The 57,671-nt window shown below is 36.5% G+C and carries 62 protein-coding genes, 1 tRNA gene and 1 other annotated feature (2 of these 64 only partly in view); of the genes, 54 read left to right on the top strand and 9 right to left on the bottom strand.

Annotated elements, in window-relative coordinates; translation table 11 throughout:
• The 6 genes from xseA to recN form a co-directional block, all read left to right on the top strand.
• Nucleotides 1-521 carry the end of an exodeoxyribonuclease VII large subunit gene (gene xseA, locus IGJ02_RS12520; RefSeq protein ID WP_430602199.1) on the top strand. 823 nt of this gene lie to the left of the window's left edge, so the window shows 521 of its 1,344 coding nt (coding positions 824-1,344); the start codon falls outside the window, past its left edge; its stop codon occupies nt 519-521.
• A gap of 4 nt (nt 522-525) precedes the next feature.
• Nucleotides 526-765 carry an exodeoxyribonuclease VII small subunit gene (locus tag IGJ02_RS12515; protein WP_069646248.1) on the top strand — a complete coding sequence of 80 codons (240 nt, stop codon included), beginning with the start codon at nt 526-528 and terminating at the stop codon, nt 763-765.
• A complete protein-coding gene (locus IGJ02_RS12510) occupies nt 765-1,655 on the top strand; it encodes a polyprenyl synthetase family protein (RefSeq protein ID WP_430602198.1) in 891 nt (296 codons plus the stop codon). The genes IGJ02_RS12515 and IGJ02_RS12510 overlap by 1 nt, the downstream gene beginning before the upstream one ends.
• Before the next feature lie 13 nt (nt 1,656-1,668).
• Complete coding sequence (locus tag IGJ02_RS12505) at nt 1,669-2,484, top strand: TlyA family RNA methyltransferase (RefSeq protein ID WP_430602196.1); 816 nt, start codon at nt 1,669-1,671, stop codon at nt 2,482-2,484.
• A gap of 242 nt (nt 2,485-2,726) precedes the next feature.
• Complete coding sequence (locus IGJ02_RS12500; protein WP_010762850.1) at nt 2,727-3,176, top strand: arginine repressor; 450 nt, start codon at nt 2,727-2,729, stop codon at nt 3,174-3,176.
• A gap of 17 nt (nt 3,177-3,193) precedes the next feature.
• A complete protein-coding gene (recN, locus tag IGJ02_RS12495) occupies nt 3,194-4,885 on the top strand; it encodes a DNA repair protein RecN (RefSeq protein ID WP_010762851.1) in 1,692 nt (563 codons plus the stop codon).
• 220 nt (nt 4,886-5,105) lie between these two features.
• Here the strand turns inward: recN and IGJ02_RS12490 are convergent, their stop codons facing one another.
• Nucleotides 5,106-5,219: a DUF4044 domain-containing protein gene (locus IGJ02_RS12490; protein ID WP_071865902.1), complete on the bottom strand. Its 114-nt coding sequence runs from the start codon at nt 5,217-5,219 to the stop codon at nt 5,106-5,108.
• A 71-nt stretch (nt 5,220-5,290) separates the two neighbouring features.
• On the bottom strand, nt 5,291-6,247 hold the full coding sequence (locus IGJ02_RS12485) for a magnesium transporter CorA family protein (RefSeq protein WP_430602194.1): 957 nt from the start codon (nt 6,245-6,247) through the stop codon (nt 5,291-5,293).
• 185 nt (nt 6,248-6,432) lie between these two features.
• Between IGJ02_RS12485 and IGJ02_RS12480 the strand changes: the two genes are divergently transcribed.
• From IGJ02_RS12480 to ileS, 17 genes are all read left to right on the top strand, one after another.
• Entirely contained in the window at nt 6,433-6,804 is a 372-nt protein-coding gene (locus IGJ02_RS12480; RefSeq protein WP_010762854.1) for a DUF3397 domain-containing protein, read from the top strand.
• A 281-nt stretch (nt 6,805-7,085) separates the two neighbouring features.
• Nucleotides 7,086-7,517 (top strand): division/cell wall cluster transcriptional repressor MraZ, encoded by a 432-nt coding sequence (gene mraZ, locus IGJ02_RS12475; RefSeq protein WP_010762855.1) that lies wholly within the window; start codon nt 7,086-7,088, stop codon nt 7,515-7,517.
• Nucleotides 7,518-7,530: 13 nt separating this feature from the next.
• Nucleotides 7,531-8,490: a 16S rRNA (cytosine(1402)-N(4))-methyltransferase RsmH gene (rsmH, locus tag IGJ02_RS12470; protein WP_010762856.1), complete on the top strand. Its 960-nt coding sequence runs from the start codon at nt 7,531-7,533 to the stop codon at nt 8,488-8,490.
• A gap of 16 nt (nt 8,491-8,506) precedes the next feature.
• Complete coding sequence (ftsL, locus tag IGJ02_RS12465) at nt 8,507-8,908, top strand: cell division protein FtsL (RefSeq protein WP_010762857.1); 402 nt, start codon at nt 8,507-8,509, stop codon at nt 8,906-8,908.
• A complete protein-coding gene (locus IGJ02_RS12460; RefSeq protein WP_430602193.1) occupies nt 8,909-10,783 on the top strand; it encodes a peptidoglycan D,D-transpeptidase FtsI family protein in 1,875 nt (624 codons plus the stop codon).
• 45 nt (nt 10,784-10,828) lie between these two features.
• The gene (gene mraY, locus IGJ02_RS12455; protein WP_010762859.1) at nt 10,829-11,794 is read left to right on the top strand and encodes a phospho-N-acetylmuramoyl-pentapeptide-transferase; all 966 of its coding nucleotides are present in this window, start codon (nt 10,829-10,831) and stop codon (nt 11,792-11,794) included.
• A 156-nt stretch (nt 11,795-11,950) separates the two neighbouring features.
• Nucleotides 11,951-13,321 (top strand): UDP-N-acetylmuramoyl-L-alanine--D-glutamate ligase, encoded by a 1,371-nt coding sequence (gene murD, locus IGJ02_RS12450; protein ID WP_430602192.1) that lies wholly within the window; start codon nt 11,951-11,953, stop codon nt 13,319-13,321.
• Nucleotides 13,322-13,328: 7 nt separating this feature from the next.
• Nucleotides 13,329-14,420, top strand: a complete 1,092-nt coding sequence (murG, locus tag IGJ02_RS12445; RefSeq protein WP_010762861.1) for an undecaprenyldiphospho-muramoylpentapeptide beta-N-acetylglucosaminyltransferase — start codon at nt 13,329-13,331, stop codon at nt 14,418-14,420.
• Nucleotides 14,421-14,480: 60 nt separating this feature from the next.
• A complete protein-coding gene (locus IGJ02_RS12440; protein WP_010762862.1) occupies nt 14,481-15,479 on the top strand; it encodes a cell division protein FtsQ/DivIB in 999 nt (332 codons plus the stop codon).
• Nucleotides 15,480-15,641: 162 nt separating this feature from the next.
• On the top strand, nt 15,642-16,964 hold the full coding sequence (gene ftsA, locus IGJ02_RS12435) for a cell division protein FtsA (RefSeq protein WP_010762863.1): 1,323 nt from the start codon (nt 15,642-15,644) through the stop codon (nt 16,962-16,964).
• 26 nt (nt 16,965-16,990) lie between these two features.
• Complete coding sequence (gene ftsZ / locus IGJ02_RS12430; protein ID WP_010762864.1) at nt 16,991-18,241, top strand: cell division protein FtsZ; 1,251 nt, start codon at nt 16,991-16,993, stop codon at nt 18,239-18,241.
• Nucleotides 18,242-18,256: 15 nt separating this feature from the next.
• Nucleotides 18,257-18,934: a YggS family pyridoxal phosphate-dependent enzyme gene (locus IGJ02_RS12425; RefSeq protein ID WP_430602191.1), complete on the top strand. Its 678-nt coding sequence runs from the start codon at nt 18,257-18,259 to the stop codon at nt 18,932-18,934.
• 13 nt (nt 18,935-18,947) lie between these two features.
• The gene (locus IGJ02_RS12420) at nt 18,948-19,553 is read left to right on the top strand and encodes a cell division protein SepF (RefSeq protein ID WP_010762866.1); all 606 of its coding nucleotides are present in this window, start codon (nt 18,948-18,950) and stop codon (nt 19,551-19,553) included.
• 10 nt (nt 19,554-19,563) lie between these two features.
• The gene (locus tag IGJ02_RS12415; RefSeq protein WP_010762867.1) at nt 19,564-19,836 is read left to right on the top strand and encodes a YggT family protein; all 273 of its coding nucleotides are present in this window, start codon (nt 19,564-19,566) and stop codon (nt 19,834-19,836) included.
• Nucleotides 19,837-19,858: 22 nt separating this feature from the next.
• Nucleotides 19,859-20,641, top strand: coding sequence for an RNA-binding protein (locus tag IGJ02_RS12410; protein ID WP_430602190.1), 783 nt, complete (start codon nt 19,859-19,861; stop codon nt 20,639-20,641).
• A 19-nt stretch (nt 20,642-20,660) separates the two neighbouring features.
• Nucleotides 20,661-21,368, top strand: a complete 708-nt coding sequence (locus tag IGJ02_RS12405) for a DivIVA domain-containing protein (protein ID WP_010762869.1) — start codon at nt 20,661-20,663, stop codon at nt 21,366-21,368.
• Between the two features lie 569 nt (nt 21,369-21,937).
• On the top strand, nt 21,938-24,727 hold the full coding sequence (ileS, locus tag IGJ02_RS12400) for an isoleucine--tRNA ligase (protein ID WP_430602189.1): 2,790 nt from the start codon (nt 21,938-21,940) through the stop codon (nt 24,725-24,727).
• Nucleotides 24,728-24,767: 40 nt separating this feature from the next.
• Here ileS and zwf read toward each other — a convergent pair whose 3' ends face one another.
• Both zwf and IGJ02_RS12390 read right to left on the bottom strand, forming a co-directional pair.
• A complete protein-coding gene (gene zwf, locus IGJ02_RS12395) occupies nt 24,768-26,288 on the bottom strand; it encodes a glucose-6-phosphate dehydrogenase (protein ID WP_430602188.1) in 1,521 nt (506 codons plus the stop codon).
• 30 nt (nt 26,289-26,318) lie between these two features.
• Entirely contained in the window at nt 26,319-26,966 is a 648-nt protein-coding gene (locus IGJ02_RS12390) for a metal-dependent transcriptional regulator (RefSeq protein ID WP_010762881.1), read from the bottom strand.
• A 424-nt stretch (nt 26,967-27,390) separates the two neighbouring features.
• Here IGJ02_RS12390 and glpK point away from each other — a divergent pair, with 424 nt between their 5' ends.
• Genes glpK through IGJ02_RS12370 form a run of 4 tightly spaced genes read left to right on the top strand, consistent with a single transcriptional unit; the run spans nt 27,391 to nt 30,519 of the window.
• Nucleotides 27,391-28,896, top strand: a complete 1,506-nt coding sequence (gene glpK, locus IGJ02_RS12385) for a glycerol kinase GlpK (RefSeq protein WP_430602187.1) — start codon at nt 27,391-27,393, stop codon at nt 28,894-28,896.
• A gap of 30 nt (nt 28,897-28,926) precedes the next feature.
• A complete protein-coding gene (locus tag IGJ02_RS12380; RefSeq protein WP_430602186.1) occupies nt 28,927-29,727 on the top strand; it encodes a helix-turn-helix domain-containing protein in 801 nt (266 codons plus the stop codon).
• Nucleotides 29,728-29,768: 41 nt separating this feature from the next.
• The gene (locus IGJ02_RS12375) at nt 29,769-30,167 is read left to right on the top strand and encodes a VOC family protein (RefSeq protein WP_010762884.1); all 399 of its coding nucleotides are present in this window, start codon (nt 29,769-29,771) and stop codon (nt 30,165-30,167) included.
• Complete coding sequence (locus IGJ02_RS12370; RefSeq protein ID WP_010762885.1) at nt 30,157-30,519, top strand: MmcQ/YjbR family DNA-binding protein; 363 nt, start codon at nt 30,157-30,159, stop codon at nt 30,517-30,519. The genes IGJ02_RS12375 and IGJ02_RS12370 overlap by 11 nt, the downstream gene beginning before the upstream one ends.
• Before the next feature lie 217 nt (nt 30,520-30,736).
• On the opposite strand, the gene IGJ02_RS12365 is transcribed toward IGJ02_RS12370, so the two are convergent.
• A complete protein-coding gene (locus IGJ02_RS12365; RefSeq protein WP_430602185.1) occupies nt 30,737-31,483 on the bottom strand; it encodes a TraX family protein in 747 nt (248 codons plus the stop codon).
• Nucleotides 31,484-31,838: 355 nt separating this feature from the next.
• Nucleotides 31,839-32,112 (top strand) — a binding site (T-box leader).
• A gap of 138 nt (nt 32,113-32,250) precedes the next feature.
• On the opposite strand from IGJ02_RS12365, the gene hisZ reads away from it, so the two are divergent.
• Genes hisZ through hisE form a run of 9 tightly spaced genes read left to right on the top strand, consistent with a single transcriptional unit; the run spans nt 32,251 to nt 38,684 of the window.
• The gene (gene hisZ, locus IGJ02_RS12360) at nt 32,251-33,441 is read left to right on the top strand and encodes an ATP phosphoribosyltransferase regulatory subunit (protein WP_430602184.1); all 1,191 of its coding nucleotides are present in this window, start codon (nt 32,251-32,253) and stop codon (nt 33,439-33,441) included.
• On the top strand, nt 33,438-34,079 hold the full coding sequence (hisG, locus tag IGJ02_RS12355) for an ATP phosphoribosyltransferase (protein ID WP_430602183.1): 642 nt from the start codon (nt 33,438-33,440) through the stop codon (nt 34,077-34,079). Before hisZ ends, hisG begins: the two co-directional genes overlap by 4 nt.
• Complete coding sequence (gene hisD, locus IGJ02_RS12350; RefSeq protein ID WP_430602182.1) at nt 34,076-35,356, top strand: histidinol dehydrogenase; 1,281 nt, start codon at nt 34,076-34,078, stop codon at nt 35,354-35,356. Before hisG ends, hisD begins: the two co-directional genes overlap by 4 nt.
• 36 nt (nt 35,357-35,392) lie before the next feature.
• Nucleotides 35,393-35,977 carry an imidazoleglycerol-phosphate dehydratase HisB gene (gene hisB, locus IGJ02_RS12345; protein ID WP_430602181.1) on the top strand — a complete coding sequence of 195 codons (585 nt, stop codon included), beginning with the start codon at nt 35,393-35,395 and terminating at the stop codon, nt 35,975-35,977.
• The gene (gene hisH / locus IGJ02_RS12340) at nt 35,978-36,604 is read left to right on the top strand and encodes an imidazole glycerol phosphate synthase subunit HisH (protein WP_430602179.1); all 627 of its coding nucleotides are present in this window, start codon (nt 35,978-35,980) and stop codon (nt 36,602-36,604) included. It begins immediately after the preceding gene.
• Entirely contained in the window at nt 36,582-37,307 is a 726-nt protein-coding gene (hisA, locus tag IGJ02_RS12335; RefSeq protein ID WP_430602177.1) for a 1-(5-phosphoribosyl)-5-[(5-phosphoribosylamino)methylideneamino]imidazole-4-carboxamide isomerase, read from the top strand. Before hisH ends, hisA begins: the two co-directional genes overlap by 23 nt.
• Nucleotides 37,297-38,052, top strand: a complete 756-nt coding sequence (gene hisF, locus IGJ02_RS12330; RefSeq protein ID WP_010762895.1) for an imidazole glycerol phosphate synthase subunit HisF — start codon at nt 37,297-37,299, stop codon at nt 38,050-38,052. The genes hisA and hisF overlap by 11 nt, the downstream gene beginning before the upstream one ends.
• Nucleotides 38,049-38,354 carry a phosphoribosyl-AMP cyclohydrolase gene (hisI, locus tag IGJ02_RS12325; protein WP_430602176.1) on the top strand — a complete coding sequence of 102 codons (306 nt, stop codon included), beginning with the start codon at nt 38,049-38,051 and terminating at the stop codon, nt 38,352-38,354. The genes hisF and hisI overlap by 4 nt, the downstream gene beginning before the upstream one ends.
• 18 nt (nt 38,355-38,372) lie before the next feature.
• Nucleotides 38,373-38,684 (top strand): phosphoribosyl-ATP diphosphatase, encoded by a 312-nt coding sequence (gene hisE / locus IGJ02_RS12320; RefSeq protein ID WP_010762897.1) that lies wholly within the window; start codon nt 38,373-38,375, stop codon nt 38,682-38,684.
• 54 nt (nt 38,685-38,738) lie between these two features.
• Here the strand turns inward: hisE and IGJ02_RS12315 are convergent, their stop codons facing one another.
• Entirely contained in the window at nt 38,739-39,137 is a 399-nt protein-coding gene (locus tag IGJ02_RS12315) for a DUF4828 domain-containing protein (protein WP_430602175.1), read from the bottom strand.
• Nucleotides 39,138-39,358: 221 nt separating this feature from the next.
• On the opposite strand from IGJ02_RS12315, the gene sfsA reads away from it, so the two are divergent.
• The 16 genes from sfsA (at nt 39,359) to IGJ02_RS12235 (ending at nt 55,348) form a co-directional block, all read left to right on the top strand.
• Nucleotides 39,359-40,096, top strand: coding sequence for a DNA/RNA nuclease SfsA (gene sfsA, locus IGJ02_RS12310; RefSeq protein ID WP_430604114.1), 738 nt, complete (start codon nt 39,359-39,361; stop codon nt 40,094-40,096).
• Nucleotides 40,097-40,104: 8 nt separating this feature from the next.
• A complete protein-coding gene (locus IGJ02_RS12305) occupies nt 40,105-41,106 on the top strand; it encodes a Gfo/Idh/MocA family protein (protein ID WP_430602173.1) in 1,002 nt (333 codons plus the stop codon).
• 26 nt (nt 41,107-41,132) lie between these two features.
• Complete coding sequence (locus IGJ02_RS12300) at nt 41,133-42,413, top strand: DEAD/DEAH box helicase (RefSeq protein ID WP_430602172.1); 1,281 nt, start codon at nt 41,133-41,135, stop codon at nt 42,411-42,413.
• Between the two features lie 41 nt (nt 42,414-42,454).
• Entirely contained in the window at nt 42,455-45,169 is a 2,715-nt protein-coding gene (locus IGJ02_RS12295; protein WP_010762902.1) for a sigma 54-interacting transcriptional regulator, read from the top strand.
• A 149-nt stretch (nt 45,170-45,318) separates the two neighbouring features.
• On the top strand, nt 45,319-45,639 hold the full coding sequence (locus IGJ02_RS12290) for a PTS sugar transporter subunit IIB (RefSeq protein ID WP_430602171.1): 321 nt from the start codon (nt 45,319-45,321) through the stop codon (nt 45,637-45,639).
• A gap of 33 nt (nt 45,640-45,672) precedes the next feature.
• Nucleotides 45,673-45,993 (top strand): PTS lactose/cellobiose transporter subunit IIA, encoded by a 321-nt coding sequence (locus IGJ02_RS12285; RefSeq protein WP_010762907.1) that lies wholly within the window; start codon nt 45,673-45,675, stop codon nt 45,991-45,993.
• A gap of 109 nt (nt 45,994-46,102) precedes the next feature.
• Nucleotides 46,103-47,395 (top strand): PTS sugar transporter subunit IIC, encoded by a 1,293-nt coding sequence (locus tag IGJ02_RS12280; RefSeq protein ID WP_430602170.1) that lies wholly within the window; start codon nt 46,103-46,105, stop codon nt 47,393-47,395.
• A gap of 107 nt (nt 47,396-47,502) precedes the next feature.
• Complete coding sequence (locus IGJ02_RS12275) at nt 47,503-48,900, top strand: glycoside hydrolase family 1 protein (RefSeq protein ID WP_430602169.1); 1,398 nt, start codon at nt 47,503-47,505, stop codon at nt 48,898-48,900.
• Between the two features lie 215 nt (nt 48,901-49,115).
• Nucleotides 49,116-49,436: a PTS sugar transporter subunit IIB gene (locus IGJ02_RS12270; RefSeq protein WP_010762906.1), complete on the top strand. Its 321-nt coding sequence runs from the start codon at nt 49,116-49,118 to the stop codon at nt 49,434-49,436.
• 34 nt (nt 49,437-49,470) lie between these two features.
• Nucleotides 49,471-49,791: a PTS lactose/cellobiose transporter subunit IIA gene (locus IGJ02_RS12265; RefSeq protein WP_010762907.1), complete on the top strand. Its 321-nt coding sequence runs from the start codon at nt 49,471-49,473 to the stop codon at nt 49,789-49,791.
• Nucleotides 49,792-49,923: 132 nt separating this feature from the next.
• Nucleotides 49,924-51,378 (top strand): PTS sugar transporter subunit IIC, encoded by a 1,455-nt coding sequence (locus tag IGJ02_RS12260; RefSeq protein ID WP_010762908.1) that lies wholly within the window; start codon nt 49,924-49,926, stop codon nt 51,376-51,378.
• 68 nt (nt 51,379-51,446) lie between these two features.
• The gene (locus tag IGJ02_RS12255; RefSeq protein ID WP_430602168.1) at nt 51,447-51,665 is read left to right on the top strand and encodes a hypothetical protein; all 219 of its coding nucleotides are present in this window, start codon (nt 51,447-51,449) and stop codon (nt 51,663-51,665) included.
• 20 nt (nt 51,666-51,685) lie between these two features.
• Nucleotides 51,686-51,883: a DUF3188 domain-containing protein gene (locus IGJ02_RS12250; RefSeq protein WP_071878630.1), complete on the top strand. Its 198-nt coding sequence runs from the start codon at nt 51,686-51,688 to the stop codon at nt 51,881-51,883.
• Complete coding sequence (locus tag IGJ02_RS12245; RefSeq protein ID WP_010762911.1) at nt 51,883-52,296, top strand: DUF3284 domain-containing protein; 414 nt, start codon at nt 51,883-51,885, stop codon at nt 52,294-52,296. Before IGJ02_RS12250 ends, IGJ02_RS12245 begins: the two co-directional genes overlap by 1 nt.
• A gap of 273 nt (nt 52,297-52,569) precedes the next feature.
• Nucleotides 52,570-53,973 (top strand): PTS sugar transporter subunit IIC, encoded by a 1,404-nt coding sequence (locus IGJ02_RS12240; protein ID WP_430602167.1) that lies wholly within the window; start codon nt 52,570-52,572, stop codon nt 53,971-53,973.
• A 178-nt stretch (nt 53,974-54,151) separates the two neighbouring features.
• Nucleotides 54,152-55,348, top strand: coding sequence for a GNAT family N-acetyltransferase (locus IGJ02_RS12235; protein WP_430602166.1), 1,197 nt, complete (start codon nt 54,152-54,154; stop codon nt 55,346-55,348).
• A 52-nt stretch (nt 55,349-55,400) separates the two neighbouring features.
• Here IGJ02_RS12235 and IGJ02_RS12230 read toward each other — a convergent pair whose 3' ends face one another.
• Nucleotides 55,401-55,547, bottom strand: coding sequence for a hypothetical protein (locus IGJ02_RS12230; protein WP_010762914.1), 147 nt, complete (start codon nt 55,545-55,547; stop codon nt 55,401-55,403).
• A gap of 180 nt (nt 55,548-55,727) precedes the next feature.
• Between IGJ02_RS12230 and IGJ02_RS12225 the strand changes: the two genes are divergently transcribed.
• A complete protein-coding gene (locus IGJ02_RS12225; RefSeq protein ID WP_010762915.1) occupies nt 55,728-55,850 on the top strand; it encodes a hypothetical protein in 123 nt (40 codons plus the stop codon).
• Between the two features lie 99 nt (nt 55,851-55,949).
• Nucleotides 55,950-56,023: transfer RNA gene (locus tag IGJ02_RS12220), tRNA-Arg, on the top strand.
• Between the two features lie 102 nt (nt 56,024-56,125).
• Here IGJ02_RS12220 and IGJ02_RS12215 read toward each other — a convergent pair.
• Nucleotides 56,126-56,776: a uracil-DNA glycosylase gene (locus tag IGJ02_RS12215; RefSeq protein WP_430602165.1), complete on the bottom strand. Its 651-nt coding sequence runs from the start codon at nt 56,774-56,776 to the stop codon at nt 56,126-56,128.
• A 63-nt stretch (nt 56,777-56,839) separates the two neighbouring features.
• A protein-coding gene (locus IGJ02_RS12210; protein ID WP_430602164.1) for an aminopeptidase crosses the window boundary here: on the bottom strand, nt 56,840-57,671 show its 3' portion. Its footprint extends 407 nt past the window's final position; only the last 832 of its 1,239 coding nucleotides appear in the window; its start codon lies beyond the right edge, outside the window; its stop codon occupies nt 56,840-56,842.

Below are 57,671 nucleotides of genomic sequence, written 5' to 3'. Positions count from 1 at the left end.
AAACGCGCTTAGAGCAAAGTTTTCTCTATCAATTACAACAAAAAAATGAACGGTATCAACGTTTAAGAAATTCATATGTATTTAAGCAGCCAGACCGTTTATATGAAGGACAAACAATTAAATTAGATCGAATCACACAACGCTTGATTCAATCGATGGAAACTGTTTATCACCAAAAACAACGGACAGCCCAAGAAATTATTGCCCAGTTTAGACAACAAACACCCCAAGGACAAATCAGAGAAGGACAGCAGCAACTCAAGTATTTAAACCAATCGCTTCATGACCGTATGGAACAATACATGAAAGATAAAGAAAAACAATTTACTTCTGCTGTCCAACAACTGGATTTATTAAGTCCGTTAAAAATTATGGGCAGGGGCTATAGCTACACGACGAAAGAACAGCAAGTGATCAAGTCAGTCAATGAACTGCAACCAAAAGAAAAAATTCAAATCCACTATGTGGATGGGATAGTAGATACGGTGATTGAAAAAATAACACCGGCTGAAGAGGAGTAAAAAGATGGCTAAAGAAAAAGCAGTCGAAAAAACATTTGAAGAATCATTAATTGAATTAGAAGAAATCGTCCAACGTTTAGAGCGTGGAGATGTTCCTTTAGAAGAAGCGCTAGCCGCTTTTCAAGAAGGGATGGTTTTAAGCAAGCAGTGCCAAGATACGTTAGAAAAAGCTGAAAAGACACTGACAAAAGTCATGACAGAAAATAATGAAGAAGTCTCATTTGAAGAGAGTGAGGACAATTGATGGAAGCTTTCAATGATTTTCGTAAGCAGAGTTTACCGCTTATTGAAAAAGAAATGGAAAATTTCATCAAGGAATACACTACAAATGACCAGTTAAAAGAAGCAATGTTGTATTCGATTCATGCTGGGGGCAAAAGATTTCGTCCGCTTTTAGTGTTAGCTGCGATTCGTTCATTTAATAAAAATGTGCAGACGCATGATTATCAAGTTGCAGCAGCTTTGGAAATGATTCATACGTATTCGTTGATTCATGATGATCTACCAGCGATGGATGATGATGATTTACGCCGAGGCAAACCAACAAATCACAAAGTATTTGGTGAAGCTCATGCAATTTTAGCAGGCGATGGATTGCTTACCGCTGCGTTTCAACTAGTAGCACTCAGCCAAATCGAGTCAGATCAAAAAATATTGTTGATTCAGCTATTAAGCAAGGCAGCTGGTACACAAGGCATGGTTGCAGGGCAAGCTGGGGATCTACAAGGGGAAAAACAATCATTGTCATTAGCTGAGTTAGCGGATGTTCATGAAAAGAAAACTGGGGCTTTGATCGAGTTTGCTCTTTTAGCTGGTGGAATTTTAGCTGAGCAGCCAGAAGAAATTGTTGATTTATTAGGTATTTTTGCCAAACATTTAGGGTTAGCTTTCCAGATCAAAGATGACTTACTGGATGCAACCAGTTCTGAAGAAGAATTAGGCAAGCAAGTTGGACGTGATGAAGTCCTAAACAAAAGTACTTACCCAAGTTTACTTGGATTAGAGGGCGCTAAAAATGCGCTGGAAGAACAATTAACACTTGGCAGTGATACTTTAGCTACAATAAAACAAACCAGCTCGGAATTTCATTTAGAATTATTACAAGAATTATTAGAACAATTGCGGTTAGGATAGAAAGAGGGCACTTATGAAAAAAGAGCGCGTCGATATTTTAGCGTTTAATCAAGGGTTATTTGAAACAAGAGAAAAGGCCAAACGTGCAGTGATGGCAGGGCTTGTTTATAACGATAAAAATGAGCGATTAGATAAACCCGGTGAGAAAATTATGATTGAAACACCACTACAAATAAAAGGCCAAACATTGCCGTACGTTTCTCGAGGCGGCTTAAAGTTGGAAAAAGCATTAGAAGTTTTTGAAATAGACGTGACAGATAAGACTATGTTGGATATTGGGGCTTCAACGGGAGGTTTTACTGATGTGGCCTTACAAAATGGTGCTCGGTTAAGTTATGCATTAGATGTTGGGTATAATCAATTGGCTTGGAAAATTCGCCAAGATGAACGAGTAGTTGTGATGGAACGAACGAATTTTCGATATAGTAAACCAGAAGATTTTCAAGAAGGTGTACCAGATATTGCGACCATTGATGTATCGTTTATTTCACTGAAATTGATTTTACCGCCACTTCACAAAATATTGAAACCAAGTGGTAAAGTGGTTGCATTAATTAAACCTCAATTCGAAGCAGGTAAGGAATTAGTCGGTAAAAAAGGTATCGTCCGGGAACCTGAAACGCATATGTTGGTTTTAAACGATATTCTATCGTTTGCTCAAAAACATGGCTATGTAATCAGTGGGTTGGATTATTCCCCTATTACTGGTGGAGAAGGCAATATTGAGTTTTTAGCTTATTTGACTTCTAGCGAAGATTCAGAGCCAGAAGATCTTTCAACAGAGATTACTGCAGTAGTTGAAGCGGCTCATAAGAAATTGAAAGGTTAATTCGTAAAAACAGATTCTAAAATTGCGAATAGTGATTAAGAAGACTGAAGAAAGCGCTAAGCGTTCTTCAGTCTTTTTTTTATGCTTTCAAAATGAATAAAAATACGCTATGATAAAATGGAAATGCATCGAATAAAAGTGTTTCTATTCAAGAGGTAGAGACGGTGACACTGCTTTTTAATTCTAAGTGCTGAATCATTGAAATTTGAAAGACGGATCATTAGGAAAAGGAGTAAATTAGTATGAGAAAAAAAGATCGGCATCGCCTGATTACTCGTTTATTAGCAGATAAAAATATTCAAAAACAAGAAGACTTTGTGACTTACTTAGAAGAAAAAGGAATTGACGTAACTCAAGCAACGATTTCCCGTGATATTAAAGAAATGAAATTAATCAAAGTTCCTTCAATAGATGGAGGTTACCGCTATAGTGTTCCGGCCGAGACAAAGGAAGATACATCTATAAAACTAGAAAAATTGATGAAAGATGCATTTGTTTCAGTCGATCAAATGGAAAAACAGGTTATTTTGCGTACTATACCAGGGAACGCTGCGGCAGCTTCTAACTTGATCGAAAAACACTATAAAGAAATTGTCTTTGCCACAATCAACGACGATGATGGTGTATTAATCATTGCACGAACCGAAAAAGATGCTGAATTTTTAAAGAATGAATTTTTCCGATATTTATAAAATCGAGGTGAATATTAATGCTGCAAGAACTTTCTGTAAAGAACTTTGCGATCATATCCTCTTTGCAATTAGAATTTCAGATGGGAATGACAGTTTTAACAGGTGAAACAGGTGCTGGGAAGTCTATTATCATTGATGCAATGGGATTACTGACTGGTGGTCGTGGATCAAGCGACTATATTCGACAAGGCGCTTCTAAATGCACGTTGGAAGGTCTTTTCACGATGCCAAAAAATCAAGAGCTAGTGAACCTTTTAGAAGAATTAGGGATCGAAACAGATGATGAATCAATTGTGATTCAACGTGATATTTCAACCTCGGGTAAGAATGTTTGCCGAGTGAATGGTCGGATCATCAACATCTCTAATTTACGTAAAGTTGGTGAATTTCTAGTTGATATCCATGGTCAAAACGAACACCAAGAATTGATGCAAAGTGAAAAACATTTAGGTATGTTAGATGACTTTGGCGGCAAAGAGTTATTCAAGATAAAAGAGCAATATGAAGGAACGTATTCAGAATACCGTCTCATCGAAAAGAAAGTCAGGAACAGACAAAAAAACGAAAAAGAATTTGCTCAGCGTATGGACATGCTCCAATTTCAAAGTGATGAAATCGCTGCAGCTGAACTGGTTTTAGGTGAAGAAGAACAATTGATCGAAGAACGAAATAAGCTAGGTAATTTTCAAAAAATCGCAGATGCATTGGCAGCAAGCTATGAAGCGGTCAATGGAGATGGAGATAGCAGTCTAGATAAGATTGGTTATGCGATGAATGAATTGCTATCGATCGAGATGCTTGACCCAGAATACAAAGCGATATCTGAGGCGGTTCAAAATAGTTATTATCTTTTACAAGAAGCCAGCGGAGATTTGTCTCGGCATATTGATAGCTTGGAGTTAGATGAAAATCGTTTGAATGAAGTAGAAACTAGACTTGAACTTATTCGACAAATGAAAAGAAAATATGGCGAATCGATTGAGTCGATTCTTGATTATTACCAGGAAATCACACAGGAATTGGCAGATGCTGATTTCCTAGAAGGCCGCACGGGTGAATTAGAGTCATTACTTGTAGAAAAGAAAAATCAAGTAATTGAAAATGGCTTGAAATTGCGTGATGTTAGGAAGAAAATTGCAAAAAAACTAGAAAAAAATATTCTAAAAGAACTAAAAGAATTGTACATGGAGCGAACAGTGTTCGATATCCGTTTTACTGAATTACCAGAAGAACAGTTCAACGAAGAAGGACTGGATCAAGTTGAGTTTTACATCACAACAAATCCAGGAGAACCATTAAAACCCTTGGTAAGAGTTGCTTCTGGCGGAGAACTTTCTCGTGTGATGTTAGCATTAAAAACAATTTTTTCTAAATCACAAGGCATTACAAGTATTGTTTTTGATGAGGTTGATACAGGCGTTAGTGGCCGAGTGGCACAAGCAATTGCAGATAAAATTTATCAGATTTCTGAAAACTCGCAAGTGCTATGTATTACTCACCTTCCCCAAGTTGCTGCCGTGGCAGATTATCAATATTTTATTGAAAAAGAAATTATTGGTGAGCGGACAGAAACGAAGGTCAGAAGATTGAAACAAGATGAACGAGTAGCAGAAATTGCGCGCATGCTTTCAGGTAGCGAAATTACGAAGCTAACAACTGAACATGCAAAGGAATTATTGAATATGGCAGGAAATGAACGAAGAAGCTAACGAAGTAAATTAGGATCTAAATCCGGTTAAATAGCGAAAAAAGCAGACTACACGTCATTTTGAAGACCATCAGCTTCTAAGAGTTGATGGCCTTCGCATCTAAACAATTTTGTCTCGTCTAGGTTCAAAGGATTATTCGTATTTGAAAGTTATAAAAAAATGGGAAGAAAAACGATGTCAACCATCAATTTCTCTTCCCATTTACTGTTTATTTAGTTGATTATCCTAAACTCATTATTGCAGTCAATATTGTTGAGCCAGCAATGGCAATCAGCATCAACCAAACAACGATTTTAGTGACTTTAGAAAATCTACTTGTCTTTTTATCGTTCAATGATTATACACATCCTTATTCTTTACTTTCTCTAGTTTACATCGTTTTACTAAAATCAGCAACTAGAAATTTTACAAAAGGTTTCGTTTTTTTAGCCGTCGAATCACAAAAATACATGTTGCAGTTGTGACAACAAAGATCCAAAAAAAAGCATCTTCCCGATTGGCGAACGGTAATTTTACATTCATACCGAAGATTCCTCCGATAATCGTTGGAATGGTCAAAACGATAGTTAGGGAGGTTAAAATCTTCATTACGTTATTCAGATTGTTCGAAACAATTGCTGAAAAAGTATCGCTCACTTTATCTACAAGTTTTAGTTGGATCTTAGTCGTCGTGGCTGCTTGTTTTGTTTCGACTAGAATATCGTGGAGCCGTGGTAAATGTGCTCTGGGATCAGTAAATATTCGGGCGTTGTAAAGCATATTTAAGACTTCTAAATTAGAGTTTATCGCGGATTCAAAATATACTAGGCTTTTTTGAATATCCATCATTTGATAAAGTTGACTATTTTCTGTTGAAACTTTTAATTCACCTTCAAGTTTATTTGTCTGATTGATCAATTCTTTTAAAAAACGATTATAGCTGGTCGATATTTGCCATGATAAATATAGAATCAGGGTCTCCTGAATGGGTAATTGACTATCTGGGACAGGACTCGTGACGGTTTGCTTTAAAAAATCTGCCGAATTATTGATAACGGTAATCACTTTTCCATTTGTTGTTAAAATGATTGCAAACGGAAAAGTGTCTAATTGAGTGTACCCGCTAGGACTAATTGTTGCATGGGGATATTGAAGCAACATCAGTGCGGGTTCCTCTAATGTATTTTGATGCAAACCTTCAAATCGAGAATTTTCGTTATCATCAAGCACACCTGTGATATAATCCTTAGGGAGTTTATAGGTTGTGACTAATTGGTCGATTTCTTCTTCATTCGGTTTCTCAACAGCGAGCCAGACCGTCTCGTCCGTATCAGTTTGTGATGGAATCAACTGACTATTTTCTATCTTTAAGTAATTAATCAAAATGTCACCTCTTTTTTTATAGTGCTACTCTATTTCTATTATAATAGAGTTGAAGTGTTTTTGGGGAAAGAAAGCCCTTATAAATTGGTATTATTTAGGCACGAACTTTTAAACGAAATGAAACATCAATGTAAAGAAAATAAAGTATAGTTAACACAGTGTGTTACGAAAGGAATTGTTAGGAAATGGTGTCGTTTTCAGTCATTATGCTATTTTGGTATGTTTTTCCATTAATTGTTTTATTTGCGTGCAATTTTATTATTTCAACATTTTCGTTGACAGAACGTTTTAAAGTAAAAGCACCAGATATCTCAATCCCATTTTTATTCATAGGATTAAATGAATTGTCCAAAGACAGTTATGGACAATCAATAGTGCCTTACATGGTTATCTCAGTTTTACTACTTGGTATTTGTGTAGCGGTCTTTCAAGCATACTATTATGGCGAAATCCTTTATGGCAGATATTTTAAGATGTTTTGGCGGTTAGTATTTCTTTTGAGCCTAATGCTATATGCAGTTCTTATTTTATTGAATATCATCCATTATTTTTCATAAAAATGAAATGGTGGTGGGCAGTAATTCCCCCACTACTCCCCACCATTTTTGTTTGTAATATTTTTATGAGAGTTTCAACATATAATTAATAAAGAAAATTCCTTATAAAGTCAATTATATAGGTGTTGGTACCGTTTTTTTGAAAAAAATCTCGTACATTAAAATATTACAAACTTTTTAAATAACCATTAAAAGAAGGAAGATTTATTGTTTTTGGTGGTAGAAAGTGGCGGGATGTGGTAGACTGTTTCTATCAAGTGGAAAAGTGGGGAAAATTGGCTATGTTTATGGGTGAATTTCAACATAATATAGATGCCAAAGGCCGACTCATCGTACCAGCTAAATTTCGCGACCAATTAGGTGAGAAGTTTGTGGTAACTAGAGGAATGGATGGCTGTTTATTTGGTTATCCAATGTCCGAATGGGAACAACTAGAGGAAAAACTAAAAGAAATGCCTCTAGCGAAAAAGGATGCCCGTACATTTGTCCGCTTTTTTTACTCGGCTGCCACAGAATGTGAAATCGATAAGCAAGGTAGAATCAATATCCCTGCTGCACTTAGAACGCATGGTAGTTTAGAAAAAGCTTGTGTAATCATCGGTGTTTCAAATCGAATTGAGATTTGGGATGAAGCACGTTGGCAAGAATTTTCTACCGAAGCTGAAGAGAATTTTGATGAAATTGCAGAAACAATGATTGATTTTGGTTTTTAGAAAGAGGAGCATCATGACAGAGGATTTTCAACACTACACTGTTTTACTAAAAGAGACAGTTGACGGCTTACATGTGAAAGAAGACGGCATTTATGTCGATTGCACATTGGGAGGCGCAGGTCATAGTGAGTACCTACTCTCACAACTAAATGAACGAGGTCATTTATACGCGTTCGATCAAGATCAAAAAGCATTGGATTTTGCAGCTCAACGATTAAAAAAATATGTTGATAAAGGGATGGTAACCTTTATCAAGTCGAATTTTCGACATTTAAAACAAGAATTAGCCAATCATGAAGTTTATCATGTCGATGGTATTTTATATGACTTAGGTGTTTCTTCACCTCAGTTAGATGAAGCAGAGCGTGGTTTTAGTTATCACCAAGATGCACCATTAGACATGCGAATGGATCAAGAGGCAGAATTGTCTGCATACGAGGTCGTGAATAATTACAGTTATCATGAATTAGTGAAGATTTTCTTTCGTTATGGTGAAGAGAAATTTTCTAAACAAGTTGCGAGAGAAATCGAACGAGTTCGGGCAAAAGAACCAATCGAGACAACTGGAGAACTAGTAGAAATTATTAAATCAGCAATTCCAGCGCCAGCAAGGCGTAAAGGTGGACATCCTGCAAAACGAATTTTTCAAGCAATTCGAATTGCGGTCAATGATGAACTAGGTGTTGTTGAAGAATCTTTAGAACAGGCTATTTCCTTATTGAATATAAATGGTCGGATTAGTGTGATCACTTTTCATTCTTTAGAAGATCGAATCGTGAAAAGCATGTTTAAAGAATATAGCACAATGCAGGATTTACCTCCTGGATTACCTATAGTTCCAGAAGAGTTTCAACCAGAATTAAAAGTAATTACTAGAAAGCCGATTTTACCAGGTGAGACTGAATTGGCTGAGAATAATCGCTCACGAAGTGCTAAACTAAGAATTGCCGAAAAAGTTAAATTAATCTTATAAAGAAAGGGGTAACGACATGGCTGAGTTAAAAAAAGTGGATGATTTCCAATACGATATTCCAATGATGGATGAACCAGTCATAGGTCCTGAACATGAACCTAAAGTTCAAAAAAATATAGACCTACCCCAATCTCCAAAAAGGAAGTTGAGAAATATCTCACTTTTAGAAAAGACAATCGGCTTTTTATTGTTAGTAGCGATTATTGGAATAGCAATTCTCACCATTCAAGTACGTACTTCTATTACACAAATGACAAATAGAATCACTGAAACGCAAGCAACGATCCAAGAAAAAGAAGAGTCTGCTTTAAAATTGGAACAACAAAAAAATGAATTATCAAAAGCCGACAGAATCAAGGAAGTTGCAAAGAACAAAGGCCTTTCAGATAACCTTGATAATATAAGGAAAGTGAAATAAATGAGCATAAAAAATAAAATAAAGAATTTTGTCAAAAAGAAGAACTTAAATCCAATGAACAATCGTAAAAAAGTAGGCATTATTTTATTTGCTACGAGTATTGGATTGTTCTTTTTATTTGCCTTTAGATTAACCTACATCGTAGCTGTAGGGAAAGTCGCTGGCGTTTCGTTACCAGAAAAAACTGCAAATCTCTATCAAGGCAGCAAAGTTGTTAAAGCAAAAAGGGGTGCGATTTTAGATAGAAACGGTGAAGTAATTGCAGAAGATGCTACTTCATATTCTGTTTATGCGATTTTATCTGAATCTTATCTAGGTGAGGAAAATAAAAAGCTGTATGCACAGAAAAAGGATTTTCAAGCTTTAGCAGAAATATTGGATAGAAATACAGAGCTTACTAAAGATGAAGTCCTAAAATATTTAAATAGCGGTGTGAATGAAGATGGTTCTGTGAAGTTTCAAGTTGAATTTGGTATTAAAGGGAAAAACATTACTTTGGAAACCAGACAAAAAATTGAAGATGAATTGAAACAGAATAAACTAGCAGGACTCTATTTTGAAGGACATCCAGCTCGGATTTATCCAAATGGCGTCTTTGCTTCCCACTTTATTGGTTATACAGATTCAGTTGATGCTGAAGATGATTCAAAAGGTTTAGTAGGGAAAATGGGCTTGGAAGAATCATACAACGATATCTTAAAAGGGCAAGATGGCAAAATCGAATACGAAAAAGACGTATACGGAAATCCATTACCGGGAACTGTTGCTAGTAAAAAAGAAGCAATAGATGGTAAAGATATTTATACAACTCTAGACAGTCGAATTCAAAGTCGTTTAGAGGTATTACTAGATCCAGTTGTTGAAGAATTTAAGCCAGAAGATATGACAGCTATGCTTATGAAGGCCAAAACAGGTGAGATACTTGCGATGTCACAACGTCCGTCGTTTAACCCTGAAACAAAAGAAGGTTTAGGCAAAGATACGGTTTGGCGTAATATATTAGTAGAAGATAAATTTGAACCAGGTTCTACTATGAAGCTTTTCACTGCTGCGGCTGCAATGCAAGAAGGTAAATTTAATCCCAACGCAACGTTTGCTTATCCTGCTGGGGGTTATAAACTAGATGATAGAACTGTAAATGATCATGATTTCGGTGCAGTGGGGCCACTAACATTCCGTCAGGCTATTTCTTGGTCTAGTAATGTAGGCATGCTTACGCTAGAGCAAATGATGGGTGGAGACAAATGGAAAGAGTATCTGGAGAAATTCGGATTTGGTAAATCAACGAATTCAGGGTTAGTAGGTGAATCATCAGGAGAACTTCCCGGCGATAACTGGGTCGACCAAGCGATGTCTTCATTTGGTCAAGCAATCTCTGTTACAAATTTTCAAATGATGCAAGCTTACACAGCGATAGCCAATGATGGCTCTATGCTGAAACCGCAATATATCAGTAAAATTGTTGATAAAGGTACGGGTGAAGAAAAAGTAACACAACCAGAAAAAGTGGGTCAACCTGTTATAACACCTCAAGCAGCGAGTGATATTCGTACCTATATGATAGACACGGTAGAGGATCCAAATTATGGTATTGCTTATGATGTGTATAAAATACCAGGTTATCATATAGCCGCTAAAACAGGTACTGCACAGATTACTGGAGATAATGGTTACATGGCTGGTTTGACCGATTACACCTATTCAGTTGTGGAGATGGTTCCAGCAGACAATCCAGAATATATTTTATATCTTACAATGAAAAAACCTCAAACGTATACAAGAGAAGCGCTTGCTAAAATTGCTAATCCTTTGATGCAAGTAGTAATGGATTCAATGGATAGCGAGTCAAATGCAACAGTAGAACCTGCCAAATAAATGAAAAAGTAAATCAATACGAGTTGAATAATTAGGAGAGATATCATGGAGTGGACACAAATTTTTATTCCCATAGTATGTAGTTTTGCAATAACAGTAGCAGTGATGCCAATGTTTATCGGCTATTTCCAAATGAAAAAACAAGGTCAAACAACACGTGAAGATGGTCCAACTTGGCATAACGTAAAAACGGGTACGCCAACGATGGGCGGGTTGGTTTTTCTAGTTGCAAGTTTTATTACGTCGTTATTAGTGGGATTATGGAAACAAGAACTCACTCCTTCTTTACTTATTATTTTGTTTATTTTAGTTCTTTATGGGCTATTAGGGTTTTTAGATGATTTTATCAAAGTATTTAAGAAAAGAAATATGGGGTTAAATTCCCGTCAAAAATTGATTGGACAAATTATTGGTGGTTTGGTTTTTTATTTTGTTTATCGTTCTGAAGGATTACCAGATACATTAGATTTATTTGGTGTTGTTACATTACCATTAGGTATTTTCTATGGTGTGTTTGTCATTTTTTGGTTAGTTGGATTTTCAAATGCTGTGAATTTGACGGATGGTATTGATGGACTTGTTGCCGGTTTGGGTACGATCTCATTTGCTACCTATGCGATCATTGCTTGGAAACAGCAACAATTCGATGTAGTGATCATATGTTTAAGTGTGATTGGTGGATTATTAGGGTTCTTTCCTTATAATAGAAAGCCAGCTAAAATCTTTATGGGAGATGTTGGCTCACTTGCCTTAGGTGGGTTGTTAGCAGCCATTTCTATTATATTACGTCAAGAGTGGACGTTATTATTGATTGGTCTTGTTTATGTTTGTGAAACGGCTAGTGTTATTTTACAAGTTACCTCATTTAAATTATTTGGGAAACGAATTTTTAAAATGTCGCCGATTCATCATCATTTCGAAATGTGTGGCTGGTCTGAATGGAAAATCGATATTGTTTTTTGGTTAACGGGCGCTGTCTGTTCAGCTATTACACTATGGATCGTACTGTAAAGAAAGTAGAACATTGACGACATCTGACCTTAAGAAGCAGACTTTAGCAAGGTAGATAGTCTTTAACCGGAACAAAAAGCGTTCCAATTTCAGATTTCTAACTTTCTACAAAACTAATCGCTTCTTTCAGCTTTTCTAAGATAAGGGGAATTTATAATGAAAAAAATAACAGAGTATGAAAATAAAAAAGTCCTTGTTCTTGGACTTGCTAAAAGCGGTGTTAGTGCTGCGAAATTGTTGCATGAGTTAGGTGCATTAGTGACAGTCAATGACTTTAAACAATTTGATCAAAACCCGGAAGCCCAAGATTTATTAACCTTGGGTATTCGTGTTGTTACAGGCGGACATCCAATTGAACTTTTAGATGAAGATTTTTCGTTGATTGTAAAAAATCCTGGAATTCCATATACAAATCCTTTAGTAGAAAAAGCCTTGAGTATGAATTTACCTGTTCTCACGGAAGTGGAGTTGGCGTATCAAATCGCTGAATGTCCAATTATTGGAATTACCGGAACAAATGGTAAAACAACGACAACGACCATGATCGGATTACTTTTAAATGAAGACCGCACATCTGGAACTGCTCGTTTAGCTGGAAACATTGGCTATCCTGCTAGTGAAGTTGCCGAGGAGGCGGCTTCAACAGATGATATCGTGATGGAGTTATCAAGTTTTCAATTAATGGGTATTGAAACGTTCCGTCCGAAAATTGCTGTAATTACAAATATTTATGAAGCGCATTTAGACTATCATGGTTCAAGAGAAGAGTATGTGAAGGCTAAATGGGCAATCCAAAAAAATATGCAGGAAAGTGATTTTCTGGTATTAAATTGGAATCAACAAGAAATTCAAGAATTAAGTAAAACAACGAAAGCTGCAATCATTCCTTTTTCAACGAAAGAAAAAGTCCAAGGGGCGTATCTTTTGGATGGAAAAATATACTATAAAGATGAATATATCATGTTAGCAACAGAGTTAGGTGTACCAGGTCATCATAATGTTGAAAATGCATTAGCAGCTATTTCTGTTGCTAAATTAAAAGACATCTCAAATGATGTGATCAGACAAACATTAATGATTTTTACAGGTGTACCTCACCGCACACAATATGTGGGGGAAGTATTTGGACGGAAATTTTATAATGACTCTAAAGCGACAAATATACTTGCTACTGAGATGGCTCTAAGCGGTTTTGACCATTCATCACTTATTTTATTAGCAGGTGGTTTAGATAGAGGAAACAGTTTTGATGAGTTAGTTCCTTCATTAAAAGAAATCAAAGCAATTATTCTGTTTGGAGAAACAAAAGATAAATTGCACAAAGCCGCAGTCGAAGCGGGCATCCAAACCATCCGATTAACGGAAAATGTGCAAAGTGCTGTACGTGATGCCTATGATTTTTCTGAAAAAAATGATACTATTCTATTATCGCCTGCGTGCGCAAGTTGGGATCAATACCCCAATTTTGAGTTACGTGGAGAGGCATTTATAAACGCAATGCACCAGCTAAAAGACATAGAAAAGTGAGAGAATTATGAAGATATTGATAACCGGTGGCGGAACAGGCGGGCACATTTATCCTGCGCTAGCTTTAGTTAACCATGTAAAACAAGTGGAACCAAATACAGAATTCATGTACGTAGGATCGCAAGCAGGGCTAGAGAGTCAAATTGTTCCAAAATATAATATTCCTTTTAAAACGATTAAAATCCAAGGATTTCGTCGTTCACTTAGTCCTCAAAATATTAAAACTGTCTATCTTTTTTTGAGCAGTATTGGAAAAGCTAAAAAAATTATCAGAGATTTTCAACCAGATATTGTTATTGGGACGGGTGGATACGTATCAGGATCGGTCGTTTATGCAGCTAAGCAACTGAAAATTCCAACAATCATCCATGAACAAAACAGCATACCTGGGATGACTAACAAGTTTTTAAGCAGATACGTGACAAAAGTAGCTATTTGCTTTCCAGATGTTGCTGAGTATTTCCCTAAAGAAAAAGTTGTTTTGACAGGTAATCCCCGGGCTCAAGAAGTAGTAACGATTGAAAAAACAAATGTCCTAAGTGAATATGGGTTAGATCCCAAGAAGAAAACAGTCGTTATTTTTGGGGGCAGTCGTGGCGCATTGAAAATTAATCAAGCGTTTATCGAAGCATTTCCGCTTTTTGAAGAAAGAGAGTATCAAGTTCTTTATGCGTCTGGAGAGCGATATTATAAAGAATTACAAGAAACTTTAAATCTTTCCGAAAAGAAATTGACAAATATAAGCATTCAGCCTTATATTGATAAAATGGCAGAGGTCTTGGCTGCAGCTGATTTGATGGTTGGTCGCGCCGGAGCAACCTCTATTGCAGAATTTACAGCGTTAGGATTGCCTGCGATTTTAATTCCAAGTCCATACGTCACAAATGATCATCAAACAAAAAATGCCCAAAGCTTAGTTAGATCCGGAGCAGTTGAAATGATTACGGATCAAGAACTTACAGGTCCCAAGCTAGTAACTGAAATCGATGGAGTTTTATTGGATGATACGCGTCATCAATCGATGGCTGAGGCCTCAAAAAAAGAAGGCATCCCAGATGCTGCTGAACGACTTTACAAAGTGGTCAAAGAAATAACTTGATAGGGGGTGTAGAAGATTAGTAAGAAAAAGGATGTTTCAGAGGGACAAGAAGACCAAACAGTGGATACCACTGACCAATTAGATGAGCAAAATCTGACTCCATGGCAAAGAGAAAATTTAGAATATTTAAAAACACAAGGAGATCAACCAGTTTGGAGCCCATCTGTTGTAAAGAGTGAAACAGAAGAGCAAGAAGAAAAAGCTGATGAGGCTGAAGAAGCCCAAACGGAGGAATTCCCTTCGGATGAGCCTGAAACAGAAGAAAAACAAAAGAAAACTTACGAATCTTTTGCAGACCGCTTACCAAAGATCAAAAAAGTTCGAAATAAACGATTATTTCGCAGATTGACATTGATCGTCTCTGTCTTTTTGATTGCGATATTGATTGTCCTTTATTTCGTTTCTCCACTCAGTAAGTTGGGCAGTGTCAGCGTGACGGGAAGTGAAGCTGTCGATAGCCAGCAAATTATTGCTCAATCTAAATTAGAGAAAGGCCAGAGTTTGTGGGAGCAATTTGGAGACAGAAAAATTTATGAAGAAAAAATCGAACGTCAATTACCGCGTGTTAAAAAAGCGACGATCTCACTAAGTGGAATTAACTCATTTAATATAAAAATCACTGAGTATGAGGTCGTTGCGTTAGAATCTGTCGAAAATGTTTATCATCCTATTTTAGAAAATGGGAAAATTTTGCCAGAAGAAATGAAAGCACCGATAAGCGGCATGCCAGTTTTTCAAAATTTTAAAGAGCAGTCGGTTATTAAAAACTTAATGAATTCTTACAATAAACTTCCTGAGGATATGAAAAAAAATATTTCAGAAATTCGTTATGCTCCATCTAATGCCAATAAAGAATTGATCAATCTTCATATGAAAGATGGTAACCAAGTAATCGTAAATATCTCTCAATTAGTGGAGAAAATGGCGTATTATACGAAGGTAGCCGGTCAGATGGAGAAATCAGGAATCATCGATATGGAAGTTGGGATTTTCTCATATCCTTTTAATAATGAGGAGACTGAGGAAACCGTAGAAGAATCTTCACAGGCGTTAGAGTAAAGTTAAGAAAAATAAAAGAATAAAATAGTAGAATCTACTTTCTAAAAAGCCTATGTTTATGGTAAAATTGAAAGAAGTGAGTATTCATAAAAAAATATATATTTAAACGGGTGTTTTATGCCCGCTTACATATTGGAATTAATAGGAGGAGGAACCCCATTCATGGCAAAGACAGGAATGTATGTAGGCCTTGATATTGGTACAACGTCAGTAAAAGTTGTAGTTGCTGAGTTTATCGAAGGTCAAATGAATATCATTGGCGTAGGAAACGCAAAATCTGATGGATTAAATCGAGGGATCATTGTCGATATAGATAAAACAGTAAATGCGATTCAAAGAGCAGTAAGACAAGCAGAAGAAAAAGCGGGAATTCAAATTAAAAGTGTGAATGTGGGGTTACCAGCAAACTTACTTGAAGTTGAAAATTGCCAAGGAATGATTGCTGTAAGTAGTGAGTCAAAAGAAATCACTGATGAAGATGTAAGAAACGTAGCATCTGCAGCTCTGGTTCGTTCAACTCCTCCTGAACGCCAAATCGTAGCAATTTTACCTCAAGAATTCACAGTAGATGGATTCGAAGGAATTAAAGATCCTAGAGGGATGATTGGCGTTCGCTTAGAAATGTTCGGAGTGGTCTTTACAGGTCCGAAAACAATTATTCACAATACAAGAAAATGCGTTGAAAAAGCAGGTTTAACAGTTAATGAATTAGTTATTATGCCATTAGCGTTAACGGAAACAGTTCTCTCAGACGGTGAAAAAGACTTTGGAACGATCGTTATCGATATGGGTGGCGGACAAACAACAACTTCTGTGATGCATGATAAGCAATTGAAATTTACTCATGTGAATCAAGAAGGTGGCGAGTTTGTCACTAAAGATGTTTCCATTGTGTTGAATACATCCTTTAATAACGCTGAAGCATTGAAAATCAATTATGGTGATGCTTATCCAGAAAGAACATCAGTTAGTGAAGAGTTTCCAGTTGATGTGATCGGTAAATCTGAACCAGTAAAAGTTGATGAACGTTACCTTTCAGAAGTGATTGAAGCTAGAGTAGAACAAATCTTTAAAAAATCAAAAGAAGTATTGGATGAAATCGATGCATTAGAGCTGCCAGGCGGAGTAATCTTAACTGGTGGTGGTGCAAGCCTTCCTGGTGTTGTCGATTTAGCTCAAGAGATCTTTGATGCAAGCGTAAAATTATACGTGCCTAATCATATGGGGTTACGTAACCCAGTCTTTACAAATGTGATTAGTATCGTAGAATATTCTGCGCAATTAAATGACATTTATCATATTGCTAAGGGCGCGATTCCAGGTGAGAAAATCAAATCTTCACAACCAATTGCTGTTCAACAAGAAGTACAATATGATACTTATGCAGATACAACTCAAGATGATTACGATGATTCTGAAATACATGAATCGGGTGAAAAAGTTACAGGTAAGATCAAAGACTTCTTCTCAAACATTTTTGACTAACAATTAAAACAGGAGGAAACGATACTATGGAATTTTCTTTAGACAATAACATTAACAATGGCGCTGTCATCAAAGTTATCGGTGTAGGCGGCGGTGGCGGAAACGCTGTTAACCGTATGATCGATGAAAACGTCAAAGGCGTTGAATTCATCGCAGCCAATACAGATGTACAAGCCCTTAAAAACTCAAAAGCAGAAACAGTGATCCAACTTGGACCTAAGTATACACGCGGTTTAGGTGCTGGCTCTCAACCTGAAGTTGGCCAAAAATCAGCAGAAGAAAGTGAACAAGTAATTTCAGATGCCTTACAAGGAGCTGATATGATTTTTATCACTGCTGGTATGGGTGGTGGAACAGGAACAGGAGCTGCTCCTGTGGTTGCTAAAATCGCCAAAGAATTAGGTGCATTAACAGTTGGTGTTGTTACAAGACCATTTAGCTTTGAAGGGCCAAAACGCGGACGCTACGCAGCAGAAGGTATTGCTCTTTTAAAAGAAAACGTTGATACATTATTGATTATTTCAAACAACCGTCTATTAGAAGTTGTTGATAAAAAGACACCAATGCTTGAAGCATTCCGTGAAGCAGATAACGTATTACGTCAAGGAGTACAAGGTATTTCAGATTTAATCACAGCGCCAGGGTATGTCAACTTAGACTTTGCTGATGTGAAGACAGTTATGGAAAACCAAGGAACTGCTTTGATGGGAATTGGTGTTGCTAGCGGTGAAGATCGTGTGATCGAAGCCACTAAAAAAGCTATTTCTTCTCCATTACTAGAAACATCTATTGATGGTGCTGAACAAGTACTATTGAACATTACGGGTGGCTTAGACATGACATTATTTGAAGCACAAGATGCTTCTGATATCGTGACAAGTGCTGCAACTGGTGATGTAAATATTATTCTAGGTACTTCTATCAATGAAGATTTAGGCGATGAAATCCGTGTTACAGTTATTGCGACAGGAATCGATCCTTCAAAAAAAGATCGTAAATCTCCACGTCAAAATAGACCTACTCAAATCCAAACAGTGCAACAAGCACCTGTTTTGGATATGGAACAATCAAAACCATCACAACCTCAACCACAAGAAGAGACAAGTGCTTTTGGTGACTGGGATATCCGTCGTGAACAAAACGTACGACCTAAAGTCGAAGATACGACATTTGAAAATGTTGAGAAAAAAGATTTTGAAACATTTCATCGTGAAGAACCATCACAAAGCAATGACGATGAGTTAAATACACCACCATTTTTCCGAAGAAAAAGATAGGAGCGACTTTTGATCATGCTAGTTGATAACTTAGAAAAAATAAATCAAGAAATTCGGCTAGCATGCCAAAAAGCAGCGCGGTCAGACAATGATGTAACGATGATTGCCGTGACTAAATCAGTGGGAAATGATAGTGCCAAGGAACTTGCTGAACTTGGTATCAAGAATATGGCTGAGAACCGAGTCGATAAATTACTGGAGAAAAAAGAAGCCCTTAAAAATTTTTCGTCTATTAAGTGGCATTTGATTGGTAATTTACAGCGTAGGAAGGTAAAATCAATAATAAATGAGATAGATTATTTTCACGCTTTGGACAGTTTAAAATTAGCAGAAGAAATTCAAAAGCGATCAGAGAAGCAAATTTCCTGTTTCGTTGAGGTGAATGTTACTGGTGAAGCAAGTAAACACGGGTTCAGATCAGAGGAAGTTTTTGATTTTATACATCAATTAGCTGAGTTTGATCGCATAAAAGTCGTAGGATTAATGACCATGGCGCCGTTGGATGCTTCTGAACAAGTTCTTCATGAAGTGTTTTCTCAGCTAAAAAAACTGCAATTAGCAATAAATAATCAGCATCTGTCATATGCACCGTGTACAGAGCTTAGCATGGGAATGAGTAATGATTTCCCAATCGCTATTGAAGAAGGTGCAACTTTTGTACGAATCGGAACAGCAATATTTAGAGGTGCGTAAAGGAGGGGAATCTATGTCAATTTTTAGTAAAAATGCGTTATCGAGCTTTTTTGGATTATCTGGTGAAGATGAATATGATAATTATGATGAATACGAGGAACAAAAGGTTGTCAACGAACAACCAAGACAGACGGTTCGACAAACACAAGCACAGGTACAAAGACCGACTGCAACTGAGCCTTTAACTGAAAAACCATCTGCTCGTTATCGTTCAACAGAAACGCATCAAGATAAAAAAGAAAGCCGTCAGGAAACAGCATTTAATGAACAAAAGGTTGTCTCCATGCGTAGTTCTAATAACTCAAATTCTAAACGATCGCAAGATACACATAATTCAAGTAAACCTGGAAAAATTACAATAATTGAACCACGAGTTTATTCTGAAGCAATGAATATTGCTAAACATATTATTGCAAGTGATGCTGTATTGATTAATTTTCATTTAGTGGAAGAGAATCAAGCAAGAAGAATTGTTGACTTTCTTACAGGAACTGTTTATGCATTAGACGGAGACATTCAACGCGTAGGCGATGAAATTTTTCTTTGCACACCATCAAACATAGAAATCGATAGTGCCACTGCACAATCGTTAGCTAAGAAACAAATGTTTGATTTTTAGTTAGGAGGTAATGAGTATCGCTCTATTTATATTTCTATTATATAAAGGTGTTCAAATCTATTCAGGTGTTTTAATCATATATGCATTATTATCTTGGTTTCCAGGAGCATATGATTCTACGTTTGGCCGTTTGATTTCAAGAATTTCTGAACCTTACTTAAGTTTGTTTGATCGATTGAATTTGAGCATAGGTATGGTTGGTTTTAATGTAATGATTGCAATCATTGTGTTGAATTTAGCTGCGAGTGGACTGGGACGGATTTTACAATCAATCTTGTATTAATAAAAGAAAGGATGGTTTATCTATGAACGCAAATGTGTATCAACATTTTCGAAAAGATGAACATCCTTTTATTGATTCTGTAGGAGATTGGTTAGAACAAGTTGAAAGTCAATACGCTCCTTACTTATCAGATTTTTTAGATCCTAGGCAAGCTTATATTTTGGAAACGTTGATACGACAAAATAGTGAGCTTGAATTTCAGTTTTACGGTGGATATGAACAAGCTGAACGAAAACGTTGTCTGATTTATCCTGATTACTATGAACCAAAAGAGGAAGATTTTGAAGTAGAAGTATTAGAAATCGTTTATCCTGTAAAATTTTCTACATTGTCTCATGGTAAGGTGTTGGGTACCTTACTTAATACTGGGATCAAACGAGAATATTTTGGTGATATCATTTCTGATAGTGACAGATGGCAAGTGTTTGTTGCGAAGGAAATAGCAAATTTTATTGTAACTCAGATAGAAAAAATCGGGAAAATTTCTGTAAGATTAGAAAAACGAAAATATACAGAGATCATACGTCCTAAAGATGACTGGACACACGAACGAACAACAATAAGTTCGCTACGTCTGGATAATTTGATCTCTAGCGTATATAATATATCTAGACAGAGATCAAAACAATTGATTGAATCTGGAAAAGTAAAAGTGAATTGGACGGAAAATACAAGACCAGATTTTCTAGTGGATCTGTTAGATATCGTATCTATTAGAGGTTTTGGCCGAATCCAAATTCAAGAGTTAGAGGGAAAGACGAAAAAGGACAAGTTTCGTTTGTTACTGGGAGTTCTACGAAAATAATCCAAAGAGGTGAAGGAATATGGCATTAACTCCATTAGATATTCAAAATAAGAATTTCTCTACAAAAATGAGAGGTTACAACCAAGACGATGTCGATGATTTCTTAGATCAAGTAACGAAAGATTATGAAGATTCTCTTCAAAAAACACGTGAACTTGAAAAATCATTAAAACATGCTGAAGAAAAATTACAATATTTCAATGAATTAAAAGATGCATTGAATCAATCGATTATTGTAGCGCAAGATACTGCGGATAAAGTAAAAACGAGTGCGAATAAAGAATCAGAGGTAATCGTTACTTCGGCTGAAAATACAGCGAACGAAATGATTTCTTCTGCTGAAAAACGCTCAAGCAATCTTATTACATCTGCTGAAGAAAAAGCCAAAGAAATTCTAACAGATGCGACTGATCGAGCTCGTCAATTGGCTGCTGAAACAGACGACTTGAAGAAGAAAACACGTGTCTTCCACCAACGTTTAAGTTTGATGTTAGAAGCACAACTAGAACAAGTGAAGAGTGAAGAATGGAATGAATTATTAAAACCATTCTCAAGTTACGTAAGTGATTCCCATACTGTTATCAAAGAAGTACTGGCGCAAGAACTTGATAAAAGTGACGACGTAGTTGCAGAGTCAGTTACAGTTGCTGAAGAAGAACCAACACTTGAACAAGCTGCAATGGATCCAAAAGCAATGCTTGATTTATTAAATAAAGATCCTAAATAATTTCGTATATAAATAGAACAGAAAAGTCAATAACCATTCTTTTAGCGAGTCAATGATAGTGAAAGTTTGACAGATCCTGGTATTGAAAAGATCCTCTATTTTACTCAAGTTTGAATCAAGTAAAACTTGACGAGTGATTTCGTTAACAATTAACAGAGGAAATAATTGAGTTGATCGATTGTTTTAAATTTGGGTGGTAACGCGAGTACTTTCGTCCCTTGGGATGGAGGTACTTTTTGTTTTGCTGTGAATCACCACGATTGGCTTTGCCAGAGTGGATGATGAACAGTACTTGGCGAACCTAGTGAGAGAAGTTTCCATACTAGTGAATCACAAAAACAGAATGAGTAGCTAATATACAATACAAGTTAAGTTCTGACTTCGTAAGAGCTAAATTCAAAGAATACACGAAGAGATGAACAGTACAAGGCGTGTGAAGTGAGAGAAGTTTCCTTACTATTGAACCACCAAAATACCTGTTGAAAAACTTAGTAAGGATTAGTTTAAACTAGTTAACACTGTAACTTATTTTTCAATCAACATTTAGAAATGAAAGCGAGGAAATGATAATGAAAATGAAAGAAACATTACAATTGGGAAAAACAGCTTTTCCAATGCGTGGAAATTTGCCAAACCGTGAGGTAGAATGGCAAAAAGATTGGGAAGAACAAAAGATCTATGAAAAACGTCAAGAATTAAACGAGGGCAAACCAACATTTGTTCTTCATGATGGACCGCCATATGCTAACGGGAATATCCATTTAGGTCATTCATTAAACAAAATCAGTAAAGATATCATTATCCGTTCAAAATCTATGTCAGGATTCCGTTCGCCTTATGTCCCTGGTTGGGATACACATGGGTTACCAATCGAACAAGTACTAACAAATAAAGGGATCAAAAGAAAAGAAATGACATTAGCGGAGTACCGGGAAAAATGTGAAGAATATGCACGTTCGCAAGTAGACACACAACGTGCTGATTTCAAACGCTTAGGTGTTGCTGGAGATTGGGAAAATCCTTATGTTACATTGGACCCATCATACGAAGCAGCTGAGATTCGCGTATTTGGAAAAATGGCTGAAAAAGGCTATATCTACAAAGGATTAAAACCAATTTACTGGTCTCCATCAAGTGAGTCTTCATTAGCTGAAGCTGAAATCGAATATAAAGATGTAAAATCAGCATCTATCTATGTTGCATTTAAAGTGGTTGACGGTAAAGGAATTCTAGATACAGATACATCATTGGTAATCTGGACAACAACTCCTTGGACACTTCCTGCAAACTTAGGTATTTCTGTAAATCCTACTTATCAGTATGTTGTCGTTAAAGCATATGGTAAAAAATACGTTGTAGCCAAAGAACTTTTAGACACAGTTAAAGAAGCAATCGGCTGGGATGATGTAGAAGTGCTTGAAACGATTTCAGGTAAAGATATGGAATATATGACTGCTCAACATCCATTTTACGATCGTACTTCATTAGTTATGTTAGGGGATCACGTAACTTTAGATGCCGGTACTGGTCTAGTTCATACCGCTCCAGGGCATGGTGAGGATGATTATATCGTAGGGAGAAAATATAACCTAGACGTTCTTTCACCTGTGGATAATCGTGGTATCTTTACAGAAGAGGCTCCTGGATTTGAAGGAGTGTTCTATGATAAGGCCAATCCGATGATCACAGCACTCCTTGATGAAAAAGATGCATTATTAAAACTAGATTTCTTTACACATAGTTACCCACATGACTGGCGTACAAAGAAACCTGTGATTTTCCGTGCAACACCACAATGGTTTGCATCAATCGATAAGTTCCGTCAAAATATCTTGGATGAAGTTGAAAAAGTTGATTGGATTCTACCATGGGGAAAAACACGCCTTTACAATATGATTCGTGACCGTGGCGACTGGGTTATCTCTCGTCAACGTGCATGGGGCGTACCATTACCGATCTTTTATGCAGAAAACGGTGAAGCAATCATTACGCCTGAAACAATCGATCATGTAGCCAATTTATTTGCTGAACATGGATCAAACATCTGGTTCAAACGTGAGGCAAAAGAATTACTACCAGAAGGCTTTACACATCCAGGATCTCCAAATGGTGAATTTACAAAAGAAAATGATATCATGGATGTTTGGTTTGATTCGGGTTCATCTCATGAAGCTGTCTTGCGTGAGCGTCCAGAACTAACTTTCCCAGCTGATATGTACCTAGAAGGCTCTGATCAATACCGTGGTTGGTTTAATTCAAGTATTACGACAAGTGTAGCAATCAATGGCGTAGCACCTTATAAAGCTGTTTTATCGCAAGGTTTTACGTTGGATGGCGAAGGCCGTAAAATGAGTAAATCTTTAGGTAACACAATTTTACCTGATAAAGTGATCAAACAAATGGGTGCGGATATTTTGCGTTTGTGGGTAAGTAGTGTTGATTATGAAGCGGATGTACGCGTTTCAATGGACATTTTGAATCAAGTTTCCGAAGTTTATCGTAAAATCCGTAATACAATGCGATTCTTATTAGCGAATACGAGTGATTTTGAACCAAAAGAACATACCGTCTCTTATAAGGAATTACGTTCTGTGGATAAATATATGATCGTTCGTTTAAATCAAGTAATTCAAGAAATTCGTGAAAAAGGCTATGAAAAATACAATTTCATGCAAATCTACCGTTCAGTGATGAATTTCTTAACAGTTGATCTATCTTCATTCTATTTAGATTTTGCCAAAGATGTTGTCTACATTGAAGCAGAAGATAACTATCAACGTCGTTGCATGCAAACTGTATTCTATCAAACAGCTGTTGCATTAACAAAATTGTTAACGCCAATTATTCCGCATACTTCTGAAGAAATCTGGAGCTTCCTAAAAGAAGAGGAAGATTATGTTCAGTTAGCTGAATTTCCAGGATATGAAGAGTTTGCGAACCAACAAGAGTTGTTAGACACTTGGGCAGCGTTTATGGACTTTAGAGATAATGTACTAAAATCTTTAGAAGAAGCACGTAATTCTAAATTGATCGGTAAATCGTTAGAAGCTAAAGTAACAGTTTATCCTAACGAACAAATCCGCGAGCTATTAACAGCTGTCGATGCAGATGTTGCTCAATTATTGATTGTTTCTGGTTTTGAGGTGGCTTCTTTAGCAGCAGAAGTTCCTGAAAATGTTGAAAAATTCGATGATATGTCGATTCTTGTGGAAAAAGCTGCAGGTGAAACGTGTGACCGTTGTCGTGCAGTACGCACAGATGTTGGTGAGGATGAAAAATTACCACATTTATGTGGACGTTGTGCTAAAATTGTTGAAGAAAATTATCCAGAAGCGGTAGCTGAAGGATTCGAAGAGTAGCATAGAAAAAAGCTCTGGATAATTTCCAGAGCTTTTTAATTTATTCTAATTTGCCTCGTTCACGATACCAAATATCAGGTTGCCAATCCCAGGTAAAATTATCTTGTTTTAATAAATCAAATGCAGCCTCAGGCCCCATAGTTCCTGCTGGGTAATTAGGGAAGTCTACAGAGGTTTTATCCCAAGCTTGACGAATAATATCTACAATACGCCAAGATTGAGCCACTTCATCCCAGTGTGAGAAGTTTGTACCGTCGCCGTTTAAGCTATCCAATAGTAACTTTTCATAAGCTTCTGGGCTATTGCCTGTTGTCTCCGCACTATGACGATAATCTAATTTTACAGGAGTTGTTGTAAACCCTTGACCAATTTCTTTACCATTTAAGGTCATTGAGAAACCTTCAGTAGGTTGAATATAAATTGTTAGGACATTTGGCGGTAAGTCTGTTTTTTCACCACATTTATCGATATCGTCTTTGAAAACATTGACTGGTACTTGCTTGAAGACGATGTTGATACGTGTGCCTTTTTCTGTTAGACGTTTACCAGTACGGATATAAAATGGCACACCTGACCAACGGAAATTATCGATTAGGAATTTGCCAGCAACAAATGTTTCAGTTTGAGAGTGTTCATCTACATTCGGCTCTTCACGGTAACTAACAAATTCTTGATCATCAAGTTTACCTTGACCGTATTGCCCACGAACGAAATTTTCCAAAGCTTCTTTTTCAGAATAAAGACGAATTGCTTGTAATGCTTTGACTTTTTCAGCGCGAATTTCAGCTTCTGAAAAAGCAACAGGTGGCTCCATCGCTAATAATGCTACAACTTGCAAGATATGGTTTTGGACCATGTCTTTTAAAGCACCGCTGTGTTCATAATAGCCACCGCGGTCTTCAACTCCAAGACTTTCAGCAAATGTAATTTGAACATTATCGATATAGCGGTTATTCCACTGTGACTCAAAAATGTTATTTGCAAAGCGAATCGCAGAAATATTTTGGATCATTTCTTTTCCTAAATAGTGATCGATTCTAAAAATATCTTTTTCTGGGAAAACAGCACGAATTTCTTCGTTTAATTGATAAGCAGAGTCATAATCTGAGCCGAATGGTTTTTCGATGACTAAACGATCAAATCCGTTATCTGTTAGAATTTCTTGTGATTTTAAGTGTTGTACGATTGTTCCAAAAAATTGAGGTGCCATTGCTAAGTAGTAGATATGATTACCACCCAGTTCGTATTTATCGTTTAAAGTATCAGATAATTTTTTTAAAGTATCGTAATGCTCAGAATCATTGACATTGTGGGATTGATAGTAAAAGTGACTTGAAAATTCTTCTGCCTCTTTTACAGTAGGATTAAGATCTTTAATCGTTTCACGAACAATTTCACGGTAGTGATCGTCAGACCAGTCTCTTCTTGCAGTGCCGATAACCGCAAAGTGGTTCGCTAAATTTCCTTTACGATATAGACGGAACAAAGAAGGGTAAAGTTTTCTTTTTGCTAAATCGCCAGTGCCGCCAAAAATAGTAAATAAAGCTATCTTTTCGTTCATTTCATTTCCCCGCTTTCATAGTGGTGTTTTTTATAATCGATCAACAAAAATTGTACTTGCTGCTTTATAGCTGATTGCCAATTCTTTTTTATTATTGCTGATACTGATTGGGCCTTCATATGCGGCAATTTCATTGATTGTATATTCTTCATGGATTTGTAAGTCGATTGATACTAAGTAGTCCAGTAGTTCTTTTTCATCTAATACACGTGCGATTCGAATTGTAGTCCCAACAGGGTAGTCTATTAAAGTTTGACGCTTTTCTTCGTGGACAGGCTGATCATCTCCAGGTATTACACCACCATGAGGGCAAAATTTGGGTTGATTCAAGTACGCAGACAAACGATTGGCTAATGTTTGTGAGGTGACATGCTCTAATACTTCTGCTTCATCGTGAACTTCATTCCATGAGTAGTTTAAATGTTCCACTAAAAATACTTCCCATAATCGATGTTTGCGAATAAGCGTACTCGCTTTTTTTAGTCCTAGATCTGTTAGTTGGACACCTTGATAAGGTGAATGTTCAACTAATTTTTCCTTCACTAGTTTGGAAATCATCTCACTCACTGATGCCGCTGAGACATCTAGACCAGAGACGATTTGTTTATTGTTGATTTTATTTTCATCGCCACCTAATTCAAAGATTAGTTTTAGGTAGTCTTCACGATTGGGGGTCATATATTTCATCCTTTCAAAGAAGCCATCAGAATAAGTTTATCAGAAAATTGTTTTTTTGACCATTTAATAATATGTTAATCTTAAAAAAATGGATATTTTATTTTTTTGACTATTAAAATATGGAACAAACGCATAATTGATAACGTTTTCTAGAAAAATTTATTTTAATCTTCTGTGGATAAGTTTTTTACGTGGTTTTATAAAAAACGGATTGTTAAAAATAGATTAGAATTTATGGTTTTTGAGAAAAATAGGGATTCTGTCTCGCTTTTAAATACGAGGGCTCTTGAATATTATTTTATGCGTGCTTAAACCTAAGGATTTATAAAAAGTCATAGGCTATCTTTTTATTTATGATAGAACGGGACTTTTAATGGTACTTTGCTTTATAATAAAAGTATCATTTTCAAGGAGCGAACAAGACGTGAAACAACATCAATATATTTTATCAATAGATCAAGGAACAACGAGTTCAAGAGCCATTCTCTTTAATCATGATGGACAAGAAATCGCCAAAGCACAAAAAGAATTTACACAGTATTTTCCCAATCCTGGCTGGGTGGAACACGATGCGAATGAAATTTGGAATTCTGTTCAGTCAGTCATTGCTGATGTGTTGATTGAGTCAAAGTTAAAGCCTAATCAAATTAAAGCAATTGGGATTACCAATCAACGTGAAACAACGGTTGTATGGGATAAAGATACAGGAGAGCCGATTCATCGAGCAATTGTTTGGCAATCTAAGCAAACGAATGAACTGGCCAACGAACTGAAAGAAAAAGGCTATCAAGAGTTTATTCAAAAACGGACAGGTTTGATTATTGATTCTTATTTTTCTGCAACTAAGGTGAAGTGGCTGTTGGAAAATGTGAAAGGGGCTAAAGAAAAAGCCCAGTCAGGGCAGTTACTATTTGGAACAATTGATACATGGCTATTATGGAAACTTACAGGTGGAAAAGTCCATAAAACAGACTACACGAATGCCAGTCGGACAATGTTGTTTAATATCCATTCCCTTGATTGGGATCAGGAGATTTTAGCTATTTTAGCTATTCCGAAATCAATGTTGCCGGAAGTTTGCTCGAATTCAGAAGTTTACGGATATACTGAAGATTATCATTTTTATGGAGAAAATATTCCAATTGCCGCAATGGCAGGTGATCAACAGGCTGCACTTTTTGGACAAGCAGCGTTTGAAAAAGGTATGGTCAAAAATACGTATGGCACGGGTGCCTTTATTGTGATGAATACAGGTGAACAAGCTATTTTATCTGAAAATGGGTTATTGACAACGATTGGATATGGTATCAATGGCAAAGTTAACTATGCTCTAGAGGGAAGTATTTTTGTTGCAGGCTCTGCTGTTCAGTGGTTACGTGATGGCTTGAAGTTGATTGAAGAATCTGGAGAATCTGAAGTTTTAGCAAGTCAAGTACCAGATTCGGATGGAGTGTATGTTGTACCGGCTTTTACTGGTTTAGGTGCTCCATATTGGGATCAAGAAGCAAGAGGATCTGTTTTTGGATTAACAAGAGGAACAACAAAAGAACATCTGATTCGAGCAACACTAGAATCAATTGCTTATCAAACCGCAGATGTAATCAAAACAATGGAAAATGATTCTAAGATTGCTATCAAATTGCTAAGAGCGGATGGTGGTGCGTCTAAAAATAAATTGTTGATGCAGTTTCAAGCAGATATTATCAACAAACCAGTTGAAGCAGCGGATTTCTCTGAAACAACGGCTTTAGGTGTTGCCTATTTAGCCGGTTTGGCTGTTGGTTTTTGGAAGGACTTAGCTGAAATCAAAGCATTTGCACATCAGGGAAAACGATTTGAACCGCAAATCACTAGGGAAAAGCGAACTGAACTGTATACTGGCTGGAAAAGAGCAGTACACGCAACCATGGCTTATAAGAGCACAGAATAACTCACAATCAAAGCAAGAAAGGAGTTTGGGATGGATTATCAACCAAAAGTTTGGCAAGATTATACAAACGACTATCACGAACTTGCTCCTGACGTGTGTCTGCAGCCATATATACAATCTTATTGGTTTAGTTATGTGACTTCATCTAGTATGCCAGATAGAATTATTCCGGATTTATGCTCGGACTTGATTGTGAAACTAAATCCTGAATTAGATGTTTTACAAATTAATGTATGTGGTCCGAGTACGCACTTTTTTTATTCTAATTCAGATCAGGTAACTATTTATTTTGGGATTCGGTATTATTTAGGTGGTATGTATCCTTTTTTTAATCAGTCTTTTAAAGGATGGAAGAATCAGTTTTTTGAATTAGGAATGGTCGAAAAGGAAATGATGGTAGCGTTGAGAGATAAATTGTCTGGTAAGCATTCACTTAGCGAGTTGGTTAAAAGTGCGGATCAGTATTTTTTAGAATGTTTGAATCGTTTATCTGCAAAAACAGTCTCAGTACCGATTCGAATGTTTATCAAAAACCAACCTAATTTACTTAGCTATGCTGAAAATACAACGAGAAGTTTGTTATCTGAAAGAAGTTTACAAAGACTTTTTAGAGAAGAAACTGGACTGTCTCCTTACGAAGTATTTGATATTTTACGTTTTCAACATGTTTATCAGGAACTAATCAAACAGCCAGATATAAGTCATCTGGACTTAGTTGAAAAATATGGCTTTTTTGATCAAGCTCACTATACTCGTAAATTAAAAAAAATGACTGGGTTAACACCCCAAGCGATTCGTCGCCATGTCGGAATTTTACAAGACAAGAAGTGAACAGAGGACTATAATCAAGGAAAAAGGACGGAGGCTATATTATGAAATTGGATATGGTTGGAATCATTGTCGAGTCGATGGAACAAGCAATTTTATTTTACGAACGTTTAGGTTTTGAGGTTTTAGGAGAAAAAAAGGCTGATTACGTAGAAGTGGATAATAAAGGCATGCGAATTTCATTAAATACTAAAAAAATGATTGAAGGAATTTACGGTTACCCGCCAAAAAGTGAAGGGGATAAAATTGAACTGGCTTTTCTTTGTGATTCTCCTAGAGAGATCGATCAATTATGTGAAAAAATGAAAGGCTTTGGTTATGACATTTTTAGAGAACCGTGGCAAGCATTTTGGGGGCAATATTACGCAATCATCAAAGATCCAGATGGAAATCTGTTAAGCTTATTTTGTAATGATCAAAAGGAACAAGTCGATGAAAAATAAAATCCAGTACTTAAAAGATACGGCTAAAACATGGCCGGGAGCAACAGTTGATTATCGAGAAGATTGGGATTGCGATTATTTTGGGCTCGAGAAGAAATGTTTTTGCATGCTTGGAACAAATAAAGCAGGTGATTGGGTAATGACAGTTAAAGGGGATCCAGAAGAAAATGAGTTGTTGCGCGAGCAATATTCAGATGTAGTTCCTGGCTATTATGCCAATAAAACACATTGGAATTCTTTTTTACTGGAAAATTCATCTTTTACTGAGGAACAATTGGCTAGTTTTTTGAGGAAATCTTATGAGTTGGTATTAAGAAAGTTGCCAAAAAAAGTACAAATGAAGTATGAATGATCAGAGATTTAGAACGTGGGATAAAACAAAAAATCAGTTTTGTTTTATCCCACGTTCTAAATCAGAATAAACGCCGAGAAAAAGTAACTACTCGATCGCATGTGTTTCTAAATGTCAAGGAACTAAGGTTTGAAGAGCACCAAGTAGGTACCCATTATCGTAAATCTCTCGTAATTCTTGGAGCTAAACGTTTTTTTCTTGTCCTCTTTTTGTTAAATTAACCTTGATGTAGATAAAAATTTACCAATGTGATAATCCATAAATGCGCAGGATAAAATACATAGAATAAATATTTAAAGAAAGGATTATTGCTGCCTTTTTCTCCATTATACAAATGAATAAAAGGAATCACAGTAATAAATAGAAATTCAGGATTTCCTTCAATCTGTACTTTGATCATCTCGAAAGAATAATCAGGTAATCCAAGCAAAGGCATGATAAGTAAAGGAATAGCAAAAATCAGATAGGAAATGTCACGTTTTTTAGCATTATCTCTGAAGAAATAACTGAGTAACATAAATGGAATAACGACAAATCCTCCTTCTGCAGGGATTAAACCTAAGAAAATGGCTACTGTTAAAAGAATTGCTAGAATCGTTGCTGAGATTCTAAAGAAAGGTTCTTTCACGTTTTTGGCAAAATCAATCAGCGATAAAATAGTCACACCAACCGCTAGTGTTAGAAAAATATTGTTGTAAGAAAAATACATTGGTTCTTTGATAACGAGTGTATTGATCACTGTATTTCCTATAAACATGATTGTGGCCCAGCCGTAAAGACGGAGCAGATAGTTTTTTCGGTTTCTTGTGTAGTGAAAACCTTCAACTGCCATAAAAGCAAAAAATACAGCAACACAGCGCGTCAACATATGGATGGGGGCACCAAATTGTGGTGGTAAAAATGGAACAAGATGATCAAGGAGCATCAAGCCCATCATAATTAGTTTTAATTGATTTCCGTTCATTTCATTCTCCTAAATAAGTGTTATTTTTTAACTTTTTTTAGTATAAATAAAATCTCTGTTTTTGGCGTGGGAATCAACGAACAAATGTCTTACAAAATTGAGAGTAAGAGGTAAGATGATTATTTAATCTAGATATTCATTTTGACTACGTTAAAATCATAAACCGATTTTGCGTAAAGATAAGGAAAAAATTAGATGGATATCATATATTTTTTTACCCTAATACAGTAATCAAAGTTTAAAATTTACGCGTAAATTATGTAGAAAAGCCTGATGAATTAAAATTTTCAATAATTGGCTATTGACTAAATTTGTATTTCGTGATAAATTATTTAGAAATAAATGAGAATTAAATGAAAGAACGATGATCAGAATAGTAGGTGAATCGATTTGTTTTAGAGAGTTTCCGTTTGCTGCAAGGAAATAACGAATCATCATCGAACACGCCTGTAAGTTGTTTTTCTGAAATAAGAAGTTTAGTTTAGCGAAGTTTGATTCGTTTTCTAGATGAGTAGGAAAAATCGGTGAGTCCGTTATCACTCCTTAGTTTATCGAACTAACAGAGGTTTTTACTGTGAAGTAAAAACAAATCTGAGGTGGGACCACGTGAAAAATTTCTCGTCCTCTTGGCTTATTTGCCAAGGGGGCGTTTTTTTTATTTAGTTTCATAAGTTAGTATCGTAGAAAAATATAAAATCTGATTGTAGCAGAGAATGACACGATCAAATTTATTTAATAAGTTATCTAAAAAACAAGGAGGGAATTTAATGAAGTGGAATCGTAGTTTACCATCAGGGACAAAAGATAAATTATTCCGAGAAGCAAACGGCGCTTATCAATTAGAAAGACAAGTCAATGATATCTTGAAAAAAAGAGGATATCAGCGAATCGATACACCGGTAATCGAGTTTGAGGACGTATTTTACAGTGAAGAAAAAAATGAGAAAGAATTCTATCGTTTTTTTGATAAGCAAGGGCGATTACTTGTTCTGCGACCTGATATGACAATGCCAATCGGCCGAGTGATTGCAACGACGGGGATTCATCCGCCACTTAAATTATCCTATAGTGGAAAAGTGTTTCGCTCAAATGATGATATGTTGGGGGAACAAAATGAACTGACTCAGGCTGGAATTGAATTGATTGGTTATTCTTCTTTAAAAGCTGAAGTTGAATGTATCACTTGTGCGGTTGAACTTTTAGAAACTCTGAATGTACCAAACTTTCATTTTGAATTAGGTCACGCACAAATTTTCCGTTTTATTGTGACGTCACTAGGAATAGAGAATGATGCAAAATTAGAACTTCAACTCTATTTTAATAATAAGAGTTTAACTGATCTCCACCGCTTTGTAGAAAAATTTCCAAGTGAATTAGATGCATTTATTTGTGCAATTCCAAGACTATTTGGTGAGGCAGATGAAGTGTTGGCAATGGCCAAAGAACTGTTACCTAAGGAGTCACAGATTATACCGATCATCGATGAATTAGAAATGCTAATGCGCACGATTAAGACCTATCATCAAAACATTTCATTGACTGTAGATTTAGGTTTGGTTGCTTTAATGGATTACTATACAGGTGTTTTATTTAGTGGATATGCCGATTTAGTACCCGATATTTTTTTACGTGGCGGACGATATGACCATTTAGCAGAACAATTCGGGCATTCGACAATTCCAGCTGTTGGATTTGGGATCAATTTAGATACTTTAGTCACTTTGCAATATCAGCTTAATAATCTTGCTTCATTGGATCAACCAACAACGTTAGTTCACAGCTCTTTAGCACAGTTGGCAAAAGCGGACTTACTAGTCAAAAAGAATCCTGGCTATCAATTATCATTATTTGAAACAGTAGAAGAAGCTCTAAATTATGGAGAAAAATGGCAATATCAACAAGTCATTGAAATAACTCAAGATAAAATTCATGTAATCAAGGTAGGTGATCAAGAGTGACACAATTGACGATTGCATTAACAAAAGGACGTTTGGAGAAGGAAACATTAGCACTATTTGAACAAGCAGGAATCAATAGTTCATTTATGCAGGATAAGCAACGAAAATTGATTTTCACCAGTCCAGATCAACGCTTTAAATTTCTTTTAGTGAAAGCAGCTGATGTGACAACGTATGTTCGTCATGGTGTGGCGGATCTTGGAATTGTTGGAAAAGATGTATTGATCGAGCATCCTGTTGGTTATTATGAAATGCTTGATTTAAAGATTGGCGTATGCAAGTTTTCCGTGGCATCAACAAAAAATTATCAACCGAATGATTATAAACGAAAACGAATTGCAACCAAGTATCCAACTGTTGCATCTGAACATTTTCGTAAAAAGGGCGAGGATGTTGAAATCATTAAGATCGAAGGATCAGTAGAAATTGCACCTGTTTTAGGACTGGCAGATGCAATTGTGGATATTGTTGAAACAGGCACAACACTAAAAGAAAACGGCTTGGAAATTTTTGAAGATATCTGTCCAGTTTCAGCTCGAATAATCGTAAATAAAGCCATGCTGAAACGGAAGCGTCAAGTAATATTTCGGCTGTTTGATAAATTAGAAGCTGTAATTGGAAGGAGTGATGGAACATGAAATGGCTAGTGGGGGAAACAACTGAAATTTTAGCGGCCTTAAATGAGGATGCAGAGCTGACTCAAGAGGATAATCAACATGTAGAAGAACAAGTCCGCCAGATCATTAAGCAAGTTATTGAAAATGGCGATCAAGCACTAAAGGAATATTCTAAAAAGTTTGATCAAGTTGAGTTAGAGGACTTATTAGTATCAGAGGAAGCAATTAATTTAGGGTATCAGCGAGTAGAAGATGAAGTGATCGAAGCTTTAGAAGTAGCGAAAGAAAACATTATTAGTTATCATAAAAAACAAAAGCAATATGATTTTATGGACACAGAAAAAACGGGTGTTTTACGAGGACAATTGGTATTGCCGTTGGCTCGTATCGGTGTGTATGTACCAGGAGGAACGGCCTCTTATCCGTCTTCTGTATTGATGAACGTTCTGCCTGCAAAAATTGCAGGGGTTAAAGAAATCATCATGGTCACACCGCCTTCAAGCAATAGTATACCTGATGTGATCTTGGCAGCTGCAAAGATTGCAGGAGTAGATAAAATCTTTCAAATTGGCGGAGCGCACAGTATTGCCGCACTTGCTTATGGAACACAAACAGTACCCAAAGTAGATAAAATTGTAGGGCCTGGCAATATTTATGTAGCAACTGCTAAAAAGCAAGTATTTGGTGTAGTGGGAATTGATATGATCGCAGGTCCATCTGAAATTGGCATTTTAGCAGACCAAACAGCAAATCCCACATATATTGCAGCGGATTTGCTGTCTCAAGCAGAACATGATACGCTTGCCAGAGCGATATTAGTGACAGATTCAACTAAGCTTGCTGAGCAAGTCGAAAAAGAAATTTACAGACAATTAGATACATTACCTCGTAAGAAAATAGCTGAAGTGGCGATCAAAAATCATGGATTGATCATTATTGCATCAACAGTCGAAGCCATGTTTACAATTATGAATGAGATTGCACCAGAGCATTTAGAAGTACAATTAGCTGATCCAATCAGTTATTTACATGAAATAAAAAATGCTGGATCAATCTTTTTGGGAGAGTATGCATCAGAACCAGTAGGCGATTATTTCTCAGGGACAAATCATGTCTTGCCAACAAGTGGTACAGCAAAATTTTATTCGCCATTGGGTGTGTATGATTTTGTAAAGTATAGTCAGGTTACCTACTATACAAAAGAAGCCTTGGCACAAGCGAAAGATGCGATTGCTCTTTTAGCAAGAAAAGAAGGCTTGGAAGCACATGCTAGAGCAATTGAATGTCGTTTTGACTGATCGTATAAAATAGATTTTTATATTGGGGGAAAAGGAATGAGAACAGCTAATTTAAAAAGAGAAACTGCAGAAACAAAAATCGAGTTGACACTTGATTTAGATCGTCAAGAACCTGTCAGTATTCAAACTGGTGTTGGATTTTTTGATCATATGTTGATTTTATTTGCCCGTCACAGTCGTATTTCTGTAGAAGTAACAGTAGAAGGTGATTTAGAAGTAGATAGTCATCACACGGTAGAAGATGTTGGGATTGTTTTAGGCCAGTGTATTCGAGAAGCTTTAGGAGATAAAGTAGGAATCAATCGCTACGGGACAAGTTTTGTGCCGATGGATGAGTCTTTAGGTATGGCTTCTTTAGATTTAAGTGGGCGATCTTATCTAGTGTTTGATGCAGCGTTCGATAATCCTAAGCTTGGAGAGTTTGACACAGAGTTGACAGAAGAATTTTTTCAAGCATTGGCTTTTAACACTCAAATGAACCTTCACTTAAAAATTTTACATGGGAAAAATACCCATCATAAAATAGAAGCATTATTTAAAGCGACTGGCCGAGCGCTAAGAGAGGCAATTACTCAGAATCCTGCCATTCAAGGCGTCAACTCAACGAAGGGAATTTTGTAAATGATTATTATCATTGATTACGATACTGGAAATACCCGCAATGTTCAAAAGGCCTTAGATTATGTTGGTTTAGCAAATAAAATTTCCGCTGATCCTCATGAAATCAAAGCAGCAGATGGTTTGATTCTGCCTGGTGTCGGGGCTTTTTCGTTAGCGATGACAGAATTAAAAGAGCGTGGATTAGTTAATGTGATAAAAGAAACAGCTCAAAAAGGCACACCGATTTTAGGAGTCTGTTTGGGGATGCAACTGCTTTTAGAAGGCAGTATGGAAAATGGCTTTACAGAAGGCTTAGGATTGATCGAGGGGATCTGTGAAAAATTGCCGGACGATCCTGATTTACCTGTTCCTCATATGGGCTGGAATAAACTAGTTGTGACGGAAAAAACGTTATTAACAAAAGAGGTAGATGGGCAGTATGTTTATTTTGTTCATTCTTACTATACGGATTGTGAGCCTGATGTGATCGATGCATTGGTTCAATATTCAATCAAAATACCTGCAATGATTTCAAAGGGAAATATTTACGGAACGCAATTTCATCCAGAAAAAAGTAGTGAGGCCGGTCTTGCAATTTTAAGAGGATTTAAGGAGGTAGTAGAGCATGCACGTTTTACCCGCAATTGATATCAGAGAAGGAAAAGCTGTTCGACTAGTTCAAGGTGATTTTTTGCAAAAAACGATCGTCAATCATCATCCAGTAGCGCAAGCAAAAGAATTTAAAGTAGCGGGTATCCAGATGATACATGTGGTTGATTTAGATGGTGCTTTGATGGGGAAAGCTTCCAATGCTGCTTTGATCGAGCAAATGAAAAAAGAAACGGGATTAAAAATCCAAGTTGGCGGAGGCATCCGCACATTGGAACAAGTAGATACTTATGTAGCGCTTGGAATCGATCGAATCATTATCGGTTCTGCTGCGTTGAGAGATCCCAAATTAGTTAAAGAAGCTGTTTTGAAACATGGAGATAAAATTGCCGTCGGTATCGATGCTAAGAATGGGAAAGTCGCCATTAGTGGCTGGCTGGATGTTAGTGAGACAGATTATTTACAAATGGCTAAGGAAATGGCAAAGATGGGTGTTAAAACGATCATCTACACAGATATTACTAAAGATGGAACCTTGGCGGGCCCCACTTTTGAAGATTACATGAAGCTATCAGCAGTTGTGCCAGACGTGCAGATTATTGCTTCTGGCGGTGTCAGCAGCAAAGAGGACTTAATGAAATTAGCCGAATTAGGGTTATATGGAGCGATCGTCGGAAAGGCTTTTTATAACGACGCTATCACTTTAGCCGATATGTTGGAGGTGGAGACCAATGTTAACTAAGCGCATTATTCCTTGTTTAGATGTCACTGATGGACGAGTGGTCAAGGGCGTTAATTTCGTTGATTTACAAGATATCGGAGATCCAGTGGCGATCGCACGAGCCTACAATGAACAAGGCGCAGATGAACTCGTTTTTTTAGATATTACGGCTACTAGTGATGACCGCGAAACGATGATGGAAGTGGTTGAACGAACAGCAGCAGAAGTATTCATTCCTTTGACTGTTGGCGGAGGCATCCGCACGGTTTCTGACATGAAAAAAATGCTGCAAGCGGGAGCTGATAAAATCTCACTCAATTCGGCAGCTATCCAACAACCAGAGTTGATCAGAGAAGGCGCTGAAAAATTTGGCTCACAGTGTATTGTTGTGGCAATCGATGCTAAGCAAACAGGAGAGTCCTGGTCTGTTTTTGTTAAAGGTGGGCGTGAAGAGACTAACTTAGATGCGATAGAATGGGCAAAAGAAGCTGTAGCGTTAGGTGCTGGTGAGATTTTACTGACAAGTATGGACGCAGATGGTACAAAAAATGGCTATGATCTTGCATTAAATCAAGCCGTAAGTTCTGCTGTAAATGTCCCAGTGATTGCATCAGGTGGTTGTGGTAATGCAGCAGATATCGTGGAAGTATTTGAACAAACTAAGGTAAGTGCCGCTTTAGCTGCAAGTATTTTTCATTATGGCGAGGTAAATATCCCAGATGTGAAAGAAGCATTAGCGCTCAAGGGAATGGAGGTACGTCGATGAAACCAGATTTTACGAAAGGATTATTACCCGCAATTATTGTAGAAGCAAAAACAAATGAAATCTTGATGCTTGCGTACATGAATGAAGAGAGCTATAAAAAGACACTTAATACTGGAACAACTTGGTTTTATTCACGTTCCCGTCAACAATTGTGGAACAAAGGAGCAACCAGTGGCAACATCCAAAAAGTAAAAAGCATCGTTACAGATTGTGATAAAGATACCTTACTTATTACTGTTGAACAAACAGGATCCGCTTGTCATACTGGCAAACATAGTTGTTTTTTCAATGTAATTAGCTAGGATAACGGAGGGAAAAGAATGATCGAGACACTCTATGAAGAAATACAAGCTCGTAAAGTAGACCCTAAAGAAGGTTCTTACACGAATTATCTATTTGAACAAGGCTTAGATAAAATTTTAAAAAAAGTTGGGGAAGAAGCAACAGAAGTCATTATTGCAGCTAAAAATGATGAAGCAGAATTAATTTCTGAAACATCGGATTTAATTTATCATATGTTAGTTTTGTTAGCTGAAAAAGACATTAGTTTAGAAGCTGTCAAAACGGAATTAAAAAAACGAGAAGGAAAATTAAGTAAAACTAAAGAACGCAAACAAATCGATGAATTATAAAATAACTAAAAAAAAGAAGCGTCCCACATAAAACAATTACGGGGATTGCTTCTTTTAATTTTCAATTGGACAATCTAAAGAATCCGTTGCTTCCAAAACATAAGTAGCATCATCTGCTTCATCATAAAGGGAGGCAGGTTTATCATTCAAACACTGAACAATCAAATGATACCCATATTCATCTTGGGCGACTAAGCGTTTATTCGTCAACTCTACTAACATGTAACTTAATTTTTTGCCATCAATAATGATCTGCAAATCATCTTCAATTTGCAAGGTGTGCTGAGTCGCTTTTGCTTTATTAACAAACCACCAGCTACCTAAATAACTTTTATATAAATTAGGGATATCTGCATCGGTCTGCAGTCTCTCTTGTTTCTTTTTCAAAAACAATGAGCCGGCAATACCTGTAATAAGTGATGCACCTAAAAATAATGACCAATGTTTTTTCATACTATCAATCTCCTTCAAGACAATCATAGCACGAAATTAAAAAACAAACTATTCGAAAATCTTTTCCTATAAAAAAACTTAATGAAGTCCGTATCATTTTTTATTCTGAACGGATTTTATACACATCTTTTCTATTATATAGTGGAGGATTTGTTTGAAAAGTTTGACGATGCTTTTTCATCTAAAATATGGTATTGTTTTGAAGAAAGGGTGTTACAATGATTACATATCCGAACGTGCATTTAGCACATTTTATTGATAGACCAAATCGTTTCATTGCAGAGTGCCGTTTACAAAAAACAGGTGAAATGGTAACGGTTCACGTGAAAAATACTGGACGCTGTAAAGAATTATTTTATCCAGAAGTTGAAGTTGCTTTGACGTATCAACCTTCTCCTAAAAGAAAAACCGATTATGATTTGATTGCCGTTAAAAAAGGCACAGATTGGTTTAATATCGATAGCCAAGTTCCAAACGCATTAGCGGCTAAAGCAATCAAAGATGGTATAATTACTTTGCCAGATTTAAATGGAAAAATTGTTTCAGTAAAACGAGAAAAACGTTTTGCCCACTCAAAATTTGATATATTGGTAGAAACAGATACTGGCAAACAAGCATTTGTTGAAGTGAAAGGAATGACTTTAGAAAATCACTCATTAGGTGCCTTTCCTGATGCGCCAACATTGCGAGGTTTAAAGCATGTGACCGAGTTGATTGAAGCGATGGAAGAAGGGTATCAAAGCTATGTATTGTTTGTCGTTCAATTTGAAAAAATTGAACTGGCAACGATTCACACAGACATGCAGCCAGCTTTAGCACAAATGATTTTATCAGGGCAAAAACAAGGATTAAGCGTCATTGCTTACAATTGTAGCGTCACTCCTGATACAATAGCAATAGAACATCAGGTGCCATTTGATGTCACAAAAATGTTTGAAGATCCAAATTCAGAAAGGTGAGGGTAAATATGATTCACTTAGGTATTATTGGAACAAACTGGATTAGTCATCAATTTGTCAAAGCAGCATTGGAAACAAAGCGCTATGATCTGACAGCCGTCTATTCACGAAAGCTAGAAACAGCACAAAAATTCGGTGAAGAATATGGTGATGTTGAATATGCAACGGATTTAAACACATTTTTCGGTATTGCACATATGGACACAGTCTATATTGCTTCCCCTAATTCACTTCATTTTGAGCAAGCCAAACAAGGGATTTTAGCAGGGAAAAATATTATTGTTGAAAAGCCAGCATTCTCAACGCCAGAAGAAATGGCAGAAATCATTGCATTAGCGAATCAGAAAAAAGTCTTCTTTTTTGAAGCAGCTCGCAATATTCATGAGAAAAGCTTCAAGAAAATTCGCGATTTATTACCTTTAAAAAATCAAATTACAGGCGCAAACTTTACCTATATGAAATATTCTTCACGCTATGACCAAGTACTTGACGGAAAAGAGCCAAATATCTTTTCTCCACATTTTTCAGGAGGTGCTATGGCCGATCTTGGTGTTTATTTAGTTTATGCTGCTGTGGGTTGGTTTGGTATGCCGAATGAAAGTCATTATTTTGCAAGAAAAATTCCGACAGATGTTGATGGAATAGGTACGGCAATTTTAAGATATGACTTGTTTGACGTAACATTACAAACAGGTAAAAATGCGGATTCATTCTTAGATTCTGAAATTTATTTTGAGGGTGGCACGTTGATTTTAGATAGTGTAAATGCCATTTCTAAAGCAGAGTTTTATGATCGAAACCATCAAGAACGTGATATTATATCTGTCACAACCGAAGAGAATCCAATGATCGAAGAAGCCAATGATTTTGCAGATGTACTTGAAAATCCTAATGATCCAACAATGGGTGTACGTTACGAAGAATGGGTGGAATTATCACGTAATGTGAATAAAGTAGTAACAACTTTGAGAAAAAGTGCCGGCATTGTTTTTGATGCGGATAAAGAATAAACAGCTTTAATGAGGAAAGGACTATTATGACATTTATCAAAAATTTACCAGAAGCTTTGCAAGAACATTGGCAAGCTTCTGGTTTTAGCGAGCCATCATTGATTCAAGAAAAAAGTTTTCAGCCTTTAAAAGACAAAGAAAATGTTTTGGGAATTTCTCCAACAGGATCAGGAAAAACCTTAGCTTACGTTTTACCCTTACTTTTAAATGTAGAAAAAGATCAAGGGAATCAATTATTGATCCTAGCACCTTCACAAGAATTAGCGGTGCAAATCAGCCAAGTTGTACGTGATTGGGCGACATTGCTTCAACTAAAAACACAAAGTCTTATCGGTGGTGCAAATGTTGGTCGTCAAATCGAAAAATTAAAAAAGAAACCAGAAATTTTAGTAGGAACTCCAGGCCGTGTATTGGAATTGATCAAAACAAAGAAAATCAAAAGTCATTTGCTAAAGACTATTGTGATGGATGAAGTGGACCAACTATTCCATGAAAAGGAATTGAATTTGACCAAACAAATTCTGGCAAGTGCGCCAACAGAATTTCAATTAGTTTTTTATTCAGCAACAGCCGATCGTGTGGCAGAAGAAGCACAGAAATTAACGGATCAATTGTTGATCATTGATGTAACGGATGAAGATCAATCAGCCGGAGTTGTGAATCATTATTTCATGGCCTTGTCTCCTAGAAAGAAAAGCGATTATTTAAGAAGCTTAGCTTATACAGCAAATTATCGGGCGATGGTATTTTTCAACCAAGTTGCTGATCTAGGTTCAGTGGAAGAAAAATTAATCTATGAAGGATTGGCAGTAGTTGGACTTGCTTCAGATCAAAATAAAACATTACGTAAATTAGCCATTGATCAATTTTCTAAAAAAAGAGCCGTAATGCTTCTGACAACAGATATTGCTGCTAGAGGATTGGATTTTGATGCAATCCCATTTGTTGTGAATGCTGAAGTTCCTTTGTCAGAAGAAAGCTATATCCATCGAGCTGGACGTGTTGGACGTATGGGAGCTGCAGGTTCTGTCATTACATTTGTTAATGATGCAACCAAAAGAGATTATCAACGATTGATGAAAAAAATAGAGCTTCCTTCAAAAGAAATTTTTCTTTACGATGGTGCAATCCATCTAACTAGAAAAGAAAAAAGTTCGGCTGAAGAAAAAACGACAAGTTCAAAAGTGACAGTTAAGAAAGAACAACCAACAAAACAAATCCCAACGAAAAAAACAACAAAACCTAAAAATCGTCCAAAAAACAATAAAAATAAAGGCGCTAGACGGAAATCGTCTAAACCTGAGTAATCGTTAAAAGGTAAGAACGTCATGATTTAAGGAGGCTATCCATGAAATCTAGAAAAGACGAGATTTTAGCAGTTTTAGAATTAAAAAAAGAAGGCATGACGGCGGCCGATGTCGCTAGTCATCTTTCAATCGATCGAAGCAACGCCAGTCGCTATTTAAGTGAATTGTTTAAAGAACACAAAATCGTTAAAAGTGATGGCCGGCCAGTCATCTATTCAGTTGTAACCGAAGAAGACAAAGTTCACGTGGATAATTCCAGCGAGGTGACTTTTGATAACTTAGTGGGATCCCATGATTCTTTGAAGGTCAGCATCCAACAGGCAAAAGCAGCGATATTATATCCGCCGCGGGGCTTACATACAATTATTTTTGGTGAAACTGGAACCGGAAAATCACTATTTGCTGAATGTATGTATCATTTTGCGGTTGATTCTAAAACACTGGCAGCTGATGCTCCGTTTGTTTCTTTCAACTGTGCAGATTATGCTCAGAATCCTCAATTACTTTTTGGCCATATTTTTGGGGTTAAAAAAGGGGCTTATACTGGTGCGAATGAAGACAGTCCAGGTTTAATGTCAAAAGCTGATGGGGGAATTCTTTTCCTTGATGAAATTCATCGCTTACCACCAGAAGGGCAAGAAATGTTGTTTACGTTTATTGATAAGGGGATTTATCGTCCGCTTGGTGAAAGCGGTCAAACTTATGAGGCTTCTGTTCAAATCATTGGTGCAACAACGGAATCTTCTGAAAGCTTTTTGACAACCTTTAATCGTAGAATTCCTATGGCGATTACGCTACCTTCATTAGATGCACGCTCACTTGATGAACGTTATGACATTATTTCATTATTTATTAAACAAGAAGCAAACCGCTTAAATCAACGAATCGATATTAAAAGAGAAGCAATCCTAGCCTTTATGCTGTACGATGCGGAAGGCAATATTGGTCAAGTAAAACGAGATTTAAAGCTCGTTTGCGCCAAGTCATTTCTTCATTACCGCACACATGATGAATCTAGTTTAGTGATCCAAAAACGTGACTTGCCACTGCAAGTACAAAAAGGCTTATTAAAAATCAAAGAGGTTTCTGATCGTCTAGACCGATTTGTTGACAGCAAAAGCAATTATCTGAGTTTTGAGCCAGGCACTAATGAAGTGGTTTGGTCCCAAGATCCAGCTCGAGATATGCAAGTCTATAATGAAATTGAAGAAAAAGTTGCGACATTATCAGCGAACGAATTGGAGAATGTCAATTTAGAACAGCTGATCTCAAGCGATATGGATGCTTATTTTCAAACCTACGTGGACGAATTAACGCAAAATCCTGTGCATAAAGAATTGCTGCCGGAACCAATTTGGAAATTGACAGATCATCTATATGATATCGCAGAAAAAAGATTAGAACGTACCTATAATGAAAAAGCCCGTTTTGCCTTTGCATTGCATTTACAAAGTACGATCGAACGAGTTAGAGAAGGGCATGTTATCGTTCATCCCAATTTAAATAACGTCAGAAAAAAAATGAAAAAAGAATTTCAAGTAGCAATGGATCTATCTGCTATCATCGAAGAAGAAAACAATATAGAAATTCCTTTTGATGAAATCGGTTTTATTAGTATGTTTTTATCCATCAATGTTGGCAGTAAAGAAAAAGTCCATGCCAATAATGTTGGGGTAGTAGTTCTGATGCATGGGGATTCTACGGCTTCCAGTATGTTGAAAACAGCGCAGGAATTACTTGGAACAGAAACCGGTGTTGCAATGAACATGCCACTTACGATGGAAGTTCAAACCATGTATGAACAGCTAAAAAGCTTTGTCATGAACCATCGTGATAAACTCGTAAATGGTATGTTACTTTTAACGGATATGGGCTCACTGAACTCTTTTGGAAACCTGATTTTTGAAGAAACAGGTATTCGGACAAAAGCGATCACAATGACGAGTACGATGATCGTTTTAGAAGCGATACGTATGGCAAGTGTGGGACGAAGTTTAGAAGATATTTATCAAAATATCCAAATGTCTTTTGAAGGTATTATTAGAGAGCAGTTCAGAAGCAGTCCGCAAAATCGTGAAGATATTAAGAAAGCAGTAGTTGTGACCTGTTTCACTGGAGAAGGCGTAGCAGCAAAATTATATCAACGCATTTTACCTGTGATCGATGAAAACAAAGTAGAAATCATCCAAATGCAGTTTTTAGAACGAGAAGCATTTAAAAAGCACATTGATAGTTTAATGGAAGATTACGAAATTAAAGCGATTGCTGGAACAGTTGATGTTGAATATCAGAACATTCCCTTCTTTTCAGCTTATGATATTTTTGATGATGAAAAATTGAATGTGCTGAAACGAATTGCAGGTGATGAAGTCCCAACGGAGAAAATCGTAAAATCGTTAGGTGGCACGATTACAGCAGTAGATTCCCTACAAAAATTGATTGTCATGTTACAAAAAACAGTACATCAAATTCAAACAGATATGCATATTATAGTAGAACCTGGTGTTGATGCAGGGATCGTGATTCACTTAGCCTTTTTGATAGATGCGATATTAAAAGGGGAAAAATCAAAAGAATTTGATAATCTTACTGAATTTATGAAAAAGAATCGTCTAGAAACAGATGTCACTAGAACAAATTTAATGACGATCGAAAAGGCCTATCGCTTAGCCTTTACCGAGTCAGATATTGCACACTTAACACAATTGTTTTTAGAAAACAGAATTGAATTAGTTACAGAATACAAACAAAAATAAGTAGTGTGTATTTAAAAAAATAATAGTGTGTACACAAAATGTATAGACCAAAACCGTTATAATATAAGGGGTTTGGTCTATATTTTTTTTGGCACGCTTCTTGCTTATATAAAAGTGTAAGTAAAATTAAATTCAAAGGAGTGGCAAAAATGACTAAAAAAACAATCATGCTTGTCTGTTCAGCAGGAATGAGCACAAGTTTACTTGTAACAAAAATGCAAAAAGCAGCAGAAGATCGTGGAATGGAAGCAGATATCTTTGCAGTATCCGCATCAGATGCAGACAATAACTTAGAAGCAAAGGATGTAAACGTATTACTTTTAGGCCCGCAAGTTCGTTTCATGAAATCTCAATTTGAACAAAAACTAGCACCTAAAGGAATTCCTTTCGACGTAATCAACATGTCAGATTATGGTATGATGAACGGCGAAAAAGTGTTGGATCAAGCAATTGCTTTGATGGAACAATAATCAATAAAATAAAAATGAATGGGGTTTTAGAATATGGAAGATCAACAAAATTTAGAAGCAGTTATGGGATTAATCATGTATGGAGGAAATGCTAAAAGCGATGCAATGGAAGCGATTGCTGCGGCTAAAGCAGGAGATTTCGAATTAGCAGATCAAAAAATCGTTGATGCAGAGGAATCTTTAGTTCAAGCACATCATTCTCAAACAGGAATGCTAACACAAGAAGCACAAGGCAATCATATTCAAGTAACTTTATTGACTGTTCATAGTCAAGATCACTTGATGACAGCGATCGCTTTTACTGATTTAGCAAAAGAGATCATTGATTTATATCGTCGTATGGATAACGAATAAGAGAAATAAAATAAAAAACGAACCGTTTAGATACGGAACATTAGTCAAAACTGATTTGAAGAGCATAATAGCTTTTTAGATAAATATTGTTTAGGGGGATTTACAAGAAATGGACGGATTTGTTCAATGGATGGAAAAACATTTTATGCCAAAAGCCTCAGTGATTGCGGCTCAACGCCACTTAGTGGCCATTCGTGATGCGTTTGTCGTTACGATGCCATTAATGATTTTAGGAGCACTAGCGGTACTTATCAATAGTTTACCAATACCTGGATTTCAAGAATTAATGGATAAATTATTCCCAATGATGGTCAACGATGCACCGATTTGGAAAAGTTTTGGTGGCAATATTTGGAATGGAACATTTGCTATTTTTTCAATTTTAGTTGCCTTTTTAGTAGCATATAACTTAGTAAAATCTTACGGTAAAGACGGAATTGCGGCAGGGACAGTTTCAGTTGCTTCATTCTTTGCAGTTGGTGGATTAAGTGGAACAGATGCTACAGGATTATTTATTGCTCTAGTTATTGCACTTATTTCAGGAGAAATTTTCCAAAGATTAGTTGGAAATGATAAATTAGTCATCAAAATGCCGGATGGTGTACCACCAGCGGTTGCTAAATCATTCGCAGCATTATTACCTGCAATGATCACAATCAGCCTGTTTAGTTTGATCACATCAATTTTATTAGGCTTTGGAGTTGAAAATATCGTAGTATCATTCTACGAAGCAGTTCAAAAACCATTTATGGGATTAGCAAACAGCTACCCATCAGCATTACTACTAGCATTTATTACACCTTTCTTATGGTTCTTTGGGTTACATGGTGCGAATATGGTCGATCCATTGATGCAAACGATTAATGTACCTGCAATTGATGCCAACATCAAAGCACTAGAAGCAGGAGAAAAAATTCCTTATATCGTGAACAAACCTTTCTTTGATTCATTTGTAAACTTAGGTGGAACAGGTGCTACATTAGGATTGTTGATTGCAATCTTCTTAGTAGGACGTAAAAACAAACCATTTAAAGTAATCACAAACTTAAGTTTAGCACCAGGTATTTTTAATATTAATGAGCCAGTAATGTTTGGACTACCGATTGTATTGAATCCGATCATGTTTATTCCATTTATCATTACACCGATGGTTCTAGTAACAACAGCATATATTGCAACGTCAACAGGTCTTGTTCCAGCTGCGACATTTATGCCACCATGGGTAACACCTCCAATTATTGGTGGATTCTTAGCAACGAAGAGTATTGCCGGCGGAGTATTAGCTGCAGTGAACTTGCTAATCTCTGTATTGATTTATATTCCGTTCGTTAAAGTCGCAACGGATCAATTCTTAAAACAAGAATCAGCAGCGTTAGCTCAAGAAGAACACACACAAGCTTAATGATAGAACGAATAGATAAAATTTCCTCAAGAGAAAGCCACGTTTGGCTCGATTTTTGAGAGATTTTATCTATTTTTCAAATAAAATTATTTTAGGAGATGATGAATATGAATTATCAGTTTCCAGAAGGTTTTTGGTGGGGATCTGCAGCAAGCGGACCTCAAACAGAAGGTGTCTTTGAAGGTGATGGAAAAGCTCAAAATATATGGGATTTTTGGTACGAAGAAAAACCTGAAAAATTTTTTAATAGAGTAGGGCCAGATAAGACTTCCCAGTTTTATAAAAAATACCACGAAGATATTCAATTAATGAAAGCGACCGGCCATAATTCTTTTCGAACATCGATCCAATGGAGTCGACTGATTCCTGATCCAAAAACGGGCCAAGTTAATCCAAAAGCCGTCGAATTTTATAATGACGTAATCAATAGCTTATTAGAGCAAGGCATTGAACCTTTCATGAATTTATATCATTTTGATATGCCAATGGTATTGCAAGAACAAGGTGGTTGGTTGAATCGTGATGTTGTCGATCAGTATGTGTTTTATGCTAAAACTTGTTTTGAATTATTTGGAGACCGTGTGAAAAAATGGTTTACACATAATGAACCGATCGTGCCGGTTGAAGGTGGTTACTTATATGGCTGGCATTATCCAGAAGAAGTAAACTTAAAACACGGGGTTCAAGTTGCGTATCACGAAGCATTAGCTAGTGCGAAAGCGATTGAAGTATATCATAATATGAATTTAACTGGAGAAATCGGAATCGTTCTTAATTTGACACCAAGTTATCCTAGAAATCCTGAAAATGAAGAAGATGTTAAAGCTGCTCGTTTCGTCGATGGGTTGTTTAATCGGTCATTTTTAGATCCTGCTGTAAAAGGTCATTTTCCTGAAGATATAGTAGCATGGGTCAAAGAACAAGATTTGATGCCGGAAACAACTCCTGAAGATCTAGCTGTGATCGCTGAAAATACAATCGATCTTTTAGGTGTAAATTATTACCAACCTCGTAGAGTAAAAGCCAAAGAATCACCAATAGAAATATCAAGTAATGGTATCTTACCAGAAGATTTTTATGATGTGTATGATATGCCAGGGAAAAAAATGAACCCATATCGTGGTTGGGAAATTTATGAAAAAGGCATTTATGACACCTTAATGAACTTGAAAGAAAACTATGGCAATATCCGTTGTTATATTTCTGAAAATGGCATGGGTGTTGAAGGGGAAGAACGTTTTGTGAATGCTGAAGGAATGATCGAAGATGATTATCGAATCGAATTTGTAACAGATCATCTAAAATGGGTGCATCAAGCAATTCAAGAAGGAAGCCAAGTTCAAGGATATCATATGTGGACATGTATGGATAACTGGTCGTGGTTGAATGCCTATAAAAATCGCTATGGGTTTATAGCGGTTGATTTAGACAATGAAGCAAATAGAACGATCAAGAAAAGTGGTTACTGGTTCAAAAATCTAACTGAAAATAATGGCTTTAACTAAAAATAAGAAAGATTCTTATAATCGACAGAAATGTCTTTATAACAGTAAAGAAAGCGCACACAAAATATAGTGTGTAGCGTATAGATTAGTAGTGTGTGCACAATCTGTATAGACCAAAACCTTGTTATGACTAGGTTTGGTCTATATTTTTTTTGGCACGGTTCTTGCTTTATAGAAAGGTGTAAATACAATTAATTTAGAAGGAGTGTAATAAAATGGCTAAAAAAACAATTATGTTAGTATGTTCAGCAGGAATGAGTACAAGTCTATTAGTAACAAAAATGCAAAAAGCAGCAGAAGATCGTGGAATGGAAGCAGATATCTTTGCAGTATCCGCATCAGATGCAGACAATAACTTAGAAGCAAAAGATGTAAACGTATTACTTTTAGGTCCACAAGTTCGTTTTATGAAATCTCAATTTGAACAAAAACTAGCACCTAAAGGTATCCCATTTGACGTAATCAACATGTCTGATTATGGCATGATGAATGGTGAGAAAGTCCTTGACCAAGCGATTGCTTTAATGGATAACTAAAAAGTAAAAATAAAAAATGAACGGAGTTACAAACGTGGAAGATCAACAAAATTTAGAAGCAGTCATGGGTTTGATTATGTATGGAGGGAATGCCAAGAGCGATGCAATGGAAGCGATTGCTGCAGCCAAAGCAGGAGATTTTGAATTAGCAGATCAAAAAATCGTTGATGCAGAGGAATCTTTAGTTCAAGCACATCATTCTCAAACAGGAATGCTAACACAAGAAGCACAAGGCAATCATATTCAAGTAACTTTATTGACTGTTCATAGTCAGGATCATTTAATGACAGCGATTGCTTTTACTGATTTAGCAAAAGAGATTATTGATTTATACCGTCGTATGGATAACGAATAATCTGTGTTATTTTCTTTTTTGAACGGAAGAAAATAGAGGTTAAAGTTTTTTGAACGGGACTTTAACAACTACTTTGTTTTAAGGAGTTTAATCGCTCTTTAGATAAATATTATTTATAGGAGGAATTAAAAAATGGATGGATTAACAGCCTGGATGGAGAAGTACATTCTGCCTGTAGCCGGTAAAATTGGTGCTCAGAAACACTTAGTAGCATTACGTGATGCGTTTATCGGAACAATGCCGGCAACAATGGCGGGGTCGATCGCAGTTATGATCAACGCGATAATTCGTGACCTGCCGCAACAATTTTTCTCTGACTATGCAGCAAACCTTGCAGCAGACAAAGGGATCTTTGCAGTTATTAATGTTATTATTGGGATCAACGGGTTTGTTTGGAATGGTACTTTGGCAATTGCGGGTTTGATTTTTGCCTTTTCTTGGGGGTATAATTTAGCAAGAGCATACAAAGTAAACGACTTAGCTGGTGGTATCGTTGGTTTGGCAACATTGATTCAAGGAATCGCATTTTCTTACTCTAATACATTAGAGACAGCAATTCCTAAAGAATTAATGAATACAATCAATGAAAACTCAGCAACAAGTGGTTGGTCAGCAACAGCTGAAGGCTTAACGGCTGGTGGTTGGGGTTGGTTAAAACTAGATCACTTGAATGGGAATGCATACTTCACAGTCATGATCATGGGTGCAATTTCTGTAATCATTTTCTGTAAATTAATGTTGGCGAACATCACAATCAAAATGCCTGATTCAGTTCCGCCAGCAGTATCAAAAGCTTTCGCTGCTATTTTACCTGCAACGATCGCATTATATGTTATTGCAATTATTAACTTTGTAGTAGGGAAATTAACGGATGGACAATTGATCATCGATCTTGTTCAAAAATATATTGCGGAACCATTCTTGGGGTTATCTCAAGGTCTGGGTGCAGTATTGATCGTAACGATCTTCGTTCAAATTTTCTGGTTCTTCGGTATCCATGGTCCAAATGTATTGGCACCAGTTTTAGAAGGTATCTGGGGACAAGCACAATTAATCAATATCGATATTTTCCAAAAAGGTTACAAAGGCTTAACTGGTACGCCAGCTGTCTTGAAAGCTATTGATGATGGAAAAGCCTACATGTGGGTTCGTGGTTCATTTGATGCCTTTGCATGGTTTGGGGGTTCAGGTGGTACGATCGTCTTGATTATTGCTATCTTGCTATTCTCTAAACGTGCAGATTACCTAACTGTTGGTAAATTATCATTAGGACCTGGTATTTTCAACATCAACGAACCAATCATGTTTGGTTTACCGATCGTATTAAATGCAATCATGTTTGTACCATTCTTAGTAGCACCAGTTGTTGCAACAACAATCGGCTGGTTAGCAACATACTTTGGATTAGTCGCACCAGTATCACAACAAGTAACTTGGGTTGTACCGCCAATCTTGCTATCATTCTTAGCAACAGGGGCCGATTGGAGAGCACCAATCGTAACGATTGTCTGTATGGTTGTTACATTCCTTATCTGGACACCGTTTGTTATTGCGGCTAATAGAATGGAACCAACTGATTTCGAATAAAATTAAATAGTCTGTTACTTTCACTTCTAATGAGGTGAAAGTAACTGCTTTATTAAGGAGAGCTTAAAATGATCACAATTGCTAGTGCAATGCAACAAGAAGAAATCAAAAAATTATTAGAGAACTATGATGGTGGCGATTTTACATACACTTTCAAAGAAAAAAAAGGAATCAAATTAGCATTTGATGTCACAGGAGACAAAGAAGAAGCAGCGAAAAAAGCAAAAGAACTAATCAAAGCACAACCTTGGGGCGGTGTCTTGTTCTTCCAAGCAGCTGCAGTTTAAAAAGATTGGATGGATGTAAAATGGTAAGAAATGGTTTGTTTGTATGCAGTATTGGCTTAATTATAATTTTATATGCGCTTAATCCTGCATCAATGCAATATGATTTGTTAAGTATGACTACAGGTATTTTCTTAGTGGTTGTTGGAGGGTACTTTTTCTTCAAAGGCAGAAAGAAAGAAGAACAAAATAAGAAAGATAGCAACGAGGTGAAAAGATAATGGAAATTATAAAAAAAATGAATATTCCAGCATCTGTTTTTTATGACCAAGTCATGGATTCTGTTTTGTTTGATATACGTAAGCATACGGGCAAAAGCTTAACAAGAAAACAGTTAAACAACTTTGAATATGTTAAGGAATTTTCAAAAAATAGCCGAGCACGTATCAAAGTAGAAAAACTTGTTGAAAATACATCTTACCATTTTCGAACATCTACAACAAAAAATGATTTCTTGGTTCAATATGATATTAAACCATTAGATGAAAAGTCGTGTGAGATTCATTATAATGAGAAAATGGAATCATATGGTTTTTTACAAAAAATGAATGATGCCGTACTTGGCACTATCCTTATGTTTTTTAAAAAACGCCAGTTTACTAAAATGTTAAAAATGATGGAAGAATCATATTGATGAGAGTGTCAAAAAGGCACTCTTTTTTTTTTGCATTTTTTTACACACAAAACGCACAGTGTAATTCGTGTGTAAAGTAGTGTGTTGAGAAAGCGCTTTATAATCATCAGGTTTTGGTCTAGATCAATTTGGCATGATTTTTGCTTATTATAAGAATGTAAGATTATATTGATACAACATTTTGGGGTCTAGATTGTTTATTGTTTTGGTTAGTACGGATTTGCTTTAGAAAGTGAAAGCTTTTTAAATAAAAAAATTTTGGGAGGACAAAAAATGAATGGATTAACAGCGTGGATGGAACGGTACATTTTACCTGTAGCTGCGAAGATTGGGGCACAGAAGCATTTAGTGGCACTTAGAGATGCATTTATTGGTATGATGCCGGTGACGATGGCTGGCGCTATTGCAGTTTTACTAAATGCGTTTATGCGTGACTTTCCTAACACGTATTTAGGAGAAGGAAATGCAATTACTAGTTTCTTTACACCGGTGATTGCGATAAATGGCTTAGTGTGGACGGGGACTTTAGCGATCATGGCCGTTGTTTTTGCCGCATCTTTGGGTTATAACGTTGCTAGAGCGTATGATGTGGATGCTTTATCAGGTATGCTCGTATCATTAGCGGCATTTTTTATTGGTTTACCACAAAGTGCAAGTGCAACAGTTACTTTGGCTGAAAAATTACCAAAGAATGTTGCCCAACTTTTTACGGATGCAGGTGCCACGGTTAATACGGTTGATGGTGTTTCAGCGGTTGACGCAGGTGCTTGGGGGTATTTCCCATTTAGTAAATACATGGGTGGAACAGGTTTGTTTACAGCAATGATTTTTGGGTTTATTTCTGTTATTATATTTGCTAAATTGATTAAGAAAAATATTGTTATAAAAATGCCTGATTCAGTACCGCCAGCAGTTTCTAAAGCATTTGCTGCGATTATTCCTGGTGTCACTGCTTTATATGTTTCAGGTTTGATTTATCATGTATTTGAACAATTAACAGGAAAATTATTGATCGACTGGATCTCTGAATCGATTCAAACGCCATTGCTCGGTTTGTCTCAAGGATATGGCGCTGTTCTATTGATTGTGTTGTTAGTACATGTTTTGTGGTTCTTTGGACTTCATGGAACGAATATCATGTCGCCGGTTTTACAATCGATTTATGGTGTTGCGATGGTTGATAACACCAATGCTTATCAACAAGGAAAAGAAATCCCTTATAAATGGGTTGCCGGTTCCTTTGAGGCATTCGTTTGGCCTGGTGGAGCTGGTGTGACACTGGTCTTGATTATTTCAATCCTGCTTTTATCTAAACGGGCGGATTATAAAACGGTTGGAAAACTTGGCATAGGACCAGGCTTATTCAATATCAATGAACCAGTGATGTTTGGGATGCCAGTCGTGTTGAATCCAATTATGTTGATTCCATTTATCCTAGCACCGATAGCAACAGCTACGATCGCTTATTTTGCAACAATGGCTGGATTAGTGAATCCTGTTGTTGTAAATGTGATTTGGGTAATGCCAACGATTATTAGTGGTTTCTTAGCAACAGCTGGTGATTGGCGGGCAATTGTCTTAACGATTGTCAATTTGGCTGTGGCATTTGTGATTTGGGCTCCATTTGTTATTGCAGCGAATAAAATGGATCCAAATCTAGGTGAGCCAGAAGAATAACGGTAAAATCCATTTAAATTTAGTTAGTATAAGTGAATAGGAGTTGATGAGACTAGGACATGACTACCAATGTTATATCCTAGTCTTTTTCAATGACAGAGTTCACTTTTTTCTGGACATCATTTTGTATAGGAGTACAATGAAAAGTAAATAGTTACTTTTAGTTAGGGTGGTCACAGTGGAAAAAGAAGTACGTCTTATGGGTGAAGAAAAAATTGATGAGATATTTGATTTAGCGGCATATGCTTTTAATGCTGAGCCAACAGAAAAACGAAAATTACGTTTCAAGAATATTGTTACCCATTCTTTGAATTATGGGTATTTTTCAGAGGATACCTTAACAAGTCAAATTATTTCTACACCATTTAAAGTAGCATTTCATGGAATAAGTTATCAAATGGCCGGAATCGGTTGTGTTTCGTCTTATCCTGAATATCGGGGACAAGGCGGTATTTCAATGATTATGAAACAGCTGTTAACAGAGTTAGCTGAAAATAAAGTTGAACTTGCTTACTTAGCCCCATTTTCGTATCCTTTTTATCGAAAATATGGTTTTGAGCAGATATTTGAGCAAATAAGTTATACAGTCAAAGCGGAAGATTGGCCAAACGTGAAGGCCACACCGGGCAAAATGAAACGAGTTACCTATAAAGAAGCCAAAAATGTTTGTCAGCAAATTTATTCTGAGTTACCAAGTAACCAAAGAGGAGCAGTGATTCGTGATGATTGGTGGTTTGGTTACGCATTTGGTCTAGATGATAAGAATCGATTCGCGCTCTATGAAGATGAGTTGGGAAATCCTCAGGGATACTTGATCTATCAATCTAGTGCAGAGCGTTTTGTTATTAAGGAATGGGGCTATGTAACAAATCAAGCATTTCAATCGCTTGTTCGTTTTATTGGTTCACATAATGGAGCATCACGAGAATTTTATTTAGAAACAGGGTTTGATGGCACAAATCTAAGCTATCTGATGTCGTCTCCTTTAGTAGAAATGAAAATCACTCCTTTTATGATGGCGAGAATCGTTGATTTAGAAAGCTTTCTTGATAAATATCCTTTTACAGAAGGAGATAAAGAAACATATTATATTAAAGTTGAAGATGAGTATGGTCCATGGAATAAAGGCATATGGGAATTGGAAATAACTAAAACGGGTCTGAGTACTGTCAGGAAGCTTGAACAAATTCCTGAATCATTAACAGAAAATGAAGTGATTAGCAGTACGATCCAAGTTTTGACCCAACTTTTTATGGGGTATCGTACAGGAAGTGAATTATATTTTTATGGGAAAATCACAGGACCAGAAAAGCTGATTCAAACATTGGGTCAGCGCTTAGTAAAAGGTAAACCGATTTTAGCAGATTACTTTTAAAAAATAGGCGAAGTGAGTTTGTTGTTTCAATACTCACTTCGCCTATATGACTTTAAGCTTTGTTTTTATCATCTTTCGCTATTTCTTCTGAGGTTTCTTCATGATAGTCTTTTAAAGCTTCTTTAAAAATCTCTTCTTTTTCCTGCTTATAATTATCTTGGCGTTCAGCAAAGACTTTTTCTTTTGTTTTATCAGTCATACATGTTACCTCTGCTTTCTTTTTATTTACCGTAAATGGTATAATTCAACCTTAACATCGATAGATAGACTTTGCGAGTTTTTTGACCATAAGCAGATGATTAGCGGAACCAGCTGATAGTCCTTATAATATAAATTAAAGGTACGTATAAAAGTTTAAAATGAAAGGCAGTGAATAATTATGAGTAAAACAAAAGAAGAAAAAGTTGCTAGAAATGGCAAGATTGGGAAAACATTAGCTGTTGTTATAGGCGGACTTTATGTAGTCAAAATGCTAAAAGGCAAAAAGAACGTTAAGAAATAAACTATTTTGGAAAGTGATCTTGATTTTTGTGTCAGGATCGCTTTCTTTTTATTTTTCATTGACACTGAATGAAAAGACTTCTAAAATAAATAAGTACATGTTCTCGTAGCTCAGTAGGATAGAGCGATCGCCTCCTAAGCGATAGGTCGCTGGTTCGATTCCAGTCGGGAACGTAAAAAACACCTGTCAAACGTTGATTTGATAGGTGTTTTAATTTATTTGTGCCAATAATAGTTAACTGAAACTGTCTTTTTCAATAGGTAAATAACGAACAACTAATTCAATTCACCGTTCTTTAAAAGTGAACCTAAAGACGACCAATCATACTCAATAGCAGATTCAAGTTTTTGATTATAAAAAATAGCTGCAGGGTGAAAGATTGGAAATAGCATATACTTTTCACTTGTTTTAGCAAGTTTATTAGTCTCGTTTGAATAGGCTAAGATGGGTGAGTGGAGCAGCTGTCCATGATAGTTTGAAATTTTAAACGTATTCCCTAAAAGCCGTTGTAAACCAATATTTCCCATGGGGACCAGAATTTTTGGCTGAATTGTCTGTATTTCGTAGTCTAATAATGGCGCATATGCTAGTACTTCGGTTTTATTAGGTGTTCGATTTGGGTATTTGGTTTCGATGATTCCGGTTTTTTTATTGAGTCGTTTTTTTATACTAAAAGGTCTGCTTCTAACTGCACTCGTAATGTAAATATCGTCTCGGTTTAAATCGGATTCAGCTAGCCAACCATCTAGTTTTTTTCCTGATCTGCCACTAAAAGGGATTTTCGTTCTTATTTCTGTTTCTCCCGGAGCTTCTCCAACTAACATTAAGACTGCATTCTTAGGTCCTTTTCCGGGAAGAAATCCTTCTAAATTGTGTCCTTGCATTTTTTGTTCGACTGCTTCAACTAGTTTTTTAGGATAATGCATGATTGCATGTCTTCTCTCTAAAAAAACGCACTGATTGATTTAATCAGCACGTCTTTATTCTTTTTAAGCCCAATCGCCATTGCGGAAGATTGGAACGCGTGTGCCGTCTTCTCTAATACCATCGATATCCATTTTGTCAGATCCAATCATAAAATCAACATGAGTATGACTGCGGTTTAGACCAGCATCTTTTAATTCTTCTTCGCTCATTTCAGTTCCGCCTTGTAGATTAAATGCATATGCAGAACCAAAAGCTAAATGGTTTGAAGCATTTTCGTCAAATAGAGTATTGAAGAAAGTGATTCCTGATTGAGAAATCGGTGAGGGGTCCGGAACCAAAGCAACTTCGCCTAAATGACGAGCTCCTTCATCTGTTTCAAGTAATTTTGCTAATACTTCTTCGCCTTGCTCTGCAGAAAAATCAGTCACTTTACCATCTTTAAATGTAAATTTCATACCAGAAATAGTCGTTCCGGCATAACTTAACGGTTTAGTGCTGGAAACAACGCCATCAACATGACGGCTATCAGGAGCAGTGAAAACTTCTTCTGTTGGCATGTTTGCCATGAATTTTTCACCACGTACGTTGTCACTGCCAGCCCCTTCCCATAAATGATTTTTTGGCAAGCCAATCACTAAGTCTGTTCCTGGCGCAGTATAATGTAAAGATTTAAACTGTTCTTTGTTTAATTCATCTGCTTTTGTTGCTAGTTTGTTGTCATGAGCTTTCCATGCAGCCACAGGATCTGTTTCGTAAACACGAGTTGTTTTAAAGATTTCATCCCAAAGCGCATCAACTTGTTGTTCAGAATTTTCTAGGTTAGGAAAAACTTTAGCTGCCCATTCTTTACCAGCTGCTGCAACAACTGTCCAGCTGACTTTATTCGCCTGAGTG

It is taken from the genome of Enterococcus sp. DIV0724b (genome assembly GCF_050531475.1).
GTDB lineage: Bacteria > Bacillota > Bacilli > Lactobacillales > Enterococcaceae > Enterococcus_L > Enterococcus_L haemoperoxidus.
Note: the sequence above shows the minus strand (reverse complement) of the source record. Positions and strands in the feature narration are given on the sequence as shown.

Excerpts from the sequence above, each read along its gene's own strand:
- IGJ02_RS12380 (WP_430602186.1), top strand. The coding sequence starts at position 28,927 with ATGGATTATCAACCAAAAGTTTGGCAAGATTATACAAACGACTATCAC.
- hisB (WP_430602181.1), top strand. The coding sequence starts at position 35,393 with ATGAGAACAGCTAATTTAAAAAGAGAAACTGCAGAAACAAAAATCGAG.
- IGJ02_RS12250 (WP_071878630.1), top strand. The coding sequence starts at position 51,686 with ATGGTAAGAAATGGTTTGTTTGTATGCAGTATTGGCTTAATTATAATT.
- IGJ02_RS12305 (WP_430602173.1), top strand. The coding sequence starts at position 40,105 with ATGATTCACTTAGGTATTATTGGAACAAACTGGATTAGTCATCAATTT.
- IGJ02_RS12410 (WP_430602190.1), top strand. The coding sequence starts at position 19,859 with ATGAACGCAAATGTGTATCAACATTTTCGAAAAGATGAACATCCTTTT.
- zwf (WP_430602188.1), bottom strand. The coding sequence starts at position 26,288 with ATGAACGAAAAGATAGCTTTATTTACTATTTTTGGCGGCACTGGCGAT.
- hisI (WP_430602176.1), top strand. The coding sequence starts at position 38,049 with ATGAAACCAGATTTTACGAAAGGATTATTACCCGCAATTATTGTAGAA.
- IGJ02_RS12420 (WP_010762866.1), top strand. The coding sequence starts at position 18,948 with ATGTCAATTTTTAGTAAAAATGCGTTATCGAGCTTTTTTGGATTATCT.
- IGJ02_RS12260 (WP_010762908.1), top strand. The coding sequence starts at position 49,924 with ATGGATGGATTAACAGCCTGGATGGAGAAGTACATTCTGCCTGTAGCC.
- IGJ02_RS12505 (WP_430602196.1), top strand. The coding sequence starts at position 1,669 with ATGAAAAAAGAGCGCGTCGATATTTTAGCGTTTAATCAAGGGTTATTT.
- rsmH (WP_010762856.1), top strand. The coding sequence starts at position 7,531 with ATGACAGAGGATTTTCAACACTACACTGTTTTACTAAAAGAGACAGTT.
- IGJ02_RS12405 (WP_010762869.1), top strand. The coding sequence starts at position 20,661 with ATGGCATTAACTCCATTAGATATTCAAAATAAGAATTTCTCTACAAAA.
- IGJ02_RS12290 (WP_430602171.1), top strand. The coding sequence starts at position 45,319 with ATGACTAAAAAAACAATCATGCTTGTCTGTTCAGCAGGAATGAGCACA.
- ileS (WP_430602189.1), top strand. The coding sequence starts at position 21,938 with ATGAAAATGAAAGAAACATTACAATTGGGAAAAACAGCTTTTCCAATG.
- hisH (WP_430602179.1), top strand. The coding sequence starts at position 35,978 with ATGATTATTATCATTGATTACGATACTGGAAATACCCGCAATGTTCAA.
- IGJ02_RS12270 (WP_010762906.1), top strand. The coding sequence starts at position 49,116 with ATGGCTAAAAAAACAATTATGTTAGTATGTTCAGCAGGAATGAGTACA.
- IGJ02_RS12215 (WP_430602165.1), bottom strand. The coding sequence starts at position 56,776 with ATGCATTATCCTAAAAAACTAGTTGAAGCAGTCGAACAAAAAATGCAA.
- mraY (WP_010762859.1), top strand. The coding sequence starts at position 10,829 with ATGGAGTGGACACAAATTTTTATTCCCATAGTATGTAGTTTTGCAATA.
- IGJ02_RS12510 (WP_430602198.1), top strand. The coding sequence starts at position 765 with ATGGAAGCTTTCAATGATTTTCGTAAGCAGAGTTTACCGCTTATTGAA.
- hisE (WP_010762897.1), top strand. The coding sequence starts at position 38,373 with ATGATCGAGACACTCTATGAAGAAATACAAGCTCGTAAAGTAGACCCT.
- IGJ02_RS12225 (WP_010762915.1), top strand. The coding sequence starts at position 55,728 with ATGAGTAAAACAAAAGAAGAAAAAGTTGCTAGAAATGGCAAGATTGGG.
- IGJ02_RS12280 (WP_430602170.1), top strand. The coding sequence starts at position 46,103 with ATGGACGGATTTGTTCAATGGATGGAAAAACATTTTATGCCAAAAGCC.
- IGJ02_RS12240 (WP_430602167.1), top strand. The coding sequence starts at position 52,570 with ATGAATGGATTAACAGCGTGGATGGAACGGTACATTTTACCTGTAGCT.
- recN (WP_010762851.1), top strand. The coding sequence starts at position 3,194 with ATGCTGCAAGAACTTTCTGTAAAGAACTTTGCGATCATATCCTCTTTG.
- IGJ02_RS12230 (WP_010762914.1), bottom strand. The coding sequence starts at position 55,547 with ATGACTGATAAAACAAAAGAAAAAGTCTTTGCTGAACGCCAAGATAAT.
- ftsA (WP_010762863.1), top strand. The coding sequence starts at position 15,642 with ATGGCAAAGACAGGAATGTATGTAGGCCTTGATATTGGTACAACGTCA.
- IGJ02_RS12500 (WP_010762850.1), top strand. The coding sequence starts at position 2,727 with ATGAGAAAAAAAGATCGGCATCGCCTGATTACTCGTTTATTAGCAGAT.
- IGJ02_RS12295 (WP_010762902.1), top strand. The coding sequence starts at position 42,455 with ATGAAATCTAGAAAAGACGAGATTTTAGCAGTTTTAGAATTAAAAAAA.
- hisZ (WP_430602184.1), top strand. The coding sequence starts at position 32,251 with ATGAAGTGGAATCGTAGTTTACCATCAGGGACAAAAGATAAATTATTC.
- IGJ02_RS12315 (WP_430602175.1), bottom strand. The coding sequence starts at position 39,137 with ATGAAAAAACATTGGTCATTATTTTTAGGTGCATCACTTATTACAGGT.
- IGJ02_RS12300 (WP_430602172.1), top strand. The coding sequence starts at position 41,133 with ATGACATTTATCAAAAATTTACCAGAAGCTTTGCAAGAACATTGGCAA.
- IGJ02_RS12255 (WP_430602168.1), top strand. The coding sequence starts at position 51,447 with ATGATCACAATTGCTAGTGCAATGCAACAAGAAGAAATCAAAAAATTA.
- IGJ02_RS12390 (WP_010762881.1), bottom strand. The coding sequence starts at position 26,966 with ATGACCCCCAATCGTGAAGACTACCTAAAACTAATCTTTGAATTAGGT.
- IGJ02_RS12370 (WP_010762885.1), top strand. The coding sequence starts at position 30,157 with ATGAAAAATAAAATCCAGTACTTAAAAGATACGGCTAAAACATGGCCG.
- murG (WP_010762861.1), top strand. The coding sequence starts at position 13,329 with ATGAAGATATTGATAACCGGTGGCGGAACAGGCGGGCACATTTATCCT.
- mraZ (WP_010762855.1), top strand. The coding sequence starts at position 7,086 with ATGTTTATGGGTGAATTTCAACATAATATAGATGCCAAAGGCCGACTC.
- IGJ02_RS12275 (WP_430602169.1), top strand. The coding sequence starts at position 47,503 with ATGAATTATCAGTTTCCAGAAGGTTTTTGGTGGGGATCTGCAGCAAGC.
- IGJ02_RS12415 (WP_010762867.1), top strand. The coding sequence starts at position 19,564 with ATGAGTATCGCTCTATTTATATTTCTATTATATAAAGGTGTTCAAATC.
- IGJ02_RS12515 (WP_069646248.1), top strand. The coding sequence starts at position 526 with ATGGCTAAAGAAAAAGCAGTCGAAAAAACATTTGAAGAATCATTAATT.
- hisF (WP_010762895.1), top strand. The coding sequence starts at position 37,297 with ATGTTAACTAAGCGCATTATTCCTTGTTTAGATGTCACTGATGGACGA.
- hisD (WP_430602182.1), top strand. The coding sequence starts at position 34,076 with ATGAAATGGCTAGTGGGGGAAACAACTGAAATTTTAGCGGCCTTAAAT.
- IGJ02_RS12425 (WP_430602191.1), top strand. The coding sequence starts at position 18,257 with ATGCTAGTTGATAACTTAGAAAAAATAAATCAAGAAATTCGGCTAGCA.
- IGJ02_RS12460 (WP_430602193.1), top strand. The coding sequence starts at position 8,909 with ATGAGCATAAAAAATAAAATAAAGAATTTTGTCAAAAAGAAGAACTTA.
- IGJ02_RS12375 (WP_010762884.1), top strand. The coding sequence starts at position 29,769 with ATGAAATTGGATATGGTTGGAATCATTGTCGAGTCGATGGAACAAGCA.
- ftsZ (WP_010762864.1), top strand. The coding sequence starts at position 16,991 with ATGGAATTTTCTTTAGACAATAACATTAACAATGGCGCTGTCATCAAA.
- ftsL (WP_010762857.1), top strand. The coding sequence starts at position 8,507 with ATGGCTGAGTTAAAAAAAGTGGATGATTTCCAATACGATATTCCAATG.
- IGJ02_RS12365 (WP_430602185.1), bottom strand. The coding sequence starts at position 31,483 with ATGAACGGAAATCAATTAAAACTAATTATGATGGGCTTGATGCTCCTT.
- IGJ02_RS12285 (WP_010762907.1), top strand. The coding sequence starts at position 45,673 with ATGGAAGATCAACAAAATTTAGAAGCAGTTATGGGATTAATCATGTAT.
- hisA (WP_430602177.1), top strand. The coding sequence starts at position 36,582 with ATGCACGTTTTACCCGCAATTGATATCAGAGAAGGAAAAGCTGTTCGA.
- murD (WP_430602192.1), top strand. The coding sequence starts at position 11,951 with ATGAAAAAAATAACAGAGTATGAAAATAAAAAAGTCCTTGTTCTTGGA.
- IGJ02_RS12480 (WP_010762854.1), top strand. The coding sequence starts at position 6,433 with ATGGTGTCGTTTTCAGTCATTATGCTATTTTGGTATGTTTTTCCATTA.
- IGJ02_RS12245 (WP_010762911.1), top strand. The coding sequence starts at position 51,883 with ATGGAAATTATAAAAAAAATGAATATTCCAGCATCTGTTTTTTATGAC.